Annotated in this window: 51 protein-coding genes and 1 tRNA gene (2 of these 52 only partly in view); 31 read left to right on the top strand and 21 right to left on the bottom strand. The window is 71.1% G+C overall.

Annotated elements, in window-relative coordinates:
- Positions 1-914: the 3' portion of an NAD(P)/FAD-dependent oxidoreductase gene (locus MZC64_RS38950; RefSeq protein ID WP_282106567.1), read on the top strand. It extends 406 nt beyond the left edge of the window; the window shows 914 of its 1,320 coding nt (coding positions 407-1,320); the start codon falls outside the window, past its left edge; it ends in the stop codon at positions 912-914.
- 142 nt (positions 915-1,056) lie between these two features.
- On the opposite strand, the gene MZC64_RS38945 is transcribed toward MZC64_RS38950, so the two are convergent.
- The 4 genes from MZC64_RS38945 to MZC64_RS38930 form a co-directional block, all read right to left on the bottom strand.
- Positions 1,057-1,872, bottom strand: a complete 816-nt coding sequence (locus tag MZC64_RS38945) for an ESX secretion-associated protein EspG (RefSeq protein WP_247764692.1) — start codon at positions 1,870-1,872, stop codon at positions 1,057-1,059.
- Between the two features lie 173 nt (positions 1,873-2,045).
- Positions 2,046-3,479, bottom strand: a complete 1,434-nt coding sequence (locus MZC64_RS38940) for a carbohydrate-binding protein (protein ID WP_247764691.1) — start codon at positions 3,477-3,479, stop codon at positions 2,046-2,048.
- Positions 3,480-3,692: 213 nt separating this feature from the next.
- On the bottom strand, positions 3,693-4,856 hold the full coding sequence (locus tag MZC64_RS38935; protein WP_247764690.1) for a hydrolase: 1,164 nt from the start codon (positions 4,854-4,856) through the stop codon (positions 3,693-3,695).
- A 110-nt stretch (positions 4,857-4,966) separates the two neighbouring features.
- Positions 4,967-6,157: a hypothetical protein gene (locus tag MZC64_RS38930; RefSeq protein ID WP_247764689.1), complete on the bottom strand. Its 1,191-nt coding sequence runs from the start codon at positions 6,155-6,157 to the stop codon at positions 4,967-4,969.
- Between the two features lie 228 nt (positions 6,158-6,385).
- On the opposite strand from MZC64_RS38930, the gene MZC64_RS38925 reads away from it, so the two are divergent.
- The gene (locus MZC64_RS38925) at positions 6,386-7,099 is read left to right on the top strand and encodes a class I SAM-dependent methyltransferase (protein ID WP_247764688.1); all 714 of its coding nucleotides are present in this window, start codon (positions 6,386-6,388) and stop codon (positions 7,097-7,099) included.
- On the opposite strand, the gene MZC64_RS38920 is transcribed toward MZC64_RS38925, so the two are convergent.
- Positions 7,082-8,290 (bottom strand): ROK family transcriptional regulator, encoded by a 1,209-nt coding sequence (locus MZC64_RS38920; RefSeq protein ID WP_247764687.1) that lies wholly within the window; start codon positions 8,288-8,290, stop codon positions 7,082-7,084. The two genes, MZC64_RS38925 and MZC64_RS38920, sit on opposite strands and share 18 nt — an antisense overlap.
- A gap of 211 nt (positions 8,291-8,501) precedes the next feature.
- On the opposite strand from MZC64_RS38920, the gene MZC64_RS38915 reads away from it, so the two are divergent.
- From MZC64_RS38915 to MZC64_RS38900, 4 genes are all read left to right on the top strand, one after another.
- Entirely contained in the window at positions 8,502-9,329 is an 828-nt protein-coding gene (locus tag MZC64_RS38915) for an SAM-dependent methyltransferase (RefSeq protein ID WP_247764686.1), read from the top strand.
- Between the two features lies 1 nt (position 9,330).
- Entirely contained in the window at positions 9,331-10,137 is an 807-nt protein-coding gene (locus MZC64_RS38910; RefSeq protein WP_247764685.1) for an SAM-dependent methyltransferase, read from the top strand.
- A 257-nt stretch (positions 10,138-10,394) separates the two neighbouring features.
- Positions 10,395-12,497: an EAL domain-containing protein gene (locus tag MZC64_RS38905; protein WP_247764684.1), complete on the top strand. Its 2,103-nt coding sequence runs from the start codon at positions 10,395-10,397 to the stop codon at positions 12,495-12,497.
- Positions 12,494-12,895, top strand: coding sequence for an NTP pyrophosphohydrolase (locus MZC64_RS38900; RefSeq protein WP_247764683.1), 402 nt, complete (start codon positions 12,494-12,496; stop codon positions 12,893-12,895). The genes MZC64_RS38905 and MZC64_RS38900 overlap by 4 nt, the downstream gene beginning before the upstream one ends.
- 81 nt (positions 12,896-12,976) lie before the next feature.
- Here MZC64_RS38900 and MZC64_RS38895 read toward each other — a convergent pair whose 3' ends face one another.
- From MZC64_RS38895 to MZC64_RS38880, 4 genes are all read right to left on the bottom strand, one after another.
- Entirely contained in the window at positions 12,977-14,392 is a 1,416-nt protein-coding gene (locus tag MZC64_RS38895; protein ID WP_247764682.1) for a hypothetical protein, read from the bottom strand.
- Positions 14,393-14,508: 116 nt separating this feature from the next.
- The gene (gene trxA, locus MZC64_RS38890) at positions 14,509-14,814 is read right to left on the bottom strand and encodes a thioredoxin (protein ID WP_247764681.1); all 306 of its coding nucleotides are present in this window, start codon (positions 14,812-14,814) and stop codon (positions 14,509-14,511) included.
- Positions 14,811-15,203 (bottom strand): MerR family transcriptional regulator, encoded by a 393-nt coding sequence (locus MZC64_RS38885; RefSeq protein ID WP_247764680.1) that lies wholly within the window; start codon positions 15,201-15,203, stop codon positions 14,811-14,813. Before MZC64_RS38885 ends, trxA begins: the two co-directional genes overlap by 4 nt.
- A 51-nt stretch (positions 15,204-15,254) precedes the next feature.
- Positions 15,255-15,953: a lysophospholipid acyltransferase family protein gene (locus MZC64_RS38880; protein WP_247764679.1), complete on the bottom strand. Its 699-nt coding sequence runs from the start codon at positions 15,951-15,953 to the stop codon at positions 15,255-15,257.
- Between the two features lie 110 nt (positions 15,954-16,063).
- Between MZC64_RS38880 and MZC64_RS38875 the strand changes: the two genes are divergently transcribed.
- The 4 genes from MZC64_RS38875 to MZC64_RS38860 all read left to right on the top strand — a co-directional run bounded on the left by MZC64_RS38875 (position 16,064) and on the right by MZC64_RS38860 (position 22,132).
- On the top strand, positions 16,064-16,267 hold the full coding sequence (locus MZC64_RS38875; protein WP_247764678.1) for a hypothetical protein: 204 nt from the start codon (positions 16,064-16,066) through the stop codon (positions 16,265-16,267).
- Between the two features lie 63 nt (positions 16,268-16,330).
- On the top strand, positions 16,331-17,209 hold the full coding sequence (locus MZC64_RS38870; RefSeq protein ID WP_247764677.1) for an ABC transporter ATP-binding protein: 879 nt from the start codon (positions 16,331-16,333) through the stop codon (positions 17,207-17,209).
- Positions 17,206-18,804 (top strand): ABC transporter permease, encoded by a 1,599-nt coding sequence (locus MZC64_RS38865; protein ID WP_247764676.1) that lies wholly within the window; start codon positions 17,206-17,208, stop codon positions 18,802-18,804. Before MZC64_RS38870 ends, MZC64_RS38865 begins: the two co-directional genes overlap by 4 nt.
- A gap of 121 nt (positions 18,805-18,925) precedes the next feature.
- Positions 18,926-22,132: a S8 family serine peptidase gene (locus tag MZC64_RS38860; protein WP_247764675.1), complete on the top strand. Its 3,207-nt coding sequence runs from the start codon at positions 18,926-18,928 to the stop codon at positions 22,130-22,132.
- Here the strand turns inward: MZC64_RS38860 and MZC64_RS38855 are convergent.
- From MZC64_RS38855 to MZC64_RS38840, 4 genes are all read right to left on the bottom strand, one after another.
- On the bottom strand, positions 22,104-22,634 hold the full coding sequence (locus tag MZC64_RS38855; RefSeq protein WP_247764674.1) for a hypothetical protein: 531 nt from the start codon (positions 22,632-22,634) through the stop codon (positions 22,104-22,106). The genes MZC64_RS38860 and MZC64_RS38855 overlap by 29 nt on opposite strands.
- A 191-nt stretch (positions 22,635-22,825) precedes the next feature.
- Positions 22,826-23,386, bottom strand: coding sequence for a hypothetical protein (locus tag MZC64_RS38850; protein ID WP_247764673.1), 561 nt, complete (start codon positions 23,384-23,386; stop codon positions 22,826-22,828).
- Positions 23,376-23,864: a hypothetical protein gene (locus tag MZC64_RS38845; RefSeq protein ID WP_247764672.1), complete on the bottom strand. Its 489-nt coding sequence runs from the start codon at positions 23,862-23,864 to the stop codon at positions 23,376-23,378. The genes MZC64_RS38850 and MZC64_RS38845 overlap by 11 nt, the downstream gene beginning before the upstream one ends.
- A gap of 27 nt (positions 23,865-23,891) precedes the next feature.
- Entirely contained in the window at positions 23,892-24,605 is a 714-nt protein-coding gene (locus tag MZC64_RS38840) for a hypothetical protein (RefSeq protein WP_247764671.1), read from the bottom strand.
- A gap of 88 nt (positions 24,606-24,693) precedes the next feature.
- Here MZC64_RS38840 and MZC64_RS38835 point away from each other — a divergent pair, with 88 nt between their 5' ends.
- Positions 24,694-25,218, top strand: coding sequence for a MauE/DoxX family redox-associated membrane protein (locus tag MZC64_RS38835; protein ID WP_247764670.1), 525 nt, complete (start codon positions 24,694-24,696; stop codon positions 25,216-25,218).
- Here MZC64_RS38835 and selB read toward each other — a convergent pair.
- The 3 genes from selB to MZC64_RS38820 form a co-directional block, all read right to left on the bottom strand.
- Entirely contained in the window at positions 25,178-26,878 is a 1,701-nt protein-coding gene (gene selB, locus MZC64_RS38830; protein ID WP_247764669.1) for a selenocysteine-specific translation elongation factor, read from the bottom strand. The genes MZC64_RS38835 and selB overlap by 41 nt on opposite strands.
- Positions 26,878-28,164 carry an L-seryl-tRNA(Sec) selenium transferase gene (selA, locus tag MZC64_RS38825; RefSeq protein ID WP_247764668.1) on the bottom strand — a complete coding sequence of 429 codons (1,287 nt, stop codon included), beginning with the start codon at positions 28,162-28,164 and terminating at the stop codon, positions 26,878-26,880. Before selA ends, selB begins: the two co-directional genes overlap by 1 nt.
- Before the next feature lie 15 nt (positions 28,165-28,179).
- A tRNA-Sec gene (locus MZC64_RS38820) sits at positions 28,180-28,274 on the bottom strand.
- Between the two features lie 84 nt (positions 28,275-28,358).
- Between MZC64_RS38820 and MZC64_RS38815 the strand changes: the two genes are divergently transcribed.
- The gene (locus tag MZC64_RS38815; protein WP_247764667.1) at positions 28,359-29,099 is read left to right on the top strand and encodes a Clp protease N-terminal domain-containing protein; all 741 of its coding nucleotides are present in this window, start codon (positions 28,359-28,361) and stop codon (positions 29,097-29,099) included.
- Between the two features lies 1 nt (position 29,100).
- On the opposite strand, the gene MZC64_RS38810 is transcribed toward MZC64_RS38815, so the two are convergent.
- Positions 29,101-29,487, bottom strand: a complete 387-nt coding sequence (locus tag MZC64_RS38810) for a hypothetical protein (protein ID WP_247764666.1) — start codon at positions 29,485-29,487, stop codon at positions 29,101-29,103.
- A gap of 354 nt (positions 29,488-29,841) precedes the next feature.
- Here MZC64_RS38810 and MZC64_RS38805 point away from each other — a divergent pair, with 354 nt between their 5' ends.
- The 10 genes from MZC64_RS38805 (at position 29,842) to MZC64_RS38760 (ending at position 41,311) form a co-directional block, all read left to right on the top strand.
- Positions 29,842-32,199, top strand: coding sequence for a GH92 family glycosyl hydrolase (locus MZC64_RS38805; RefSeq protein WP_282106565.1), 2,358 nt, complete (start codon positions 29,842-29,844; stop codon positions 32,197-32,199).
- 167 nt (positions 32,200-32,366) lie between these two features.
- Complete coding sequence (locus MZC64_RS38800; protein ID WP_308301117.1) at positions 32,367-33,224, top strand: aldo/keto reductase; 858 nt, start codon at positions 32,367-32,369, stop codon at positions 33,222-33,224.
- A gap of 291 nt (positions 33,225-33,515) precedes the next feature.
- On the top strand, positions 33,516-34,094 hold the full coding sequence (locus MZC64_RS38795; RefSeq protein ID WP_247764664.1) for a toll/interleukin-1 receptor domain-containing protein: 579 nt from the start codon (positions 33,516-33,518) through the stop codon (positions 34,092-34,094).
- Between the two features lie 96 nt (positions 34,095-34,190).
- Complete coding sequence (locus tag MZC64_RS38790; protein WP_247764663.1) at positions 34,191-36,344, top strand: hypothetical protein; 2,154 nt, start codon at positions 34,191-34,193, stop codon at positions 36,342-36,344.
- Entirely contained in the window at positions 36,341-37,306 is a 966-nt protein-coding gene (locus MZC64_RS38785) for a hypothetical protein (protein ID WP_247764662.1), read from the top strand. Before MZC64_RS38790 ends, MZC64_RS38785 begins: the two co-directional genes overlap by 4 nt.
- Before the next feature lie 14 nt (positions 37,307-37,320).
- Entirely contained in the window at positions 37,321-38,364 is a 1,044-nt protein-coding gene (locus tag MZC64_RS38780) for a protein phosphatase 2C domain-containing protein (RefSeq protein WP_247764661.1), read from the top strand.
- A complete protein-coding gene (locus tag MZC64_RS38775; protein WP_247764660.1) occupies positions 38,361-39,326 on the top strand; it encodes a protein kinase in 966 nt (321 codons plus the stop codon). The genes MZC64_RS38780 and MZC64_RS38775 overlap by 4 nt, the downstream gene beginning before the upstream one ends.
- 58 nt (positions 39,327-39,384) lie before the next feature.
- Positions 39,385-40,041 carry a vWA domain-containing protein gene (locus MZC64_RS38770; protein WP_247764659.1) on the top strand — a complete coding sequence of 219 codons (657 nt, stop codon included), beginning with the start codon at positions 39,385-39,387 and terminating at the stop codon, positions 40,039-40,041.
- Positions 40,042-40,103: 62 nt separating this feature from the next.
- Positions 40,104-40,523: a hypothetical protein gene (locus MZC64_RS38765; RefSeq protein ID WP_247764658.1), complete on the top strand. Its 420-nt coding sequence runs from the start codon at positions 40,104-40,106 to the stop codon at positions 40,521-40,523.
- On the top strand, positions 40,520-41,311 hold the full coding sequence (locus MZC64_RS38760) for a hypothetical protein (RefSeq protein ID WP_247764657.1): 792 nt from the start codon (positions 40,520-40,522) through the stop codon (positions 41,309-41,311). The genes MZC64_RS38765 and MZC64_RS38760 overlap by 4 nt, the downstream gene beginning before the upstream one ends.
- Here the strand turns inward: MZC64_RS38760 and MZC64_RS38755 are convergent.
- Entirely contained in the window at positions 41,280-42,284 is a 1,005-nt protein-coding gene (locus MZC64_RS38755) for a hypothetical protein (RefSeq protein WP_247764656.1), read from the bottom strand. The two genes, MZC64_RS38760 and MZC64_RS38755, sit on opposite strands and share 32 nt — an antisense overlap.
- Before the next feature lie 130 nt (positions 42,285-42,414).
- Between MZC64_RS38755 and MZC64_RS38750 the strand changes: the two genes are divergently transcribed.
- Complete coding sequence (locus MZC64_RS38750) at positions 42,415-42,591, top strand: hypothetical protein (protein ID WP_247764655.1); 177 nt, start codon at positions 42,415-42,417, stop codon at positions 42,589-42,591.
- Positions 42,592-42,715: 124 nt separating this feature from the next.
- On the opposite strand, the gene MZC64_RS38745 is transcribed toward MZC64_RS38750, so the two are convergent.
- Entirely contained in the window at positions 42,716-43,819 is a 1,104-nt protein-coding gene (locus MZC64_RS38745; protein ID WP_247764654.1) for an XdhC family protein, read from the bottom strand.
- Positions 43,820-43,893: 74 nt separating this feature from the next.
- On the opposite strand from MZC64_RS38745, the gene MZC64_RS38740 reads away from it, so the two are divergent.
- Entirely contained in the window at positions 43,894-44,691 is a 798-nt protein-coding gene (locus MZC64_RS38740) for an SDR family oxidoreductase (protein ID WP_247764653.1), read from the top strand.
- Positions 44,692-44,756: 65 nt separating this feature from the next.
- Here the strand turns inward: MZC64_RS38740 and MZC64_RS38735 are convergent, their stop codons facing one another.
- Entirely contained in the window at positions 44,757-45,425 is a 669-nt protein-coding gene (locus tag MZC64_RS38735; RefSeq protein WP_247764652.1) for a peptidylprolyl isomerase, read from the bottom strand.
- A 263-nt stretch (positions 45,426-45,688) separates the two neighbouring features.
- Here MZC64_RS38735 and def point away from each other — a divergent pair, with 263 nt between their 5' ends.
- The 5 genes from def (at position 45,689) to MZC64_RS38710 (ending at position 52,467) form a co-directional block, all read left to right on the top strand.
- Complete coding sequence (def, locus tag MZC64_RS38730) at positions 45,689-46,207, top strand: peptide deformylase (protein ID WP_247764651.1); 519 nt, start codon at positions 45,689-45,691, stop codon at positions 46,205-46,207.
- Positions 46,204-47,421, top strand: a complete 1,218-nt coding sequence (gene cbiE / locus MZC64_RS38725) for a precorrin-6y C5,15-methyltransferase (decarboxylating) subunit CbiE (protein WP_247764650.1) — start codon at positions 46,204-46,206, stop codon at positions 47,419-47,421. The genes def and cbiE overlap by 4 nt, the downstream gene beginning before the upstream one ends.
- Positions 47,418-48,176, top strand: a complete 759-nt coding sequence (gene cobM, locus MZC64_RS38720) for a precorrin-4 C(11)-methyltransferase (protein WP_247764649.1) — start codon at positions 47,418-47,420, stop codon at positions 48,174-48,176. The genes cbiE and cobM overlap by 4 nt, the downstream gene beginning before the upstream one ends.
- A gap of 417 nt (positions 48,177-48,593) precedes the next feature.
- Positions 48,594-50,750, top strand: a complete 2,157-nt coding sequence (locus MZC64_RS38715; protein WP_247764648.1) for a bifunctional SulP family inorganic anion transporter/carbonic anhydrase — start codon at positions 48,594-48,596, stop codon at positions 50,748-50,750.
- A gap of 91 nt (positions 50,751-50,841) precedes the next feature.
- Complete coding sequence (locus MZC64_RS38710) at positions 50,842-52,467, top strand: AbfB domain-containing protein (RefSeq protein WP_247764647.1); 1,626 nt, start codon at positions 50,842-50,844, stop codon at positions 52,465-52,467.
- A 51-nt stretch (positions 52,468-52,518) separates the two neighbouring features.
- Here the strand turns inward: MZC64_RS38710 and MZC64_RS38705 are convergent, their stop codons facing one another.
- A complete protein-coding gene (locus MZC64_RS38705) occupies positions 52,519-53,430 on the bottom strand; it encodes a DMT family transporter (protein ID WP_247764646.1) in 912 nt (303 codons plus the stop codon).
- 97 nt (positions 53,431-53,527) lie between these two features.
- Between MZC64_RS38705 and MZC64_RS38700 the strand changes: the two genes are divergently transcribed.
- A complete protein-coding gene (locus MZC64_RS38700; protein WP_247764645.1) occupies positions 53,528-55,228 on the top strand; it encodes an AbfB domain-containing protein in 1,701 nt (566 codons plus the stop codon).
- Between the two features lie 347 nt (positions 55,229-55,575).
- Positions 55,576-57,671, top strand: the 5' portion of a protein-coding gene (locus tag MZC64_RS38695) for a glycoside hydrolase N-terminal domain-containing protein (RefSeq protein WP_247764644.1). Its footprint extends 289 nt past the window's final position; the window shows 2,096 of its 2,385 coding nt (coding positions 1-2,096); its start codon is at positions 55,576-55,578; its stop codon lies beyond the right edge, outside the window.

Raw genomic sequence — 57,671 nt, 5'->3', positions numbered from 1 at the left:
GTCTTGCGCTGCAACGCAATGTGACCGCGGGCCAGGGGCCGGTGGTGATCGTGGGCGGCGGGTTCCTGGGCTGTGAACTGGCCGCGAGCCTGCGTGCCATGGACATCCCGGTGCTGCTGGTGGACCGCGGCGGCGACCTGCTCGGGGACGTGCTGGGCGAGCGGATGGGCGCCGCGGTCACCCAGCTGCACCAGGACGCCGGGGTGCGGCTGGCCCTGGGCGTGACGGTGTGGCGGTTCGCCCCGCACCCCGGCGGCATCGCGGTCCAGCTCACCGACGGCCAGCTGGTCTCCGCGCGCTGCGTGGTGCTGGCCGTCGGCGCCATCCCGGCCAGCTACTGGCTGCGCGGCTCCGGCCTGGTCCTGGAGGACGGCGTGCTCTGCGATGCCACCTGCCACGCCGTGGGCGCCCAGGACGTGGTGGTCGCCGGCGACCTGGCCCGCTGGCCCAACCTGCGCTTCGACGAGATCCCGCGCCGGGTCGAGCACTGGATCAACGCGGTGGAGATGGGCCGGGCCGCCGCGGACAGTCTCCTCGCCGGCGCGGGGGCCCGGCCGTTCACCCCGCTGCCCAGGTTCTGGTCGGCCCAGCACGGCGTGCGGATCCAGGCGGCGGGCGCGCCCGCGCTGGCCGGGGACACCATCGCGCTGGCCGGGGCGCGGTCGCTGGGACACCAGGTGTGCGGGTACGTGCGGCGAGGGTGGCTGGTGGGGGTGGCGGCCTGGGACAGCCCGCGCGGGATGCGGCAGTGGACGGCGGAACTGGACCGGCAGTCGGCGGTGGGGGCGCCGCGGCCCTCACCGGGGGAGACGGAGGCGCCGCGGGGGATGCCGTCGGTCAGCGGGCGGGCGGTCAACGGGCGGGCGCGGCGGGGGTGGCGGTGCGGGCGGCGAGGCAACGGCGCGGCGAGCTGATCGCCGGCTGGGGCCAGCCCGGCGTACCGCTTGGGCCAGCCCGGCGTACGACTTGGGCCAACCCGGCGTACCAGTTGGGCCAACTCGGCGTACGACTTGGGCCAACTCGGGGTACGAGAACGGCCAACACTGTGGGTGGGGGTTAGCGGCGGCCGTTGGCGCCGTGGGTGGTGGTGGTTTCGTCGCGGAGGGCGATGAGCTGGGCTACCAGTTGGCGGCTGCCGCCGGGGAGGACGGTCACCCAGACCACGCCGCCGGTTTCCACCCGGCGCAGCACCAGGTAGCGGCCGCGGCCGGGCACGTCGTGGAAGGCGACCACCCTGGTGGCCCGGCGGGTTGAGCCGAAGCGGTCCCGCACCGTGCAGCCGAACTGGCCCCACCAGCCCGCCCCTGCACACCGCCGGGCCAGTTCGCGGGCCACCGGCGGGGTCTCGCCGCGCTGGATCAGCACCTCGGCGAAGGCGACCGGGTCCGCGCCGGCCGCGCGGGCGGCCGCGTCCAGCGATTCGCCGCGCACGCTCAGCGCCTCGCCCGGTCCGCTCGGGGTGCCGCCGCCGAGGGTGGCCAGGTCGGTGGGCAGCAGGTAGTCGGGCAGCCGGGTCAGGTGCACGGTGTCGCCGATGCGCACCGCCAGGGTGCCGCTCTCGCCGCGGGCGGCGCCGAAGGCCCGCAGCAGTTCGCCGGTCCACAGCCGGGCGTCCAGGGACCAGTCGTACCGGGTCAGGCCAAGGCAGGTGTCGCTGAGCCCGGAGGTGGGGCCGATCCGGTCGGCCAGGCCGCGCTGCCGCAGCGAGTCCATGGCCAGCGAGGTCAGCATGCCGCGCTCGGAGTCGGTGGCCCCGAAACTCGGCAGTTCCAGCGCGAGCGGTGGTTCACCGAGGGCGAGTTGCGCCCACACCACCTCGAACTCGGTCGCGGTGAGCACCATCGTGGTCATGGCGTGCGGTTCCCCGCCCATCGCTGCGCCCCCTTGTGCGCCGAGCCCTCTCGGTCAAGGGGGGCAACCTAACCCGGGCCTGTGACTACGTGTGTAAACAATGTCACATTCGGTGCGCTGACATTGCCGGGCGGTGCTGGGAAGCGGCCGGCCGGTGGGTTGCCGCCGTCGCCACCGGCCGGCCGCGAGTCTGGCTAACCGGTCGCGAAGGTGAACCAGTTGAGGTTGACGAAGTCCGCGGGCTGACCGCTGGCGAAGGTCAGGTACACGTCGTGCACGCCGGTGGCCCCGTTGACGTTGGCCGGAATGGTCCGCCAGCTTTGCCAGCCGCCGGTGTTGCCCACCGCGAACGATCCGATCACCGGCCCGCTCCGGCTGTCCAGCCGCACCTCGACCAGCCCGCTCACCCCGCCGCCGGCGCCCGAGGCCACCCTGGCCTGGAACTGCCGCGCGCCGGAGCCGCCGAAGTCCACTCCCCGGTACTGCACCCAGTCGCCGTTGCCGACCCCGCCGATGTGCTGCCCGCCGCCACTGTCCGAAGTGGACTCGGTGCGCACGCCGGACTGGGCGGCGAACCGCTCGGCCTCCCAGCGGGCGTACGCGCTGCCTCCCGCGGGCGGCGGCGCGCTGGTGGTGGTCGTCGGGTTGCCGCCGCCCCCGCCGCGCTGCTGCACCGAGACGTAGTCGACCACCATCGGCCGGCCGGGAACCGTGGCCGCGACCGGGGTCACGCCGCCATGGAGGGCGTTGGGGAAGGCGCCGCCGATGGCCACGTTGAGGATCACGAAGTAGCCGTGATTGGTCATGTTGGTCCAGGTGGCCGCGTCGAAGCGGTCCTGGCTGACGCTGTGGAACTGCTGGCCGTCGACGTACCAGCGCAGCTGGTTCGGGGTGACCGAGCGGTCCCACTCGAAGCGGTAGGTGTGGAAGGCCGATTGGCAGCTCGCCCCGGGACAGGGCCGGTTCGCGCCGATGCCGGTGGTCTCGTTGCACGGGCCGCCCGGGTTGACCCCGCAGTGCAGCACACCCCAGACCGAGTTGATCCCGTTGACGTTCTCCATGATGTCGAACTCGCCGATACCCGGCCAGTTCCAGTAGTTGCCGCGATACGGCGTGCCCAGCGCCCAGAACGCGGGCCAGTACCCGATCGCCGCCTGCCCGGTGACATTGGGCATCTGCAGCCTGCTCTCGATGGCGAGCACGCCACCGGCCGGGGCCTGGAAGTCGCCGCGGTGGGTTTCGATCCGGGCGGAGGTCCAGTTCCCTGCACCGTCCCGGAGCGGGGTGATGCGCAGGTTGCCACCACCGTCGAGGCTGATGTTGGCCGGGTTGTTGGTGTGCGCGGCGATCTCGCCGGTACCCCAGTTCGCCGGACCGCCGGGGTAGCCGTGGCCGAGGTCGAAGATCCAGTTGTTGCCGGAGGGCAGGGAACCTGCCGGTCCGTTGAAGTCGTCCGCCCAGACCTGGGACCAGCCGGGGGCTGGTGGGGGTACGGCCGCGTCGGCGGGGGCGAACAGTGCGAGCGGGACGACCACGGCCGCCGCGGCGGTGGCGGCGGCGAGGGCCCAGCGCGGGGAACGGGTGCGACGGGCTGGGGGACTGGCGGTGGGGATGTGCGCAGCGGACATGTGCGAGCGCCTCCTCGGTCCGTGGCGGCGGATCACAGCGGGGGAAGGGATTATGCGTGCCCGGCCACGGTCGGTGCGTCTCCGGCCGCTGTGCCGTGAGGTGATGAGAGCGCTCTCAAAGGTGGGTTGTCAACGATTGGGCGGGATTTCGGGGGAGAAACAACAAATGGCGGTGGTCCGGGCAGCGGGCTCGCCGCTGCCCGGACTCGCGGCTCAGGAGTGGGACCAGCGCAGGGTTTGCTCCGGGTAGGCCGGGGACGGCGCATCCAGGAGTGGGTTGGGCACGCCGTAGAGGTGCTGCTGGAAGAACGCCTGGGTGTAGACGCGGTTGAGCTGGGTGGTTCTGCTGCCGGGGGTGTCGCCGAACAACGTGGTGTACAGGGCGGGGCGGTCGCGGAGGAGTTCGCGGGCGCCGGAGAGGTCGGCGAACTGGGTCAGGTCGGTGGCGCTGTAGTGCGCCGCGCCGGTGAGGGCGAAGTGGCGGCCCCAGCTCCGGTGGCTGGCCTTCCAGGCGGTGAAGGTGGGGTAGTCGGGGGCGCCGGTGCTCAGCAGCAGGAAGGGGGCCGGGACGCCGTTGTTGGCGGCGCCGTCCCAGAAGCCGCCGTCCAGGTTCACCCCGGCGCGGAACCGGGGGTCGGTGCGGATGGCCTCGGCGGCCGTCGCACCGCCCATGGAGTGGCCGAGGGTGCCGACCCTGGACAGGTCCAGGCGGCCGCGGAACGGGGTCGCCGCGGTGCTGACGTGGTTGAGGGTGCTGCGCAGATCGGCGACCCGGACCCGGAGTTCCTCGGCTCGCTGGGCCTCGGTGGGCACCTGCGGGCGATTGCCGCGGATGACCCGGCCGTCGGGGAAGCGCACCGCGCCCGCGTCGTAGGTGTGGTCCACCGACAGCACCACGTACCCGTGGCTGGCCAGGTCCTCGGCCAGGCTGGTGGACAGCGCGCGCATGCTGCCCCGGCCCTGGCTGTACAGCAGCACCGGCCAGCCCGCGCCGAACACCGGGGCGTTCTGCCGGGCCTGCGGGCGGACCCGGTCCAGGAACGGGCTCACCCCGCCGCCGATGACGTTGTTCAGGAAGGCGGCGACGGTGGCGCTGGTGGCCTCGTCGGCGTAGCGGGCCCGCGGGGTGACCGCGATGGCCGGGTACCAGGCGCGGACCATCAGCTCGCGCGCCGCCGGGGTGGGCGCCCACGGGTCCGGGCGGGACGGGTCGGTCAGGTGCAGGTCGGTGACGCCCACGGCCAGCCTGCCGGTCGGGGCGGGCAGGTCCAGCGTGGTCGCGGCGCTGGTCGGCACCGCCGCGGTCGCGGCCGGGGCGGTGCCGACCAGGCTGGCGGACAGGGTCAGGAGCACGGCGAGCAGCCGTGTTGGGCGCATGGGTGTCCCTCTCGGATGGCGGCGGGTTGCCGTGATTTCACCCTGCCAGCGAGAAAACGGCGATGATCGTGTGCGCGCCGGGTCTGCCCTTTGGGGCTCTCAGCAACCTCTCAGCCGACCGACCACAGCAGCCGGTGTTCCGGCCACCGCGCCGAATCCCGGTCCAGCAACGGGGCCGGGCGGCCGAGCAGATGCCGGTCGAACAGCGCGCCGAGGTAGGCGCGGTAGAGCTGGGTGGTGCGCACGCCGTCGAGGCTGCCGAAGATCTGCTTGTACACCTCCGGATGGTCCTTCAGCAGCTCGCGCAGGCCGGAGACCGCCGGGAACAGCACCAGGTCGGTGGCGGAGCTGTGGATGCCCTCGGGCAGGGTGAAGTGCCGGCCCCAGGCCCGCTGGTTCGCCCGCCAGCGGGTGAAGCTGGGGTGGTCCCCGGGGCCCGCGCTGAACAGGGCGAACGGACCGGGGACGCCCTGGTGCTGGGCCTCGCCCCAGAACGCGCCGTCCAGGTTGGCGCCGACCCGGAAGCGGCGGTCGGCGCGCATGGCCTCGGCTGCGGTGTCACCGCCGAGGGAGTGGCCGAAGACGCCGACCCGGCCCAGGTCCAGGCGGTGCCGGAACGGGGTGTCGCCCGTGCTGAGCTGATCGAGGGTGAACCGCAGGTCGGCGACCCGGACCTGGACCTCGGCGGCGAGTTCCGGCTCGGTCGGGTTCTGGGTGCGGTTGGCCTTGACGGTGCGGCCGTCCGGGAAGCGGGTGACCGCGGCGTCGTAGGTGTGGTCGACCGCGGCCACCACATAGCCCTTGGCGGCCAGGCCCTCGGCGATCGCGGTGGTCGCGGCGCGGACCGTGCCGCGGCCGTGGCTCTGCAGGATCAGCGGCCAGCCGCGCAGCAGCGCCGGCCGGCCGGGCAGCAGCTGGGGCCGTAACAACTCTGCGGCATGGCGGGCGGTGGGGTGCACGCGGTCCAGCCACGGCTCGACCTGGCCCATGCCGATCGCGGTGGCCAGGTCGGCGAAGTGCTGGGACACCGCGGGATCGCCGTACTCGGCCCGCTTGCCCACCGGCACGGCCGGGTACCAGACCTGGGCCATCAGCTCGCGTGGTCCGGGCGTCGGCGCCCACGGGTCGACCCGGGCGCGGTCGGTCAGGTGCAGGGTGGTGGTGCCGACCGGGAACGGGCCGCCGGTGGCGGGCAGGTCCAGGGTCGGTTTCGCGGCGGCGGTCGCGGTGCCGGTGGACAGCAGGGCGGTCAGCAACACGAAGACGGCCGTGAGCAGTGTGGTGACGCGGGTGCGAAGCACCTTTCTTCCCCCAGGGTGGTTGCGGTGAGTGGCAGGGAACCGGTGCCTCCACCCTGCCCGGTGACTCGGTGGCACAGGGCGGGATTCCGCCCGGAGCGAACGGGGATCACTCGATGGGTCCTTGAGGGGGTGGCGTACCGGGTCGTCGGCGTTCCGTGGCCGATCCGTGTTTTCCGCCGCACACAATGGGACCGACCTGATCGACCACGACCCTGCGGAGGTGCGGAGGTGACCCAGACGCCTCGGGACGCGGCCCGCCCGCCGGTGCGCGCGCACCTGAACTACCTCGCCCTTGCCGGGCAGCTCGACGGGCTGAACACCCAGGAGGTGTTCGCGCACATCTTCCGCAGCAACATGTGGGGCTGCGCCGATTCGGTCTCCGGCGACGGTTCCGCGCTCACCGAGACCGCCGTGCTGCGCGCCGAGCTGCCGAAGGTGTTGCGGCGCTTCGGGGTGCGCAGTCTGCTGGACATCCCGTGCGGGGACTTCGGCTGGCTGGCCACCTGCGAGCTGGGCCTGGAGACCTACCTCGGCGCGGACATCGTGGAGGAGCTGATCGCGGCCAACCTGGCCAAGTACTTCCGGCACGGCGGCAACCGCCGCTTCTACACCCTGGACCTCACCAGGGATCCGTTGCCGCGCACCGACGCCGTGCTCTGCCGGGACTGCCTGGTGCACCTGAGTTTCGCCCAGATCTGGGACGCGCTGGACAACCTGCGCCGCAGCGGTTCCCGCTACCTGCTGGCCACCACGTTCCTGGAACTGGAGCACAACACCGACATCGCCACCGGCGACTGGCGCCCGCTCAACCTGCAGCGCCCGCCGTTCAACCTGCCCGATCCGGTCGCGGTGCTGGTGGAGAACTGCGCCGAGGAGGGCGGGGCGTTCGCGGACAAGGCACTCGGCCTGTGGGAGATCGAGGCGCTACCGATGCGCCCGTGATCCCGGCGGCTTCATGAACTCCGCCGCGGGCAGCCCGAAGATCTCCTCCCTGGCGATCGCGTAGGCCGCGTGCAGCGCACCGGCCCGCACCGCGTTGCCGGTCACCGAGGCCGGTTCCACCGGCGTCTTCGGGATGACCAGGGCGTGCAGTTCGCGCTGCACCAGCTCGCACAGCAGCGGCCCGCCCGCCTCGGCGGTCGCCCCGGAGAGCAGCACCAGTTCCGGGTCCAGCACGGAGACCAGGTTGGCCACGCCGGTGGCGATCCGCCTGGCCAGGTCGGTGAGGAAGGCCAGGCCCGGCTCGCCGCCGGTGACCGCGTCCCGCACGGCCGCGATCCCGGTCTCGGCGATCACGCCGTGCGCGGCGGCCAGGCTGACGATGGAGTCCGAGCTGACCAGGTCGCCGAACCGGATCCCGTCCCGGCCGATCGCGCTGCCGGCCTTGGCCAGGTCCGGCACCCGCATCCAGTCGATCTCGCCCGCGCCGCCGGTGGCCCCGCGCAGCAGCACCCGGTTGACCACCACCGCGCTGCCCACCGCGTCGGCGGGCCAGACCAGCACCATGTCCCGCACGTCCACCGCCTTGCCGGAGATCATCTCCTCCAGCGCGACCAGGTTGACGTCGTTCTCCACCGTGACCGTGGCGTTGAGCAGCTCGCTGAGCCGCCCTGGCAGGTCGAAGCCCTCCCAGCCGGGCAGGTGCGGGGCGAAGCCGAGCTTTCCGGTGGCCCGGTCCACCGCGCCGGGGCTGCCCACCACGACGTGCCGCAGCGTGCCCTCGGGCAGTCCGGCCAGGCCGACCGCGGCGGCCAGCGCCGTGCCGAAGGCGGCCAGCACCGCCTCGGTGGGTCCGGCCGGCATCACCGCGCGGTGCTCGGCGAGCACCCGGCCGGAGATGTCCGCGATGGCGATGTCCACCGATTCCGCGGTCAGGTCCACCGCGGCCACGAAGCACAGCGCCCCGTTGACCGCCCAGAGCTGCGCCCTCGGCCCGCGGGCGCCGCCGCGCAGGCCCTCGCGGCGCACCACGTCGTCCTCCTCCAGCCGGGCCAGCAGCTGGGCGGTGGCCGGTTTGGACAGCCCGATCGCGGTCTCCAGCTCGGACCTGGTCATCGGCCCGTTGTCCAGGAGGATCTCGATGGCCGCCCGATCGTTGATCTCCCGCAGCAGACGCGGACTTCCGGCTCGCACCACCACTCCCCCTTCACGCGTGCGGCACTGGACGCGGCAGCGCGTACGGCCATCCAGGTGTCACCCGGGCGCGGGTGCCTGCCGAATCGTAGGACCAATGCCGGGTCCGGTCCGGCATATCGGCGCGTGCCGCCCGGCGATGACCTCTCTCGCCGGGGTTGCGCACCCTCAGTAGTCTGTCCGCTACTTGTCCATCGCCACGAGGTGCGCCGTGACCGGAGACCCCAGCGCGGGTCCGCAGTCGACCGAGCGGGACTGGGCGCAACCCCGGTCGGCGCGGGTCTATGACTACCTGCTCGGCGGCGGGCACAACTTCGCGGTGGACCGGGAGCTGGCCGACCGGGTGGTCGCCGAAGTGCCGGGGCTGGCGCATTCCGCGCTGGTCAACCGGGCCTTCGTGCGCCGGGTGGTGCACTTCATGCTCTCCGCGGGGGTGCGCCAGTTCCTGGACCTGGGCTGCGGCATCCCCGGCGTCGACCCGGTGCACCTGATCGCCCGCAAGGCCGCGCCGGAGTGCCGGGTGGTCTACGTCGACCACGACGAGCTGGCGGTGGCGCACGCCGAGCTGCTGCTGGAGGGCGATGAGCAGGCGACCGTGCTGCGCGCCGACGTGGTGGACGCGCGCCAGGTCCTGGCCGAGCCCCGGGTACGCCGGATGCTCGACTTCGCGGCCCCGATCGGCCTGCTCGCGGTAGCCCTGTTGCACTACGTGCCCAACGAGCGAGATCCCTGGGGGATGCTCGCCGGGTACCGGGACCGGCTGGCGGTGGGCAGCTTTCTCGCGCTCAGCCATGTGACCTGCGATGTGTCACCCGAAGTGGTGACACGGGCGCAGGAGCTGATGTCGGGCAGTGACCCGGTGTGTCCGCGGTCGCGGGCCGGGATCGAACGCTTCTTCGCCGGGTTCGACCTGGTCGAGCCTGGACTGGTACACCCCGGTAGGTGGCGGAATCCGGTGCGCCCGGGACCCACCGCCCTCGGCGACTGGTACTTCGCCGGCGTCGGCCGCAAGTTTTCGTCCACGGAAGGGACTGCGTGACGTGTCGAACGAACTGAGCTGGGTGCCCGACGGGGTCAACATGGAGCTGCCCAGCTCCGCGCGCATCTACGACTACCTGCTGGGCGGCGGCCACAACTTCGAGATGGACCGGACCCTGGCCGACCGGCTGCTCACCGTGGTGCCCGCCAGGGACATGGCCCGGCTCAACCGCGCCTTCCTCGGCCGCAGCACCCAGTTCCTGGTGGACCAGGGCATCCGGCAGTTCCTCGACCTGGGCTCGGGCGTGCCGACCGTGGGCAACGTGCACGAGGTGGCGCAGGCGGCCGCGCCGGACTCGCGGGTGGTCTACGTGGACATCGAGCCGGTCGCGGTGGCGCACAGCGAACTGCTGTTGCAGGACAACCCGAACGCGGCGGCGATCCAGGCCGACCTGCGCGATCCCGAGGCGATCCTGAACCACCCGGAGACCAAGCGGCTGCTGGACTTCAGCCGGCCGGTGGCGCTGCTGCTGGTCGGCGTGCTGCAGTTCATCCCGGACGAGTCCGACCCGTGGTCGGTCATCCAGCGCTACCGGGCCGCCCTGCCCGCGGGCAGCTATCTGGCCTTCTCCGCCTTCACCTGGGACGGCAACCGGGAGGCGATGACCAAGGCGGTGGAGGTCTTCAAGCACACCCAGGAGCCCATCCACCCGCGCACCAGGGCGGACATCCTGCGCTTCGCCGAGGGTTTCGACCTCGTAGAGCCGGGCCTGGTCTACACGCCGCGCTGGCGTCCGGAGACCGAGGCGGTGCACCTGGAAGACGTGCGGCACTCCAACCTGCTCGCCGCGGTGGGCCGCAAGGTCTAGGTATTCGGCCGGGCGGACGCACAGGTCCATCCTGCCGGGTGACCCGTTGGGCCATCCGGGTACCGATCGGGCGACGATGGGGCCGCCCGCGGGCTCGCCACCCCGCGGGTGCGGGGGTCGGCGCAATATGGTGGTGGGATTCGGATCGCGGGTTCGCGCCGGGTCCCGCCACAGCCCCGAGAACTCGACGAGGTGTTCACCGTGCCGCTGCCACCGCCGGTCGCCCTGGCGGGCGCCGCCGTGGCCGGGGAACGGGCGTGAACCGGGCGGAGCTGGCCGTGAGCTGGCAGACCGAGATCACCCGGACCGTCTACGTGCCGCTGACCGAGGCGGAGATCGGCGAGTACCTCCTCGACCTGGTGCACGAGCTGGTCGAGGAGCTGCGTGCCCCGGCGGGCGCGGTCAGCGCGGCGACCGAGGTCGGGCGGCGGCTGGTCAGCGGACAGTTCACGCACAGTGAGAGCCTGATCTGCACCATGCGGGTGCTGGGCGCCGGCCTGCCCGCGCTGGCCGAGCTGGCCGGACGGCCCGACCTGCCGCAGCGGGTGGTCCTGGCGCTGGGCGCGCTCGCGGCCGGGTTCGCCGAGGCGATGCGGCAGCGCGTCTTCGAGCAGCAGGAGGACGTCAAACAGGCGTTGTTGCGGGCCAAGGACAACGCCGAGCGGGCCATGCGCGGCAGCGAGGCGCGGCTGCGCGAGGTGTTCACCAGTTCGGTGGTGGGCATCGCGATCACCGAGCTGGACGGCACGTTCATCAACTTCAACCAGGCGCTGTGCGGGATCCTCGACCAGGAACCGGCGGAACTGCGCGGGCGCACGCTGACCGACTTCGTGCACCCGGACACCGCGGCCGAGGTGGCCCGCGCCTACGCCGGGTTGTTCGCGGGCAGGCAGGAGCGGTTCCGGGTGCTGGCCCGGCTGCACAAGGGCGAGGAGGAGACCGGGTTCGCCTACCTCGCGGTGTCCCTGCTGCGCGATGAGCAGGGCTCGCCGACGAGTTGCGTGACCATGGTCGAGGACGTCACCGAGCTGAAACTGGTGCAGGACCGGTTGCACCACCAGGCATTGCACGACCGGTTGACCGGGCTGGCGAACCGGCAGTTCTTCCTGACCCGGCTGGAAGCCGTGCTCGGCCGGATCGAGCCGAGCACCGGGATGAGCCTGTACCACCTGGACATCGACGGCTTCGGGATGATCAACAGCGGCCTGGGGCACGAGGTCGGCGACCAGGTGCTGCAACTGGTCGCGGCCAAGCTGAAGATGCTGGTGGACAAGGAGAAAGCCCTGGTCGCCCGGTTCGGCGGGGACGAGTTCGCGATCCTGATCGAGCACACCGCGGGCACCCCGGACGTGGCCACCATGGCCGCCCGGATCAACGAGGAACTCGGCGAGCCGGTCTACCTGACCGAACGCGGGGTGGCGGTCTCGGCCAGCATCGGCGTGGTGCAGCAGCAGGCCGGGCGGATCAAACCGGTGGAGCTGCTGCGGTCCGCGGCAGGCACGCTGCGCCGGGTCAAGGCATCCGGCAGACGGCAGTGGGGACTGCACGACCCGGACGCGGACCGGCGGGACCGGGAATGGTTCGCACTGGCCGCGACCATGCCCGGCGCGTGGGAGAACGGCGAGCTTCGCCTGCGGTACCAACCGGTCCGGCAGCTGGCCGACGACCGGCTGGCCGGGGTGGAGGTGCTGCTGCACTGGCTGCACCCGGACCGCGGCGAGATCGGGCACGACGATTGCGTGCGCCTGGCCGAGGAAACCGGCCTGACCATCCTTATCGGACAGTGGATGCTGCGCACCGCGTGTGAGCAGGTCCGGTTGTGGCAGCAGGAGTTCCAGGCCCCGGTGCCGCCGATCGGCCTGCGGATGGGCAAGAGCCAGGCGGCCGATCCGGACCTGGTGGGCGATGTCCGCAAGGTCCTCGACGGCTGCGGCCTGCGGCCCGACCAGCTCTGGCTGGGGGTGCCCGCCCCGGCCCTGCTCGCCGGCTTCGGCGAGGTCGAGGACAACGTGGAAACCTTGGCGGACATGGGCATCCCGGTGCTGCTGGACGAGTTCTGCTGCGGCACCGACGAACTCACCCTGCTCGACGAACTCGCGGTCAGCTCGGTCCGCCTCTCCGCCAGACTGGTGCGCCGCCTGGGCCAGCCCTGCCCGCCCACTCTGCTCACCGAAGCCGTCCGCAACCTGGTTCCCCTGGTGCACCAACTGGAGGCCGCGGTCCTGATGGACGGCATCAGCACCGCCGAACACGCCCACCGCTGCCGCGACCTGGGCGCGGACCTGGCCCAGGGCGCCTACTTCGGGCAGCCGGGCCCACCCGCGGAGATGTCGGCCCTGCTGGCCCGGAGTTTCTCGTGAGCGGGCTGGTGATCGTGGACGCGGCCAACGTGGTCGGCTCGGTCCCCGACGGCTGGTGGCGGGATCGGGCAGGTGCCACCAGCCGGCTGCTGGACCGGCTGAACCCGTTGCCGGAGCAGGGTTTGCCGCCGGGCTCCGGGGTGCCGGAGTGGGCCAGCGGGCCGGTGGAGATGGTCCTGGTGGTGGAGGGCAAGGCTGCCCGGGTACGCGAGACCGGCGCGGTGCGGGTGGTCGCCGCGCCCGGATCGGGCGACGACGCGATCGTGGCACTGGTGCGGGAGACGGACCGGCCGTGCCTGGTGGTCACCGCGGACCGGGGGTTGCGCGAGCGGGTGCTGGCGCTGGGAGCCTTGGTCACCGGGCCAAGCACGGTGCGGCCGGAGGCGGGCGGGCGCTGACCCACAACGCCGAGTTGGCCCAACTGGTACGCCGAGTTGGCCCAAATGCCTGTGCCAGTTGGGCCAACTCGGCGGGATCGGTCAGCGGTGGGCCAGGCGCAGGCCGGATTCGATGCTCGTGCCCAGGTTTTCCGTCTCCGCCAAGGACCTGCGCAGTGCGGCGGCATGCTCCTCAGCCGCCGCCCGCAGGCCCTCGTCGACCAGTTCCGCCGCACCGCGAGCGGTGTCCGTGCTCGCGTTCAGCTCCTGCCAGTACGACACCAGCTGCGCGCCCAGGGTCAGGTCCTCGGGCAGGGTGGTGGGGGCGGGCAGGGGCCAGGCGAGGTCGGCGGCGGTGGCCGGGTTGGTGACTGTGGCCAGCAGGCCCAGTGCGGTGCGGCCGACGTCGGCGGCCGGGTTGCCGAAGGCCATCCGCACCACCGGATGGTTGCTCAGCCACCACAGCATCCGGGCCTGCGCCTGCTGCCGCTTGCGCGCCGGGGCCAGCCAGAGGGTCAGGTTGACGTAGTACTCGGCCATCCGGGCGGCCACCGTGGGTTCGCTGACAAAGCCGAACAGGTTGATGTTGAAGTAGTGGTGCCAGGTGGAGTCGGCCACGATCCGGCCCACGCCGGCCGCGTGCCCGTCGTAGGTGGCGAGCACGCCGTAGACCGAGCCGTTGCGCTTGTCCGTGCCGCGGGCCACGATCTCCGGCTTCGGCTGACCGAACGGGCCGCTGGGCCAGGTCTGCGCGGGGTAGCTGTCCGGGATGCGCAGCTGGCCCTCGTGCATGTGGTCCGGGAACACGGTGATCGGCCCGTTCTTGCCGCTGAACACCGGGTGCGGGCGGTGGAACGGCGGGTACCGCTTGAGGATCAGCTCCTGCGGGAAGCCGTCGGCGTCCATCGGGATCGGGTTGTTGATGTCACTGCCCCGGCCGTCCGGCTGGTGGGTGTTGTGGCTGAACTGGATGCTGGAGTCCGGCAAGCCCTCCCACACCCGCATCTCCCCGGCCCTCGGCACCCGGTGCGCGATGGCCCGGCCCAGGTTCAGCAGCTCGTTCAGGGCCGGGTCGGCGCCGGGCGGCTTCGGGTTGGAGTGGTCGCCGCAGATCAGCACCCCGCCGCCGGCGTCCATCCAGGCGCGCAGCGCGGCGACCTCGGGATCGGTCAGCTCGTTCGTCGGCATGCCCTGCGCGGGCAGGTCGCAGGGCATGATGCCGAAGAACCAGATCTGGTCGTAGCCGGCCAGCAACTCGGGCGTCAGCCTGTCGCTGGCGTAGCCCTTTCCGTGCCGCTGCACCAGATCGAAGCGGATGTCGGTGTGGAAGGGCGCGTTCTTCTCCAGCAGGTCACGCAGGATGCCGACGCCGAACCCGGCCACGTTGTTGAGCTGCACGGTGTCGGCCTGGTCGGTGTAGGCCAGGATCCGCAGCACCGGTTTGGCCGCGTACAGCCCGGCCAGCCGGTCACCGGGTTCAGGCTGGGTCATCGAACCCAGGATGACGTTGTCAGACATGGTGATTCCCCCTGGGCGGCGGAGTCCATCGCCCCCTGCGATGCGCACCGCCCACGTCCAGATATACCGAAACTCCGGAGCCGGCGGGGATCAAGAACCCCTAGGGGAACCCGGAACTATTCGGCCAGCAGCGCCAGCAACTGGGCCTTGGGCTTGGCGCCCACCGCCGAGCGCACCAGCCTGCCACCCCGGTACACCTGCAGCGTCGGCGCCGCCATGACACCCAGATCCCTTGTCAGGCCGGGGTTCTCGTCGGTATTGACCTTCACCACGGTCAGCTCCGGTCGTTCCGCCTCGATCTCGGCCAGCACCGGGGCGACCATCCGGCACGGGCCGCACCAGGGCGCCCAGAACTCGACCAGGACGGTGTGCTCGGCGTTGAGCACGCGCTCGGGAAACTCGGCTTCGGTGATGTCGATCATGCAGGCTCCTCGGGAACTGTGAGCGCGCAACGAGGTTCCGGGGCGGCGACCTTGGCCAGCTGGGTCCGCAGCCGCTCCCGGATCAACGCCAGGCGCGCCATCCGGTCGTCCAGTTCGGCCAGTTTGATCCGGTACACCGCGACCGAGGCCGGGCAGACATCGCCAGCCTCGTGACCCGCGCGCAGGCACTCCACGAACGGCCGGGTCTCCTCCAGGGAGAACCCGATGTCCAGCAGTGACCGGATTTCCTGGACCAGGCGGAGGTCCTGCGCGTCGTAGTCCCGGTGCCCGTTGGCCGCCCGGCGCGCGGGCAGCAACCCCTGTTCCTCGTAGTAGCGCAACGCCCGGGTGCTGGCGCCGGCCTGGCCCGCGAGTTCGCCGATCCGCATCAAGACCTCCTGGGCGCCGAAGCTAGACCTTGACGTCGACGTGAAGTCCAGTCACGCGGCCTGACCGGTCTGCGGCAGTCCGGGCGGGGTCTCCCCGCGCAGCACGGCCAGCAGTTCCTGCAACTTCAGCAGGACCAGGTCGGTGACCTCCTGCAGCAGTTCCTTGTCCACCGGCCGGGCCCGGAAGGCGGACAGGTCAAGGGGTTCGCCGATCAGGTACTCGACGGTCTTGCGCGGCAACGGGCGGAACCGGCCCTTGCTGAGAATGGCCTTGGTGCCCCAGCGCACGATCGGGATGATCGGCACGTCGTTGGACAGCGCGAGCCGCACCGCGCCGGTCCGGCCGAGCACCGGCCAGCCGTCCGGATCGTGGGTGAGCGTGCCCTCCGGGTAGATCACCACCACCCGGTCCTGCTCCAGCGCGGTGTCCGCCGCGCGCAGGCTGTCCCCGGCCGCTGAAGTGCCGCGGTAGACCGGGATCTGGTCGGTGGCCCGGAACGCGCTGCCGACCAGGGGCAGCCGCCACAGGCTGTGCTTGGCCAGGAACCGCGGCACCCGCCCCTTGCGATGCACGAACACCGCGTCGAACACCGGGTCCAGCAGCGAGGGGTGGTTCATGATCAGCAACGCCGGGCCCTCGGCGGGGATCGCGCCGCCGGTGACCTTGCGCCGGGCCAGCGCCCACGTCACCGGATACAAGATCGTCGCGGTCAGTCCGACCCAGAACCCGCCGCGTTCCCTGCGCCTCACGCCTCCAGATTAGGTGCCGCCATTCGTGATCCACCGTTTGCCGTCTGTCTCACGCGGCGACTGTCCGATTAGCGTGATATGTCCGGTTCGTCGGATGATTGGGGCAGGGGATGCGCAAGATCGTGCTAGGGGGAGTGCTGGTGGCCGCGTCGATCGCCGGGTCGGCGGCGCACGCGAGTCCGCTGGTGTCGGTGGGGGATGTCGTTGTCGCGCCGCACATCCAGACCGGGGACATCGACCTGCTGGAGGACGTGCTGGAGTACGTCAACATCGGGATCCTGGGCCGGGCGTCCTCGGTGGTCTCGGAAGGGTGAGCTGCGCGTCTTTACGCGTTTCGTACGTTCACAAGTTTGTGAAGAGTGTGTAGCTTCTGCCTCGTGACTTCAGTGATCGAGGTGTCCGGCCTGGTCAAGAGCTATGGCCGGACGCGTGCGCTAGACGGGCTCGACCTCGCCGTGACTGCGGGGGAGGTGCACGGCTTCCTCGGGCCCAACGGCGCGGGCAAGTCGACCACCATCCGGGTGCTGCTCGGGCTGATCCGCGCGAACGCGGGGCGGGCCCGGCTGCTCGGCGGCGATCCCTGGCGGGAGGCCACCACGCTGCACCGGCGGCTGGCCTACGTGCCCGGCGACGTCACCCTGTGGCCCAACCTCACCGGCGGGGAGGCCATCGACCTGCTCGGCCGGTTGCGCGGCGGGCTGGACCCCGCGCGCCGGGCCGAGCTGCTGGACCGGTTCGAGCTGGATCCGCGGGTGCGCGGGCGGGCCTACTCCAAGGGCAACCGGCAGAAGGTGGCCCTGGTGGCCGCGTTCGCCGCGGACGTCGACTTGCTGATCCTGGACGAGCCGACCTCGGGGCTGGATCCGTTGATGGAGGCGGTGTTCCAGCAGTGCGTGGCCGAGGAACGCGATCGCGGCCGCACCGTCCTGCTGTCCAGCCACATCCTCTCCGAGGTGGAGACGCTGTGCGACCGGGTCAGCATCGTGCGGGCCGGTCGCACCGTGGAGACCGGCACCCTCGCCGAGCTGCGGCACCTCACCCGCACCTCGATCACCGCCGAGCTGACCGGCCCCGCGCCGGAACTGCCCGGCGTGCACGAGCTGAGCATCGAGGGCAACCGGCTGCGCTGCCAGGTCGAACCCGATCAGCTCGGCCCGGTGCTGGGCAGGCTCGCCCAGGCCGGGATCAGCGCGCTGGCCAGCCATCCGCCGACCCTGGAGGAGCTGTTCCTGCGGCACTACGAGGCCGGCCGATGACCGGCGCCGGCCTGCTGTTCCGCCTGTTCCTGCGCCGCGACCGGCTGTTGCTGCCCGGCTGGATCGGCCTGATCACGCTGCTGGTGATCGGCACCGCCGTGCAGTACGCGGGCCTGTTCCCCACCGCCGACCTGCAACGGGCCTTCCTCGCCGAGGTCACCGGCAACGCCGCGCTGAGCGCCTTCACCGGCCAGGCGCACGGCAGCGGACTGGCCGGGCTGACCGGCTGGAAGATCAGCGACATCGCCTACGCGCTGACCTCGCTGATGGCCATCCTGATCACCGTCCGGCACACCCGCGCCGAGGAGGAGTCCGGCCGCGCCGAACTCCTGGGCGCCGGCGTACTGGGCCGCCACGCCGTGCTCGCCGCGGCCCTGCTGCTCACCTGGACCGCCGCGCTCAGCACCGGGCTGCTGATCGCGTTCGGCTTGCTGGCTTTGGGATTCGCCCTGGTCAACGCGGTCGCGTTCGGACTCGCGGTGGCCGCGCCCGGACTGGTCTTCGGCGCACTGGCCGCGCTCACCGCCCAGCTCACCCCGCGCGCCCGCACCGCCACCGCGCTGGCCGCCACCGGCTTCGGCCTGGCCTACCTGCTGCGCTTCCTCGCCGACGGCAGCGGCGTGTTCTGGCTGCGCTGGTTCAGCCCCACCGGCTGGAGCCACCTCCTCGAACCCACCGGCGACCCGCGCTGGGCCGTGCTGTTGCTGCCGCTGACCGCCACCGTGCTGCTCACCGCGGTGGCCGCGAACCTGGTGTCCCGCCGCGACCACGGCGCCGGGGTGCTGCCCACCCGCGCCGGACCCGCGGCCGCCGCGCCCGGCCTCAGCTCGGCGTTCGGGCTGGCCTGGCGGTTGCACCGGGGCCAGCTGCTGGGCTGGACCGCGGGGTTCGCCGTGGCCGGGGCGGCCACCGCCGCGGTGGCCACGGGCATGCCGGAGATCGCCGGGCGCGGTGGACCGGCCATCCAGGAGTTCTTCCGGCGCTACGCCGCCGGCCCCGACGCGGGCATCGCCGACACCTACCTGTGGCTGATCATGCTCAGCCTGGGCGGGGTGGCCGCGCTGTACCCGATGCTGGTCACGCTGCGGCTGCGCGCCGAGGAGGCGGACGGGCGGGCCGAGCTGACCCTGTCCACCACGGTCGGCCGGACCCGCTGGGCACTGAGCCACCTCGCCTTCGCCCTGCTGGGCACCGCGAGCATGCTGCTGGCCGGCGGCCTGACCGCGGCCACCGTGCACACACTGTCCACTTCGGACGGTGCGCAGTTCGGCCGGGTGCTGCTGGGTGCGCTGGTGCAGGTCCCGGCGGCCTGGACGATCGGCGCGGTCGCGGTGCTGGTATTCGGTTTCCTGCCGCGCGCGGCGGCGGCCATCTCCTGGACGGTGTGGCTGCTGACCAACCTGGTCGGCGAGCAGCTCGGTCCGGTGCTGGGCGTGGACTACTGGCTGGCCAACCAGATCGTGCCCTTCCACCACATCCCGAAGGTGCTTTCCGGCGGCGAGTTCGCCACAGTTCCGCTACTGGCCTTGACTGCGGTGACCTTGCTGCTGGCCGGAACCGGGCTGCTCGGACTGCGGCGGCGCGATCTGGGCTGAACCCGCCGACCGGGTGAGGCCGTCACCTGCCTGGCGGCTACACCCCTTGCGCCAACCCGGTGATACTCCGCCAGTGTCCTGGAAAACCGACCGCCGAACAGGTGGTGTCCACTTCGTCCGAATGGCCGCACTGGTACTGGTAGCCGCGTTGCTGCCGGTGGGTGAACCGGCCCTGGCCACTCCGGCCGCGGCGCCGGTGGCCACAAAGGACAGTCGGACCGTGACGCTGATCACCGGCGACCGGGTGCTGCTCAACACCGGCCGGGACGGCCGGGTCACCGTGCTGGTGCAGCCCGCGCCCGGCCGGGAGCGGCTGGGCTTCGTGCGCGAGACCAGCACCGGCAAGGGCGGGGTGCACCACCGGGTGGTGCCCGCGGACGCGGTCCCGCTGCTCAACGAGGGCCGCCTGGACCCACGCCTGTTCGACGTCACCGCGCTGGCCGCGCAATGGAATGCGGACACCCCGCTCATCCTCACCGGCGCCCGCGCGGCCAGTCCCGTTGGCGCGAACGCCGTGCGCACGCTGCCCGCGATCAACGGCGCGGCCGTGCGCGGGCAGGGCGCGGAGTTCTGGAACTGGGTGCGCGGCAGGCCCGCCGGGCTGGCCAAGGTGTGGCTGGACGGGGTCGCCACACCCACCCTGGCCAGCAGCGCGCCGCAGGTCGGCGCACCCGCGGCCTGGCAGCGCGGGCTCACCGGCGCGGGCGTCACCATCGGCCTGCTCGACTCCGGTGTGGACGGCACCCACCCCGACCTGGCCGGGAAACTGCTGGCACAGCAGGACTTCACCGGCACCCTGCCGCAGGGCGGCGACGATCTGGGCCACGGCACGCACGTGGCCGGGATCATCGCCTCGGGCGACAGCCAGTACCGCGGCGTGGCCCCGGACGCGAAACTGGTCAGTGGCAAGGTGTGCGTGTCCTTCGGCTGCCCGGACTCGATGGTCATCGCCGGGATGGAGTGGATCGCACCGCGGGCCAAGGTGGTCAACCTCAGCCTCGGCGGCGACACCACCGACGGCGCCGACCCGGTGTCGGCGGCGCTGAACACGTTGAGCGCCAAGCACGGCACGCTGTTCGTGGTCTCCTCCGGCAACGACCGCTCCCTCGACCCGCCGGACCCCCTGGCCGGGGTCACCGCACCCGCCGCGGCCGATGCCGCGCTCGCGGTCGGCAGCGTGACCGCCGAGGACAAGCCCAGCCCGTTCACCAGCCACGGCCCCCGCTTCGGCGACCACGCGGTCAAACCCGATCTGGCCGCCCCCGGCAGCGGCATCGTCTCCGCCCGGGTGCCCGGCACCCCCACCGGCGACGCCGAACCGGTGGGCGAACGGCACGCCAGGGCCAGCGGCACCTCGATGGCCGCCCCGCACGTCACCGGCGCGGCCGCGTTGCTGCTGCAACAACATCCACAGTGGACGGTCGACCGGCTCAAGCCGCAGCTGATGAGCAGTGCCAAGCCCACCGCCGGGGTGTTCGAGCAGGGCGCCGGGCGGGTGGACGTGGACCGCGCGGTCAGCCAGTCGGTGTGGAGCAGTGGCAGTCTGAGCTTCGGTTTCCTGAACTACCGGCAGTCCGCGGCCAAGACCGTCCGCTACCACAACGACGGCCGCACCCCGGTCACGCTTACCCTTGCCCTGGAACAGAATCCAGCATTCTCGTTGTCCGCCAAGCAGATCACCGTGCCCGCCGGGGGCAGCACCGAGGTGACGGTCACCGCCCGCTCCACCGGGGCTGCCGGTCCGCAGTCCACCCGGCTCACCGCCACCGCGCCCGGGATCGCCGTGCGCACCGCGATCGGCGCGGTCCTCGAACCGGAGAGCTACCACCTCACGCTGAAGATCCGCAGTCGTGGTGGCCAGTTCGCCGCCGCGCTGGCCCAGGCCGTGCACACCGGCACCGGCGCGGTCACCGGCCCGCGCTTCGACGCCACCGGCACCGCCGTGCTGCGCCTGCCCAAGGGCCGCTACGACCTCAACGCCCTCGACCTGGCCGCGAACTGGACCGTGGTGACCCTGTTGTCCCGCACCAACCTCACCCTCGACCGCGACACCGAACTGACCCTGGACGGGACCACCGCCACACCGGTCCGGGCCACCCTCGATCGCCCGGACGCCCGGCACCAGTTCGGCGAGTTCGGCCTGGTGTCGGGGGAGCGGACCGGCGTGCGCACCTCGACCCTGACCTGGAACTCCGGTCCAGGCCAGCAGCTGTTCGCCGCCGCGACCCCCGGCACGGTCACCGACCACGTCTACGCCTACTTCCAGCGCGCCACCTACGGCCCGTCCCATCCGGCCGACGGCCCCACCCCGTACCTCTACCACCTGGCCTTCCTGGAACGCGGCCGTATCCCGGCCACCCTGGACCGCCGCATCCGCGACCACGAACTGGCCAGAGTGGACAGTCGCTACCACGACCAGGGCGCGCCCACCTCCGGGCTGCGCGCCGACTACGCCCGGCTGCCGGTCCCCGGCACCACCGTCGGCGTGTTCGCGCCCTACCTGTACTCCTTGCCCGCCAGGCGGATCGAGTACTTCACCGCGCACCAGGACGTCACTTGGCAGCAGTTGCTCGGCGTGCGCCCGGCAGACGGCTCCGATGTCGAACTGCACTGGGTGGTCCGCACCCTGCGCCCAGGGCACAGCACGGCCGCCTGGAACCGGGCCCCGCTCGGCCCGGCCTTCGGCGACGCCGAACACGGCTGGGGCACCCAGCGCACCGGCGACCAGCTCAAGGTCGGCGTGCCGCTGTTGTCCGGCAACGATCCGGCGCTGGTCACCGAACCACCGCAGGCGGGCATGACCGGCCGCACCACGCTGTCCAGGGACGGCCAGGAGCTGGGCGCCGCCGACACGGCGGGCTCGGGTGTGTTCACCGTGCCGACCACCGCGGGCCGCTACACCGTGCACACCACCGCGACCCGCGCCGTGCCCTGGTCCGTGCTCGGCACCCGCGCCGACGTCCGCTGGACCTTTCAGGACTCCGGGGTGGCCGGGAAACCGTTGCCGCTGCTGGTGATTCGCGCCACCGGGCAGGTCGACGAGCACAACCGGGCCCCGGCCGGACTGCCCTACCTGCTGCACCTCACCACCCACCACCAGCCCGGCGCCCCGGCCGCGCCGCTGACCGCGCTGTCCGCCGAGGTCTCCTACGACGACGGCGCGACCTGGACCAGAACCCCGGTGCTGCGCTTCGGCAACAGCGGCTACACCCTGCTCAACCACCCACCCGGCAACGGGTTCGCCACCCTCCGGCTGGCCGCCACCGACGCCGCGGGCAACTCGGTCACCCAGACCGTGTTCAGGGCATACGCACTGACGGATCGCTGAACAGCAGTACCAGCAACGCCAAACCGAAGGCGCACCACAGCAGCAGGGTCAGGACGCGGCGATGGCCGGTCCACGCCGCGTCCCAGGCCCCGCTCTCGCCGTAGCGCAGATTCGCCGTGGTCATCAACGCCCGCCCCAGCCCGAAACCCAGTCCGGCGCACACCGCGGCCGGGAAGGACGCCGTGAACAGCACCGCCACCGCGGCCACATAAGGCAATCCACTCGGCAGATAGGTGCGCGCGCCGGTGCCCATCTCCAGCCCGAACTGCAACGGCCCGAGGTGCCTGCCCAACCGGAACACCGTCTCCGGCACCAGCCGCCGGTTCTCCGGCAGGGTGATCCGCAGCAGCCCGGACTCCTTGCCCAGCACCACCAGCAGCATCAGCCCGACCAGCAGCCAGGGCACGGGCGCGGGCAGCGGAGCCCGCACCAACGAGCCCACGACTACCAATACGGTCGCGGTGACCACGCCGCCGCCCAGGAGTCCCAGGCAGAAGGCCACCGCCGAAGTGCCTCGCCAGACCGGCGAGCCCAGCACCAGGGCCGAGTTCTTACTTCAGGTGGAGCCGCTGGTGGCGAACCCGGCCGCCGCGCCCATGGCCAGCCAGCCCGCGAGCACCGGCAATCCCATCGCGGCGGCGGCCAGCGTGAGTACGGCGGCGGCTCCCACCAGAGGATGCCAGCGCCGCCGGATCACTGGACCAAGGCCCGGCAGATCGTCAGGTAGGTCTGTCCATTGTGGCCTGGACCCCAGTACGTCGAGTGGCCGTCCGAGCAGCGCCACACCTTGCCGTCCGGGGTGGTCCACTTCCACGAGTTCTTCATGGTGGAGGTGCCGCAGGAGGTGGACATCGGCACATGCTGGCTTTGCACCGCGCCGTTCTGGTAGGTGCCGTACTTGTGCCAGCCGGCCTCGCAGTACACCGATCCGCGCCAATAGCCGGAGAGGCAGGCGGCGTAGGTGTTGACGTAGGCGCCGGTGGTGTCACCCACCTCGGCGTAACCGGTGGGGTAGGCGTCCTTGCAGTCGTTGCGGTCCCAGCCGGACAGGCCGTACGGACCGGTCTCCGCGGCGGCCGGCCGCGCGCCGAACAGGTTGAGCGCGCTCGCGCCCACCGTCACCGCGCCCAGGGCGATCGCCTTGAACAGGGTGCGGCGGCTGCCGGTGAAGTCCAGTCGCCGCAACGCCGTGGTCGGTTTCGCGTCCGCCGGGGCCTGGTCGAGGCCGGGGATGTCGTTGAGGTCAAGCGGCATCGGCGTGCCCCCGCACCACGATCTGCTGCCATTCGGCCAGCACCGTGTCGACCTCGGCCACCCGCACCGGCAGGTGCACGCGTTCGGCCCGGCCGGAGCCGTCCACCAGCATCAGCACCGGCGGCGACAGGTGCGAGACCGCACGCCACACCTCGGGGTCGCTGACGATCTCCAGTTGCCCGGACACCCTGGCCCACAACGCTTCCGGCTCGTGGGTGAGCAGCACCGAGCCGGGCGAGACGGCCAGCAGCCGTTCCAGCACGGCCAGGCAGAGCGGGCAGCCGGAGTCCGCGGCCAGCACGATCCGCCGCCCACGCCCGCTGAACCGCGGGCCGAGCAGCAGCTCCGGCGGCGCGGCCGCGAAGGCGTCCGGACTGCGCCGGACCTCGTTGCGCAGCAACCGGATCTCCCGCAGCACCGCGGCGAGTCCGAGGAACAGCACCAGGATCGCGACCCAGGTGATGATGTTGAAAGCCATGGCCGGTGACATCGGCGGGTACCCGTCTCAGTTCGCGTCGTGCCAGACGACGTTGATCTCGTTCAACCAGTCGAGCCGTTGCCGTTCGGAGGTAACGGTGGTGTCGCTGAGGTGCACCTCGGCCGTGCCCGCCGGGCAGCCCAGCACAAACGCGTGATCACTGGCCCGCGCCGAGCCCTCCGCGCCCGGGTACGGCGTTTTCCACACCTCGCCGTGCCTGGTGCGGGCCCCGGCGAAGCGCGGGGTGACCGCGGCGGCCTGGCCGGGCCCGGGAATGGACAGCGAACCGTGATCGCGCACGGCGAGCATGAGCTGCTCGTGCATCAGGTCCAGCATGGTGGCCGCGCGGGGCCGCACGATCATCCCGTCCACGGTGTCCTGCACCCGCAACGAGTTGAACAGCGTGAACACCGCGTCCCGGTGCGGCGCGGGTCCAGAGTAGACGGTCATCAGCTCGTGGTAGACACCGAACAGGGTGGCCAGCGAGGACTGTCCGTCGACCGCCTCGGCGACCACGACCTCCCTGCCGTGCACCAGGAATCGCTCTCGTTGCCGCATCGGCGCGACCTGGGTGACCGCGAACTCGTGGTAGCCGCGCGGGCCGATCTGGAAGCCGGTGCCGTACACGCCACCGGCGAACCGGACACCGGCGGCGACACTGGACACCGGGGTGTGCGCGGGCAGCGTGACGCTCACCCGGCGCCCGCTGGGCGCGGTCAGCGTCAACTGCTGGGTGGCCATACCTTTCCTCTCACCAGGGCTGGTCCATGAAACACGGCGGGGGAGACGATCAACAGCCGTCATTCGGGTGTCCGGCTACCCTCTTCGAGTGCTCTCCGCCGTGCTCAACGCCGCTGCGCTCGGCGCCGCACTGCTCCTGTTGGTAGCCGGACTCGGCCACCTGCGCGAACGCCGCCTGTTCCTGGCCACGCTCCGTGCCCAGCGCCTGCTGCCGGCGCGGCTGCACGTCCCGGTGTCCTTGCTCACGCCCGCGTCCGAACTCCTGGCCGGAGCGCTCACGGTCAGCACCGTGCTGCTGCCCGCGCTGCCGCGGCCGCTGGTGCTCCCGCAGGCCGCCCTCTACCTGGTCTTCACCGGTTATCTGGCCATCTTGGTGCGCACCAGGCCCGGTACACCCTGCGGTTGTTTCAACGCGCGTTCTCCGGCCACCTGGGCCACGGTGCTGCGGGCCGTGCTGGCCGCACTCGCGACGCTGGTGACCACGTTTGTCCCACCGGCGCCCGGCCCCTGGCTGCTGCCGGTGCTGGCCGCCGGGGTGTTGCTGGCGTTGACGGCCTGGCTGGCGCCGGTGTTCAGCGCAGGCGGCGGGTCGAATCCGCCAGCCGCTCGGTGATCCCGCGCCGGTCCAGCAACTCCAGCAACGGCACCGCGACCCGGCGGCTGGTGTCCAGGGCCTGCCGCGCCTGACTCAACGTGAACGGCGGCGTCAGCCCGGCGAGCACCTGACCGGCCCGCGCCATCGCGTCCGGCAACAGCACCACGCCCTCGGCGATCCGCACCAGCCGTCCGGCCCGCACCGCCGCCGCCAACTCCTTGCCACCCAAGCCCAACTCGGCCAGCCGCCCGGCCTCCGGAGCGGCGAACGGGTTCGCGGTCAGCTCGGTCGTGAGCTTGGCCAGGGCCTGCTCTATCCGAGCAGGCAACGCCACCGCGCCGACTCGCCCGGCCGCGGGCGTCAGTCCCGCAGCCTGGAGCAACGGCGCGGTCAGCGCGGGATCGGGTAGTTCCAGTCGCTGCCGCAGTACTTCGGTGGGCATGCCGGGTTCCAGGGGATGCGCTCGCTGCCAGGACTCGACTTCTCCTGGCACAGCCTGGACCAGCGTGGCCCAGTGCCCGGGATCGGCGTGCCAGTCACCGATCACCGGCTCTGGCTCCCGCAGTCCGGCCGCCCGCAGCTCCGCGGATCGGGCGAAACCCTTGGTGCGCAAGTGGATGACCAGGGGGTCACCGGTCAGTTCGGTCGCTCTGGCGGTGGCCGCACCCCGGCGGCGCAACGGCCGCGGGTCGAGGTCGGCGACCGTCGCCCCGCCCAGCACCTCGCCGCGCCCGGGATCCCTGAGCAGCACCCGATCCCCGATCCGCAGTGGCAGCGGCCGGGCCAGTGACAGCCGGGCACCGACTGTCCCGAGTGGACGGACGTGTACCGGGACCGCCGCCGATCCCACGTGCACCACCAGTTCCCTGGGCAGCTCGGCGGTCACCAGGACGTCGACCACCGTCGAGGTGAGCCAGCGGCCGGGGGTGAGCAACGCGTCCCCGCGGATCAGTTCGGTGCGGTCGATCCCACGCAGGTTGACCGCGATCCGGGCCACCGCGGACACGGACTCCGCCTGCCGTCCCAGGGAGTGCAGCCCACGCACGCGCAGGATCTCGCCGGTGGAGGCGAGCTGGAGTTCCGCGCCGTTGCCGATCGTGCCCGCCGCCAGTGTTCCGGTGACGACCGTGCCCGCACCACCCACGGTGAACGAGCGATCCAGCCACAGCCGCACATCCGCCGCCGGTTCGGGATCCGGCAGCCGGTCGACCAGCGCGAGGATCGCGGCCCGCAACTCGTCCACACCCTGCCCGGTCTTCCCGCTGACCACGACGTGCGGCACGTCGCCGAGATGCTGTTTCGCCTGGGACAGAGCGGGTTCCGGTTCGGCGAGGTCGGCGCGGGTGATCACCAGCAGCAGGTGCCGGACGTCCAGTGCGCGCAGGGCGGCGAGGTGTTCGGCGGACTGCGGCTTCCAGCCCTCGTCCGCCGCGACCACGAACAGCACCGCGGGCACCGGCCCGATCCCGGCCAGCATGTTCGGCACGAACCGCTGATGCCCCGGCACGTCCACGAACGCGATCTCCTTGCCGGACAACGTGGTCCAGGCAAAGCCCAGGTCGATGGTCAGGCCGCGGCGACGTTCCTCGGCCCAGCGGTCCGGTTCCATCCCGGTGAGCAGCCGGACCAGGGTGGACTTGCCGTGGTCCACGTGCCCGGCGGTGGCCACCACCCGCATCAGCGCGGCACCGCCAGCACCGCCGCGCGCAACGCTGGATCCTGTTGCGGGGCAACGGTCCGCAGGTCGAGCAGGCAACGCCCGCGTTCCACCCGTCCCACCACCGCCCGCACCCGCAGGGCCGCCGCGTACCGCTCGGGCAGGCTGACCGCGGCACTCGGCAGCTCCACCCCCGGCGCGCCCCCGCCGCCGACCGCGGCGGTGCTCTCCGTTGCCACCGCGTCGATCCCGGCTTCGGCCAGCTCGGCCGCGAGTTGCTTCGCACGGGCCAGTAGTTCGGCTTGATCAGCGGCAAGTGCCTGTGCCACCGGGGTTTCCGGGCCACGCAGGGTGGCTTCCAGGGCAGCCAAGGTGAGTTTGTCCACCCGCAGCGCGCGGGCCGCCGGATGCCTGCGCAGCCGCTCGACCAGATCCGCCTCGCCGAGCAGCAGCCCCGCCTGCGGCCCGCCCAGCAACTTGTCCCCGCTCGCGGTCACCAGGGTCGCCCCGGCCCGCAACACGGTGGCGGCGTCGGGTTCCGCGCGCAGCAGCGGGTGTGGGCGGAGCAGCCCGGAACCGATGTCCACCACCACCGGCACGCCGAGGTCCACCAGCTCCGCGGTGTCCACAGTGGACGTGAACCCGGTGACCTGGAAGTTGGACGGGTGCACCTTGAGGATGAACCCGGTGTCCGGTCCGACGGCCTCGGCGTAGTCGCGCAGGTGCACCCGGTTGGTGGTGCCGATCTCGTGCAGCCGGGCGCCGGTGCTGCGCAACAGATCCGGGATGCGGAAGCCGTCGCCGATCTCCACCAGCTCGCCGCGGCTGATCACGATCTCCCGCCCGGCGGCCATGGCCAGCGCGCACAGCAGCAGGGCGGCGGCGTTGTTGTTGACCACATGCACGCCCCCCGCCTCGGGCACCGCGGCGGCCAGTGCCGCCAGCGCGTCCCGGCCTCGGCGCGCGCGGGCGCCGGTGACCAGGTCGAACTCCACATCGGTCGGGCCGGCGGCCGCGGTGATCGCGGTGATGGCGGCGGCGGAGAGCGGGGCGCGGCCGAGGTTGGTGTGCACCAGCACGCCGGTCGCGTTGAGCACCGGGCGCAGGCTGCTCGCGGTCCTCGGCAACGCGGCCAGCGCGTGCGCGGCCACCTCGCCGGGGCTGATCTGCCCGGATCGGGCCAGGTCCTGGGCCTGCGTGATCGCGGCCTTCACCGTGTCCCGGCCGAGGGTGTGCGCCGCGGCGGCCAGCTCCGGCTCGGCCAGCAGGGCATCGGTGCGCGGGATGTGCCGGCGCGGATCGGTCATCGGGGGAGCCCTCGGTGGCGGAGGCGGACGGGAATCGAACCCGCCAGCGACAGGTGCTGCCGCTCAGCGGTGTTGAAGACCGCGCCGGTCACCAGGCCGGATACGCCTCCCTGAGCCACCCGTCCATCTTGACAGAGGCACTGATCGTCAACCCAGGGTTGACGGCGGGCGATCGTCAACCTAAAGTTGACGGCATGGAGAACGTACCTCGACTCGACGAATTCATCAGCATCGTGCGCGGCATGTCCGTCGTGCGAAACCAGGACCCCAACCTGGACGCCCTGCACCAGCTGGAGGACGCGGTGGTGCTCGGCGAGCGCCTCGGCGAACTCGCGGACCACCTCATCGGCCACTTCGTGGACCAGGCCCGCCGTTCCGGCGCGTCCTGGACCGAGATCGGCCGCAGCATGGGCGTGACCAAACAGGCCGCGCAGAAGCGCTTCGTCCCGAAGGAAGGCGGCGAGACCTTGGATCTGAGCATGTTCAGCCGATTCACCGACCGGGCGCGCAAGGTGGTGGTCGCCTCGCAGGAGGAAGCCCGCACCGCGCGGAGTGGCAAGGGCACTCCCGAGCACCTGGTGCTCGGCCTGCTCAGCGAACCGGATGGCCTGGCGGCCAAGGCATTGCTGGCCCAGGGCGTCACCGCGGACCAGGTGCGCGCGGCGGTCACCGCGGTGCTGCCGGACCCGGTGGATGAGGTGACCGAACAGGTCCCGTTCACCCCCGCCGCGATCAAGGTGCTCGAACTGACCGGCCGGGTCGCGCTGCGCCTGGGCCACAACTACATCGGCACCGAACACATCCTGCTGGGCATCCTCGACGAACAGGACTCGCCAGGAGCCCAGGCGCTGTTTGGACTGGGCATCACCGCCGAGGCCACCGAGACCTGGACTGTGGCCGAACTGGAAAAGATCATCAAGCGGGCCCGCGGCTGAGTCAGAACACCGCCCGCACCAGGCCGAGTCCGAACACGATGTCCGCCAGGAACAACACCAGCGGCAACCCCGCCGCGACCAGCCAGTACGGCCGCTGCGGCACCGCGGTCCAGCGCACAATCGGCTTGTTGGCCAAGAACCACACCGGCAGGAACACCACCCAGCACAACCCGGCCATCAGCACCACCAGGTCAATCCCGTCCCGAGCCTCGAACCCGGAGTAATCCCCCAGCCGGAAGCCAATCGCGGACACCAGCAACCGGGTGAACACCAGCGGAAAAAACGCGAACACCCCCAGCCCGAGATTCACCACCACCCCAACAGCCCACCCGAGGCCGGCCGCCCGCCGCCCAGCCGGACCGCCCTGCCCCGCCACAACCTCAGCCACCACAGCTCCCAGCAAGATCAAGCGCGGCCCTCGGCCCCCCGATTTCCAGCCTACCGCCGCCCACCGACACCCCCCGATCCCCGCGAGTGCTGGCCGATCTCGTACGCCGAGTTGGCCGTTGTGGACGCCGCGTTGGCGGTTGTGGCGTTCGAGTTGGGCCAACTGGTACGCCGGTTTGGCTCAAGTGGGCGTACCGGTTGGCTCAAGTGGTACAGGGGGGCGGATCACGCCGCCGATTCGCCAGCAGAGTTGTACGACAACGGCCAACGAGGCGTACCGGAACGGCCAACACTGCGTACGAGAACGGCCAACACTCGGGTGGGGGTGGGGTGGGTGGCCGATGGTGGACAGCGGATGGGGGTGGGGTTGGGGGTGTGGGAGGGTCGCGGGGTGGTGTGGTGGCGCGGGGTTGTGGTTGGGCTGGTTGGGGTTGTGGTTGCTGGTGGGGTGGGGGAGGCTCGGGAGCGGGGGTGGGTTGGGGAGCCCGCGGGGGTTGTTGATCCGTTGATCGGGTCGGCTCGGGATGGGAACACTTTTCCCGGGGCGCAGCGGCCGTTTGGGATGATCGCGTGGAGTCCGACCAGCACTCGTGGTGATCAGACCGGGACTGGGGCGGCCAATGGGTATTCCTACGATGTGACCCGGGTGCGGGGGTTCTCGTTGACGCATGTCAACGGGGCCGGGTGCAATCCGGGGGCGGCGGGGGATGTGCCGATCTTTCCGCACGCGGGGGCGATGGCCGGGTCGCCGAGTGCTGATGTCACCGATTCCGTGTACGCCAGTGATTTCTCGCATGCGGATGAGGTGGCGCGGCCGGGGCGGTACTCGGTCGGGCTGGCTTCCGGGGCGCGGGCTGATCTCGCCGTCACCGATCGGGCCGGGATCGCCGATTTTGCCTTTCCCGCGGACAAGCCGGCGAACCTGCTCTTCCGCACCTCCAACTCGCTCAACGGCAGCGAGGACGCCGACATCCGGCTGGATCCGGCCGGGCGGCGGGTCACCGGGTCCGTGCTCACCGGCGCGTTCTGTGGGCGGCGGGCCAACGGCGGGGTCAACAACCGCAAGAGTTACTACCGGCTGCACTTCACCGCCGAGTTCGATCAGCCGGTGCTCGGTACCGGGGTGTGGCGGGACGGCACGATCACGCCGGGCGGGACCGAGATCAGTGGTGGCGAGGGTTACGCGACCGGGGCGGACCGGGCGGGGCGAGGGTCTGGCGGGTATCTGAGCTTCGCACCGGGGAGTTCGGTGCGGATGCGGATCGGCATCTCGTACGTGGATCTTCCTGGTGCGGAAGGGAATCTGCGGCGCGAGATCCGCGGATCGGACACTGTGGACAGTGTGGCGCGGGACGGGTACCGGGCCTGGGACCGGGAACTGCGGCGGATCCGGATCGCGGGTGGCAGCGCGGATCAGCGGACCGTGTTCTACACCGCGCTCTACCACGCTTTCCAGCAACCCAATCTAGTGTCCGATGTGGACGGTCGCTACCTCGGCATGGACCGGCGGGTGCACCGGCTCGCCGCGGGACAGGACGCGCAGTACGGGAACTTCTCCGGGTGGGACCAGTACCGGGCGCAGATCCAGCTACTGGCGTTGCTGCAACCCCGGGTAGCCGGGAACTTCGCGCAGTCGCTGTACAACTACGCGCGCCAGAACGACGGCGTCTGGGACCGGTGGGTGCACGTCAACGGCGCCACCCACGTGATGACCGGCGACCCCTCCGCCGCCACCCTGGCCACCTTCCACGCCATGGGCGTGCGCGGCTTCGACGCCGCCGGCGCGTTCGACTCGCTCTACCGGCAGGCCACCGTGCCCCGGCCGGAGGGCCTCCTGGACGCGGGCTGTCCCGGCCAGTGCGTTGGGCAACGGCCGAATCTGGCGCAATATGTCCAATCCCGGTACAGCGCGCACGACGTCTGCCACTGCTGGGGCGGGGCGGCGGAAACCCTGGAAGCCTCGGTCGCCGACGACGCGCTCAGCCGGTGGGCGGCACAACTGGGGCGGGACAAGGAATCCGCCGAACTGCGACAGCGCGGAACCTACTGGCGTAACGTGTTCAACCCCGCCACCGGGTACATCCAGGCCCGCAGGCTCGACGGGTCCTGGCTCGGCCCGTTCGACCCGGCCAGTCAACAGGGATTCGCCCAGGGCAGTGCGGCCACCTATGTGTGGATGGTGCCCCACGATGTCAGTGGACTCGCCGAAGCCATGGGTGGCAAGGACATCGCGCTGCGGCGACTGGACGAATTCTTCCAGTCCGGCGGCGGACCGCTGCGCTACGACCCCACCAACGAACCCGGCATCCACGCGCCCTGGCTGTACAACGAACTCGGCCGACCGTGGAAAACCCAGGAAACCGTGCGGCGACTGGTGGACACCGCCTACCGCACCGGACCCGGTGGCCTGCCCGGCAACGACGACCTCGGCACCATGTCCGCCTGGTACGTCTTCGGCGCGCTCGGCCTGTTCCCGCGCACCCCGGGCAGCGCCGAACTCCTGCTCGCCACCCCGCTGTTCCCGCGCACCCTGATCACCCCGGACGGCCGCCCGCCCACGCTGATCGACACCAGCGGCAGCGGCCAGTACCTCCAGTCGGTCACCGTCGACGGACGGGTGCACCGGGACTGGAAACTCGACGCCCTGCCTGCGCGGCTGAAAGTCCAGTTGAGCGGCGTCCCGAACCGGGCTGCGGTACCCACCGCACCGTGACCGAGCAGCACACCGGACCGGAGGCGCCCCTGTCAGGCTGCGACTGGGTGCGGACCGCGTAGCCCGGGTGGCGGGAAAACCGGCGAACGTGGAACAGGAACCGACCCGCTGGCGTTGGTGGGCAATGACCACCGAATATGACTCCAACTGAAGCAGGGATCTCAGCAGTGACAGCGAACTTCCTCGGCGGCCGGTTCGAGCTGGGTGGCGACCTCCCGGTCGGCAGGCTCGGCTACGGCGCCATGCAGATCACCGGCCCCGGCGTCTGGGACTGGCCGGCCGACCGCGACGGCGCGCTGGCCGTGCTCCGCCGCGCCGTCGAGCTGGGCGTCACCTTCATCGACACCGCCGACTCCTACGGCCCCCTGGTCAGCGAACTGCTGATCGCCGAAGCCCTGCACCCGTACCGCGACGACCTGGTCATCGCCACGAAGGCAGGCTTCACCCGCCAGGGCCCCGGCCAGTGGACGATCACCGGCCGCCCGGAGTACCTGACCCAGCAGGTCGAACTGAGCCTGCGTCACCTGCGCCTGGACCACATCGACCTGATCCAGCTGCACCGCATCGACCCGGCCGTGCCACTGGCAGACCAGCTTGGCGCCTTCGTGGAGCTGCGCGAGGCGGGCAAGGTCAAGCACATCGGCCTGTCCGAGGTCAGCGTGGCCGAGCTGGCGGAGGCGCGGAAGATCACCCCGATCGTCAGCGTGCAGAACCGCTACAACCTCACCGACCGCGCCAGCGAAGCCCTGCTGGAGCACGCCACCCAGGAGAACATCGCCTTCATCCCCTGGTTCCCCATCGCCACCGGCGACCTGACCAAACCGGACAGCCCGGTCGCCGCGGTGGCCAAGGAACTCAGCGCCACCCCCGCCCAGGTCGCGCTGGCCTGGCTGCTCCGCCGCTCCCCGGTGGTACTGCCCATCCCGGGCACCAAGTCAGTGGCGCACCTGGAGGACAACCTCGGCGGGGCCGGGGTCACGCTGTCCGACGAGCAGTTCGCGGCACTGTCCAAGCTGGCGGACTGAGTCCAGCGGTATCACTGAAGCGGCGGTCCCGGCAGGGGCCGCCGCTGTGCTGTGTCCGGGTCGGCAGTGCGTGTCCCTGTCGTGTCCAGTATTTGTCCACTAATTGGCAATAGTCTCGCTCTGATGTCCAGAAAATCTTTTCCGGCCAATTTTGAGAAAGACATCGGCTACCTATGGGTAGGCCTTTACAGGGCGAACCCAGACTGCCAAGGTCCTCTCCTGTGGCTACGCCGTTCGGGTGCCGCGTGAATCAGCCGCCAGGAAGTCCGGCTCGGTAAGGGATGCGCATCAGTGGAGAAGTTCTTCATCAACTATCGGACCGCGGACGCCTTCAGTCAGGCCGTGCTGCTTGACCAGGCGCTGTCCGATCACTTCGGCAGCGAGCAGGTCTTCCGGGCCGGCAAGTCCATCACGCCCGGTGACCGGTTCGGGGACGAGATGCTTGAGGCGGTGCGGAACTGCTCCGTGCTGCTCGCTGTCATCGGGCAGAAATGGCTCTCTCACCAGGAGGAAGACGGCACCCGCAGCATCGATGACCCAGCCGACTGGGTGCGCAGGGAGATCCTGGAGGCGTTCGCGCACGGGATCAGGGTCATCCCGGTGCTCTTCGACACCGGGCGCCTGCAGGCCGGCGACCTGCCCCCGGAACTGGTGCCGCTCGCCGAGCGCCATGACGTTCGGATGCACCTGCGGGACAACCACATCAATATGCCCTATTTCCTCCGTCAGCTGGAGGAAGTGGTACCAGGTGTCACCGCGGTCGCGAAGGCCAAGACTGATGCAAAAAGCAACATCTCGGTCAACGCGAAGGAGATGAAGGGCGTATTCAACGAGCGCGTTGACATCGCCGGCGACTTCAACCTCAGCTAGTCCTCAGCCGTCAGGTCGTTCATTTCCCTGTGAGAGGTTATGTCAACAGCGGAGCCCCAGTATGCCGGCGGCCCTCCGGCGGAAGCAGCCCTGCTCATGCCGACCCCGGAGTCTGTCGAGCCGGCCCCGGACCAGCCCCCGGAACCAGCCTCCCAGGAGGAGGCACTCGACCAGTTGCACACCGGTGGCGCGGACCACCAGGACCTGGCCAGGTCGATGGCGATCCTCACCGATGCGGTGCGGCGACTACCGACCGGGACCATCAAGGTCGACCGGCTGACACTGTTCAACGACCAGGTGAGCCTGGGCGGCGACCTGGTGACGGGAGGTGGCGGGCGGCGGGGCGGGCGGCCCGGTCGGGTCAGCGGTCCGGCCGCACTCAGCCCCGAGCACGTCTTCCAACACACCAGGGGGTTCGTCGCACCGCAGGGCTACGCCGACGCGCTCGGTGTGCTGGAGGAGCGGAACCTGCTCGTGCTGACCGGTCCGTCCGGCACCGGTCGTCAGACGGCCGCCATGCGGATGCTGCTCGACACCGCGCAGGGTCAGGATTTTGTCCTGCTGCCGCCGAGCACCCTCGGCAACAGCTCCTGGCGAGTGCCTCGGCCCGGCGGCGCGTACCTGGTGGTGGACGACGGGAAGCGCAGGTTCGCCAAGGCGCGGGCCGGTCGGCCGCCGACCACCACGGAGGCAGTCGACGACGCCTGGCTCACCCGCACCAGCGAGTTGCTGAAGGACACCAAGAGCTTCCTGGTGGTGGTCACCGGGGAGGTGCGCGGCAAGCTCGCCACCGCCACCCGCCGGGAGGAGTTTGTCGGCTACCTCGATCAGCCGGACTCCCTGGAGATCGTCGCGGAGCGGGTGCGGCAGTCCGAGGCCGCCATCGGGCAGGAGGAGCTGGAACGGCGGCTCAACGCCGCCGGAGTGCCGGAGCTGCTCGCCGAACGCCCGCAACCGTCCTTCGCGGTGCGCGTCGCCAAGGCGGTCATCGAGGGGTTGACCGCCGGAGCTGATCTAGCGGAGGCGTTGCGGGGCCTACGTGATCCGTATGAACAGGCCGAGGCCTGGCTTGGTGACGACCCCGCCTCGGACGAGATCGCGATCGCGCTGGCGACCGCGGTGCTCGACGAGTCGGGCTACCTCACCGTCGCCGACGCCGCGGTCGACCTCAACCGGTCGCTGGCCGGTCAGGGCGGGCCCACCATGCGCTACCGCCGCGCCCTGCTCGCCGAGCACACCTGGATCGAGGTCGCCGAGTCTACGCGGGAGGGCGGTGCCGAGACCCCGATGGGTGGGGTACTGCGCTTTCGCAATCCGCAGATGCGATCGGCCGTGCTCACCCACGCCTGGCACGAGCTGGACGGCGCGCGACCGCGCATCCTGAGCTGGCTACACGGTCTGGTCCGCCAGCCCGATGTGGAGGTGCGGGCCAGGGCGGCCACCGCGGCCGGAATCCTGGCCAACACCGATTTCGGCTACGCACAGCACAGGTTTCTGCAGCCGTGGGCGGCCAGCGGGAACCCGGTGGAACGGCAGAGTGCGGCCTTGGCGCTCAGCGTGGTCGGCGCGCTGGGTACCCACCACGAACAGGTCTGGGCATTGCTGAACCAGTGGGCGAACGACGGGTCACCGGGCGCCCGGCGGTACCCGCCGCTGACCGCGGCACTGGCGCTGGGCGGCCCGCTGGGCGGCAGAGAACCGGTGCGGGCACTGCGACTGCTGGGCACGCTGCTCCAGACCGGTGGCTGGAACCTGTTGGCGCCCATTGGGTTGAGCGTGCGTGCACTCGCCGAGCAGGGGCATGTCGCCGAGACGATGAACGCCCTGCTGGACTGGTCAGAAGAGGAGACCGACGAGGCCACGGTGAAGGCGCTGACCGCCTTCGTGGTGCTGGTACAGGGAATTCCCGGGGCCGGCGGAGCGGAGCGGATCGCGGTCCCCACGATGCTGGCCGAGGCCGGCCGTTTCCGGGCGGAGCTGCCCGAGTTGTGGGGCCGGGCGCTGGACAACCTGGCGGTGCGCCCACTGGCGCTGTCCGCGCTCCGCGACTGGCTCCGGCTGGTCGACGCGGACTGGACGCTCTATCCCGACGTGCTGGACCTCTTCGGCGGGATCGCCGACCGGGGAGATGAGGCCGTCGACCTTCTTGAATACCACCTGGAGAACTGGGCCAGGGACGAGCACGACCCGTCGACCTCGGCCGCGCACATCTTCGACGCACTGGCAGAAGCTGGAGAACCGCCGTCATGAGCAGGACCTACAACCCGGTCAGGGAGATCGTCCGGTTGACCGGACCGCGCTGGACCAACCCGATCAAGCCACCGCCGTTCGGGCACGCACTGGTCCTGGAACCGGCCGCAGGGCCGCCCATCCTGGTCCGGCCGGGCGAGCCGGTGCCGCGGCCGAGGATCGGCAACTACTCGCGGTACTACGTGGTGGACATGTGCGCGTACCGCCTGGGTTTCGAGGTCCGGTTGCCCAGCTCGGACCCGTCGTTCTCCTTTGACACCTCGGTGAACTTCACCTGTGCGGTGCTCGACCCGGTGCAGGTGGCCACCCGCGGGGTGCACGATCTGGCCGAGCAGGTGCGGCTGAGCACCATCCGCGACCTGCGCCAGACTGCGGGCCGGTTTGACATCCTGCACCTGCACGCGGCCGAGGCCGAGCTGAACGACCTGCTCGACGGCTACCACGCCGGACCGATGATCGAGGTCGGTAGCTTCACGGTCCAGTTGGGCACCGGCGAGGAAATCCACGAACAGGTGCGCAAGCATCGGCTGTCCCGTTTGGCACACGAACACATGGTGGGGATCGTGGACGGCGGTCCGCGGAGTATCGCGGCCGCTGAACTGCACACCGCCGGTGGCGACCCGACCAGCTACCTCGACCGGCTGGAGCGTGCGGATCAGCGCGAGAAACAGCATGCCCTCGATGTGCTGGGCGCGCTCGGTGGCGGGAGCGAACCGACCTTCACCAAGTCGGAGCGGATGCGGCTGCTGGAACGCTCGTTCGGGCTGCCCAGCAGCGGCGAGGAACCGCGACGTCTGGCCCGCCGCCCGCGGCTCACCTCCGCCATCGCCACCTCGGCCGACGGCGACACACCAGCTGCTGAACACGGTCAGAACGGAACGCAGCGGCCGAGCCGGGTGCGTTTCTCCGGCGAGGACGGCTCCGGCGCGAGGAACGAAGCAGGGCCGGACAGCCGACGCTGACCGGCACGGAACCGATGATCGCGGAGAATCCGGTGCACATCCACGCCACCACCGGGCACACCAGCGCCTGGTGGCACCACGAGCAGAACGGCCGGATCGCCCTCAGCCTGTGGACCGAGAGAATCCCGGGCCAGGGCGAGGACGCCCCACCGTTGTCGCTGCACAACCTCTCCGGCGGACGTGGCCTACTCGCCGTCTGCGACGGCGCGGGCGGCGCGGGCGCGTTCCCGCTCGGGCGCGCACCCGGCGGGGTGCCTCGCAGCCATGCCTGGGTCGCCGCCCGCGCCACCCGCGGCCTGATCGAGGAATGGTTCGCGGACAACCACAAACGCCACTTCCTGGGCAGTGCGGACCGGCTCCGGGACCACCTGGCGCATCGCCTGTCCCGGCTGACTGGTTCGGCGGTACGCACCGTCCGCGGCACCCTGTGCCGGGACCTGCCCACCACGCTCGCCGCGATCGAGTACCAGACCAGGGCCGGCGACCTGTTGTCCTGGCGGGCGTTCTGGGCCGGCGACTCCCGGTGCTTCCTGTTGACCCCGGCTCACGGGCTCCAGCAGCTCACCACCGACGACACCGCGCGGGCCGACGCATTCCAGGCACTCAGCGAGGATCCGCCGATGACCAACATGGTGTGCGTGGACCGGCCCTTCCGGGTCAGCGCCGCCGACTGCCGGGCGGCACTGCCCTGCGTGCTTTTGTGCGCCACCGACGGTTGCTTCGGCCAGGTCGGCACGCCCGCGGAATTCGAGCACATCCTGCTCGCCTCGCTGGCCGAGGCCGACAGCACCGAGGAATGGGCGCGGTTACTCGTCAGCCGGCTCACCGAGCACGCCGTCGACGACACCAGCCTGGTGTTGTCCGCCTTCGGCTTCGCCGGATACCAGCACCTGCGGCAGGCGCTCACGCCGCGTCACCAGCGGCTGATCGCCGAACACGTGAACCCGCTGCGCACGGCACCGGGGCCCACCGTCCGCGCGGCCCAGGCGGAATCCTGGCGACGCTACCGCGAGGCCTACGAGCACCTGCTGCCGCACCGCCGCCCGGAGCCGTTGTGAAACGCGGCGAGAGCCTCAACGGCTACCGGCTGACCACCAAACCCACCAACGCCGACGCCGGGAAATGCCTGTGGGCCTTCGCGGAGAAGGACGGGGCGGAGTACTTCGTCAAGGAGTTCCTCGACCCCAAACGGCCACGCACCGAGTTCATGGGTTCGCCAGCGGCACGCACCGCGCTGCTTCGGCAGTGCACGGATTTTGAGGAGCGGCACTGGGCCGTGATGAACCGGCTCAACGGGAACGATCTCGGTGCGGGCAACCTGGTGCTGGCGGTCGACTTCTTCAGCGCGGACGGGCGCTACTACAAGGTGACCCGGCGCCTGCGGACGGTTGACCCCGGGCCGGTGCACCTGCTCGGCGCCGCGCGGAAACGGGTGCTGCTGGGCACGTTGGCGGAGAGCTTGGGCCTGTTGCACCGGCTGAACATCGTGCACGGGGACCTCACGCCGCGCAACGTACTCGTGCACCGGCCGGTGGGCAGCCGACTGCACACCGCGAAGCTGATCGACTTCGACGACGCCTATTGTTCGGGCACGCCACCGGCCGCCGAGATGATCGGCGGCGACCCCGTGTACGGGGCGCCGGAGTGGTTGCGCTATCTGCACCACGATCCGGCGACCGGTGCCGGCGCGCTGACCACGGCTGTAGATGTGTTCGCCTTCGCGCTGGTGATCCATCACCAGCTCACCGGCGCGCTGCCAGCGGTCAGCGGTCACGACTCGGTCGCCGAAGCGGTCAACGACAGTGTCCGGCCACGGCTCGACCCCCGGATCACCCCGGCTCTGGCCACGATGCTGCACGCCATGCTCGACCCTGATCCGGCCGCCAGACCGTCCATTGTGGATATATCGCCGGTCTTGCTGGAGCACGGAAACCTGGAACTCACCGGCGCCTATCGCGTCGGACGGCTGCGCGTCAACCTCGGAGGCCCGGTCGCCCGCCGGGCACACAGTGGAAGGTAGGACAAGGACAATGCAAGGTGGAGCGCGTTCCGGCGGTCTCGCGTACGCCGTCGACATCGTGCTGTGTATCGACGTCACCGGCAGCATGGGTGCGTTGCTGCACCAGGTGAAGGACAGCGCGTTGTCCTTCCACAAACAGCTCGCCATGGCCATGGATGCCAAGGGCCGGCGGATTAACCAGCTCCGGATCCGGATCGTCGCGTTCCGCGACTTCGGCGAGCTGAGCGAGAAACCGGTGGAACAGACCGGATTTCTTGCCCAGCCGGAGCAGGCGGCCGAACTGGAGCACTTCGTGCGCGGACTCACGCCGACCGGTGGCGGGGACGCGCCGGAGTCCGGACTGGAAGCACTGACCCTGGCCATGGATTCCCCCTGGGAGTCAGGGTTCGACCGGCGGCGGCACGTCATCGTGCTCTTCACCGACGCCCCCGCCCATCCGCTCGGCAGGCCCGAACACGTGCGCGCCCCTGGCTACCCGCGCATCGTGCCCAGGACGATGCGCGAGCTGTTCGACCGCTGGGGCTATGGCGGCAGCCAAGGTGCCGCAATGGACAACAACGCCAAACGCCTGCTGCTCTTCGCTCCCGAGGTGACACCGTGGACGGATATCGCGGATGGCTGGAACAACACGATCTACTTCCCGTCCACGGCAGGGGAGGGCTTGGAGGAGTGGGAGATGGACGAGATCGTCAACACCATCGCGAACTCCATCTGAGCGGTCGCCACCGGGCGAGCCCACTCGCCGGGCCGGATCTCACCGTGATCCGTGGGCACGCGGTGAAACTGATCCATGATGGCAGCCGGCTGGTCATCCGCGAGTACATCAACGGCGGCCGCCAGGGTGCGTGCCTGCGGGTGCCGCTCACCGCCTGCCTGAGCCCCGGGCTCACCCAGGAACTCCGCGATGGTGTTGCGGTGTTGCGACTACGCCTCCTGGTCCGGCTGGGACTCGAACCACTGCCGTTGAGCTGTGACTTTCCGCCCGCGTGCCAGGCGGAGTTGCAGCGACTGGTCACGGATCTGGGCGGTACCACCCAGATTCAGCCGGTCACCACAGCCGGCCGGCGCCGACGTGCGCTGCCAGACCTGGTGCGACTGCCCGTGCGCACGGTGCCGGACAACGCAGACTGGATCAGCTTCCAGCCGTTGCCGGCATGCGCCGAGGTGCTGGAATCGACAAGGGACGAGCTAGGATGACCAACGACGTGCGCAGGTGCTTGCACTGCCACACGCACAACCCCGCTGACCGCGAGGCCTGCCGGATCTGTGACAACACCTTGGCCGGAGCGCCGGAAGTGGTGCCGGAGACCCCGCGACGGACGGAGCCGATCGACGATCCGCCGGTCCGGCAGGAGATTCGGCACCCGGCGGGACAGCAGGGCGCGTACAGCGCCCGCGGTCCGGCCAACCCGCAGGTCCCCACCCCGGCGCCACCGCGGGCCCGCAGCACGCCGAGGCCAGGGACGCTACTGATCGCCCCGCCGCCACCACCTCCGGTCGCGCCCCACCCGGTCCGGCCTGCCGCGGGCGGTGCGGGCCGATTCATCGCGGCCGCGATCGGCTTCCTGCTACTGATCGGGTTCTGCCTGTGGTACTTCCGGCAGTCCCCGGACAGCGGTGCGGAGGCCGGGCCGGACACCGCGGAATCGTCCACAGCGCAGGCACAGGCCGAGATGCCCTGCCCGCCCGCGGCCGCGCGCTGGCTGCCCGGCGGCGGTCGTGGTGCGGTGCTCGCCGCCGCGTTCGAATCCGAACGGCACGTGATCACGTTGTGCCGCATGCCAGACGGTGGACTGTTCTACGACGGGCAACTCAAGGGAGAACTGGTCACCGCGGACACGCACTTGTCGGTTCCTGCGCGGAAGACCGGTTCCGGCTACCTCGCCCAGAACGGCAGCTATCGGTACGAGGTGCGGGACGGACTCGTCGTGGTGACCCGCAACGGCGTCGAACTCACTCGCCTTCAGGTGATTCAGCGACCGTAGCCGCAAGATCGGTCCACCGGACCCCGTAGGCCATCCCGGGCACCAGACTGCTGAATTCGGCCCGGATCTCACCGGCCGCGTCCGGCGTCAGCGGTTCGCCGATCGGCGCCGGATCGCTGATATCCCGTTGGTACACCTCGGTCAGCCGCCGCACCGCCACCGGCAGCCGACGGAGGTCGAAGCGGACGCGCAAGTCGAAGTGGTCGCACCGTTGCCTGGGCAGGCACACGTAGTGCGGCCGCATCGGCTTGCCAGGCTGGAGCCGGTACCGCAGTGCGAACTCGTGCTCCTCCTGGTCCGCCAAGGGGTTCGGCAGATCCAGGGCGAGGCTGAGCCGGTCGCTGGACTCCATGCCGGTCGCGGTCACCGTTCCGCCGAAGAGCACCCGCACCTCCAGGTCATCGCTCACCGCCCGCCCGTTCTCCGGCGGCAGGTCGGTCAGAGTGAAGGCGAGGTTGAGCCGCCGCAGCCCGGGAACCGCGGACCGGATCCGGCGGAACTCCAGCGCTTCCGGGGCCGGTTCGTCCAGGGTGAGATAGGACCGGACCCACTCGTTGTGCCATGGCGAGGCCCGCTCGGCCGAACAGGGGCGCGTGTCCGCCGTCAGGTCGCGCACCGCGTTCTCGGCGATGCGCTGGACCGCGTCATCGAACCAGCGCGACAGGGTGCGCACGCTCGTCTTGGTCTGTTTCGCGAGCAGGGCGGTTCGTTCCTTGGCGAACGACTGGGTGCCAGTGCCCAGTGCGAAACGGGTCGAAGCAACGCGGCTCAGATTCAGCGGTAGCGGCACAATCGCATTGCTGAGCCAGCCGGAGAGCTTCCGGCGAATCTCGGTGCCGTTGTCCTCGGCGGTGATTCCGCACAGTTCGCGCAGTGCCGGGCCGATCGCCTCCGGCAGCCTGGCGTTATGGATGCCGGTTCCCTTTCCCAGTGCCCGCAGTTCCTGCTGGATGAGGTCTGGAGTTGGTGCCATCCGTGGTCCTCCCCTGTTCAACGGTCTCCCTGTTTCCCGTTTCCGCTTCCGTCGGCAACGGGAAACCGGTTGTCCATCCATTTTTGCGCGGCCATCATTCTGTTGGGTATCGGCGAAAAGGGTGGTGGCAATGAACCCGCTGTTCTCGTTTTCTGGAATTGTTCGGGTTGTGTGGTGGGTTGCCGTGATCGGGATTCTTCTCGGTCTTGTCCTCGGCTATCGGATCGGCCTGGCGGCAGAACGGACGGCGGCGCTCACGACCCCGGTGGCCTCCCTCGTGTTCACGCCGGATCAGGAGAGGGGGTGAGGCGGACATGCAGACCCACGTGATTGTCGAGTCCCTGCTGGCTGCGGTCTACCTGTTCCTGGGTTGATCCACGCCTGCCTGTGTGCTGTCGACCGGCCAGCCGGCGGTCGGCCGACGGTGCGGTTCAGGCGTGCGGGCGATGGATCGGGTTGTCCGTCTCGGCCAACCTGCGGCCCGATCCGCCCCAGATCAACGAGATGATCTCGGCCGCGATGGACACCGCGGTCTCCTCCGGCGTGCGGGCCCCCAGGTCCAGGCCGATCGGGGAGGACAGGCGGGACAGTTCCGATTCGGTCAAACCCAGTTCCCGCAACCGGGTCAGCCGGTCCTCGTGGGTGCGGCGGCTGCCCATCGCGCCGATGTAGGCGGCGTTGGTGCGCAGGGCCAGTTCCAGTAGCGGGACGTCGAATTTCGGGTCGTGGGTGAGCACGCAGATGGCGGTGCGCTCGTCGACCGTGGTCTCCGCGAGGTACTTGTGCGGCCACATCACCACGAGTTCGTCCGCCTCGGGAAAGCGTTTGGCGGTGGCGAAAACCGGGCGGGCGTCGCAGACGGTGACGTGGTAGCCGAGGAACTTGCCGATGCGGGCCACCGCGCCGGCGAAGTCGATGGCGCCGAAGACCAGCATCCGGGGTGGCGGGGCGAAGGACTCCACGAAGATGGACAGGTCGTCGCCGCGTTGTTCGCCGTCGGCGCCGATGTGCAGGAAACCGGTGCTGCCCAAGGCGAGCATGCCGCGGGCGTGGTCGCGGACGGCCTCGTTCAGCCGGGGTGAGCCGAGGGCCCCGGCGGTGTCCTCGGGGGTGATCCGCAGATGCCTGCCGGGGGTGGGGGCGCCGTCGAGCAGGGTGGCGATGGCCACCGGGGTGCTCGACTGGATGGACTCGGCCAGAGCCGGGAACTCGGGGTAACGCTCCGGCGTTACCGGCTGGACGAAGACCTGGAGGGTGCCGCCGCAGGTCAGGCCGACCGCGAAGGCGTCGTCGTCGCTGACGCCGAAACTGGCCAGTTCCGGCACGCCGGTGCGCAGGACCTCCTGGGCCAGCTCGTACACCGCGCCCTCCACGCAGCCGCCGGACACGCTGCCCAGCGCCTCGCCCGCCGCGCTCACCGCCATCACCGCCCCGGGCTGCCGGGGCGCGGACCGCCAGGTGCGCACCACCGTGGCCAGGGCGAACGGCTGCCCCTCGCGGTACCAGGCGAGCAGTGGGGCGATCAGTTCGCGCATCGGCCCATTGTGCGCCGAGACAGGTCAAGAAGTTGTATTTGACTAGACGGTCCAGAATGGGCATTGTGGACTGCATGGTCCATAACGTTGCGAGTCAGGACGGCCTGTCGGGCAAGCGGGTCGTCGTCACCGGGGGCACCAAGGGGATTGGCGCGGGCATCGCCGCGCGGCTGGCCGGGGCGGGCGCCTCGGTGCTGGTCGCGGCTCGGTCCGCGCCGGAACGGGAGCTGCCCGCGAACGTGCGGTTCGTCAAGGCCGATCTGTCCACCGAGTCCGGGGTGGCCGGGCTGGCCGCGGAGGCGCTGGAGATCCTCGGCGGGGTCGACGTGATCGTGGACAACGCCGGGGGCGCGGTGCCGTCCACGCTCGGCGTCACAGACTTGACCGAGGCGCACTGGAACGACGCCTACCAGCTCAACGTGCTGGCCGCGGTGCGGCTGGACCGGGCGCTGCTGCCCGGCATGCTGGAGCGGGGCAGTGGCGTGATCATCCACATCAGCTCGATCGCCGCCCTGCTCGCGGAGTCCTCGCTGGCCCACTACGGCGCGGCCAAGGCAGCCCTGAACGCCTACAGCAAATCGCTGGCCACCGAGGTCGCCCCGCGCGGGGTGCGGGTCAACCGGATCGCCCCCGGGCTGATCCAGACCGAGGCGGTGGACAACTTCGTCCAGCACATCCAGGACAACCAGGGCCTGGACAAGGAGGCCGCGCTGGCCAGCATCCACGACCTGGTCGGCGGCATCCCGGCCGGGCGCGCCGGTCAGCCGGCCGACATCGCCAACGTGGTCGCGTTCCTGGCCTCCGATCAGGCCGAGTGGATCGTCGGCGCGGAGTTCCGGATCGACGGGGGCAGCGTCCGGCAGGTCAACTGAGGCCAGGGGGAGCTGACCGCGGAACCCGCTGCGGGGCAACGGGTTCCGCGGTCAGGCCCGGGTGTTCAGTGCCCGTAGCGCACGCGCTGGATGTGCACCGGGAGTTTGGGCAGACCGTCCAGGGGGTTGGTCGGGCCGGGGATGATGCCGCCCGCGACGATCTTGTCCAGCACCGCCATGCCCCTGGTCACCTTGCCGAGCACGGTGTAGGCGGGCTTGATGTTGGCGAAGCTGTGCACGATGAAGAACTGGCTGCCGTTGGTGTTCGGGCCGAAGTTGCCCATCGCCACCGTGCCGCGCGGGTAGGTCTCCTTGCCGGTGACCTCGTCGTCGAACTTGTAGCCGGGACCGCCCTTCTCCGCCTCCCAGATGTCACCGCACTGCAGCACCCCGAGCCGGGTGGAGTTCGTCAGCCGCCAGCACTGGGTCTTGTTGAAGAAGCGCTGCCGGGTCAGGGACAGGAAGTTGTGCACCGCACACGGCGCGTTCGCCCGGTCCAGCTCCAGCACCACCTTGCCGTGGTTGGTGGAGATGGTCACCGTGACCGTGCCCCGGGCTTTCGCCTTGGCCCGTGGCGGGTGCACCGGCTTGGCGGCCGGATCCTCCGGGGTCGGGGTGAACGTGCAGCGGACCGAGCGCCCCAGGTCGGTCTCCGGCGCGGCCTGGGCCACGCCAACAGGGAGTGCGGCCAGCAACGCGGCCACCACGACACCAACTGACCAGCGTTTTCTCATGCCGGTCAACCTAGGGCGTCTCCGCCGGGTCGCGCCAGCAATAGCCGCGCCGGATCGGCCGCTGACGGCACGGCCGGAACGCCCGAATACGCCCGGTATGAGGGCGCCCCGGCCGCGCCACCAGCGACCAATCCGATCACGACTCTCGCAGACGCGACCCGGCGGAAACGCCCTGGCCCGCCCCCGGGGTCCCGGAAACCCGACGAACAGCCCAGCCTACGATCGTCGGCGTCCAGATGACCTCGGGGAGGATGACGGCGGCGATGAGCAGCACCGGAACAGCACGGCCCATTGTCTATTACGGCGATCCGGTCCTGCACCGCTCGTGTACCCCGGTGACCAGCTTCGACGACGAGCTGAAGACCCTGGTCGAGGACATGTTCGCCGCCATGTACGCCGCCGAGGGCGTGGGGCTGGCGGCCAACCAGATCGGGGTGGACGCCCGGGTCTTCGTGATGGACTGCCCGGACGCCGACGGCAACCCGGTGATCGCCACCCTGATCAACCCGGTGCTCACCCTGCCACCCGCCCCGCGCGAGCTGACCCTGTTCAACGAGGGCTGCCTGTCCGTGCCCGGCCAGTTCGCCGAACTGTCCCGGTCCGAACACGCCGAGGCCACCGGCTTCGACGTCGAGGGCAACCCGGTCACCGTGCGCACCAACGGGATCGCCGCGCGCTGCCTGCAGCACGAGGTGGACCACCTGGACGGACTGGCCTATGTGGACCGGCTGCCGGTCAAGCAGCGCAAGGAAATCCTCGCCGCGGCCGGCCTGAGCGGATGACCGAGTCCGTTGCCGTGGTGGGCATTGGCGCGGAGGGCTGGCCCGGCCTCGCCCCACCCGCCCAGCTGGAGGTGCGCGCCGCCCAGGTGCTGCTCGGCAGCTCCCGCCAGCTCGACCTGGTGCCGGACAAGGTCACCGCCGAACGGGTGGCCTGGCCCGCACCCATGCTGCCCGCCCTGCCCGGCCTGCTGGAACGCCACCGCGGCAGGCGGATCTGCGTGCTGGCCAGCGGGGACCCGATGTTCTTCGGCATCGGCTCCACGCTGGCCCGGCTGCTCGGCCCGCAACGCCTGCACGTGCTGCCGCACGCCTCCTCGCTGTCCCTGGCTTGCGCCCGGCTGGGCTGGCCCCTGGAGGCGGTGGACGTGGTCAGCGCGGTCGGGCGGCCGGTGGAACTGCTGCACCCGTTCGTCCAGCCCGGCCGCCGGGTGCTGGTGCTCAGCGCGGGCGGCGGCACCCCGGCCGAGGTGGCCGCGCTGCTCACCGTGCGCGGCTACGGGCCGAGCAGGCTGACTGTACTGGAACGCCTGGGCGGCAAGGACGAACGGATGGTCACCGGCACCGCGGGGGAGTGGTCGCTGCCGCGCACCGCCGCGCTCAACGTGATCGCGGTGGACTGCGTGGCCGACCCCGGCACCCCGCTGCTGCCCACCGTGCCCGGCCTGCCCGACTCCGCCTTCGACCACGACGGCCAGCTCACCAAACGCGAGGTCCGCGCGCTCACCCTGGCCCGGCTGGCCCCGGTGCCCGGCCAGCTGCTGTGGGACGTCGGCGCGGGCGCGGGCAGTGTGGCCATCGAATGGTCCAGGGCGCACCCGAGTTGCCGGGCGATCGCGGTGGAACGCGAGAGCGAACGGGCCGACCGGATCACCCGCAACGCCTACGCCCTCGGCGTGCCGGGGATCGAGGTCGTGCTCGGCGAGGCGCCGTCCGCGTTGGCCGGTCTGGACGCGCCCGCGGCGGTCTTCGTCGGTGGCGGCGCGACCGTGCCCGGGGTGATCGAGACCTGCTGGCAGAGCCTGCTGCCCGGCGGGCGACTGGTGGTCAACGCGGTCACCGTGGAGTCCGAAGCCCTGGTGGCGCAATGGTATTCGCGCCTGGGCGGGGACCTGACGCGGGTGGCGATCAGCCGGGCCGCGCCGGTCGGCGGGTTCACCACCTTGCGCCCGATGCTGCCGGTGACCACCTGGGTCGTGACCAAGGAGACGCAGTGACCGTGCACTTCATCGGGGCCGGACCCGGCGCCGCCGACCTGATCACCCTGCGCGGCCAGCGGATCATCGCCGAGTCGCCGGTCTGCCTCTACGCCGGATCCCTTGTCCCGCAGGAGATCCTGGGCTGGTGCCCGGACGGCGCGCGGCTGGTGGACACCGCCGACCTCAACCTGGACCAGATCACCGAGGAGCTGGTGTCCGCGCACGCCAAGGGATTGGACGTGGCGCGGCTGCACTCCGGGGACCCGTCGGTGTACAGCGCGATGGCCGAGCAGATGCGCCGCCTGGACGCCGCCGGGGTGCCCTACGACGTCACCCCCGGCGTGCCCGCCTTCGCCGCCGCCGCGGCCGCGCTCAACCGGGAACTGACCGTGCCCGGCGTCGGCCAGACCGTGGTGCTCACCCGCACCTCGGCGCGGGCCACCCCGATGCCGCCCGGCGAGGACCTCGCCACCCTGGGCCGCAGCCGCGCCACCATGGTGCTGCACCTGGCCGTGCAGCGGATCGACGCCGTGGTCGCCGAACTGATCCCGAACTACGGCGCGGACTGCCCGGCCGCCGTGGTGGCCATGGCCAGCCGCGCCGAGGAGACCGTGCTGCGCGGCACCCTGGCCGACATCGCCGCCGCCGTGCACACGGCCGGGATCAAGCGCACCGCGGTGATCGTGGTCGGCGAAGTGCTCACCGCCAGCACCTTCCCGGACAGCCACCTCTACTCCACCGCCCGCTGCCGCACCCCCACGGACCCCCGCTAGCGCCCACCCCGCACCGTGTTGGCCGTTGTGGACGGCGAGTTGGCCCAACTGGTACGCCGAGTTGGCTGAAGTGGGCGTACCAGTTGGCCCAAGTGGTGCCAGTTCGGCCAAGACTGGGTACGACAGCGGCCAACACGCCGGTGGGTTGGGGGCGGGGCTGCTGGTTTGGTGGCCTGGACCCTCGGCAGCGGGTCACTAAAGCGGGTGAACTGTGTGCGGTCCGCCGCGGTCCGCGATCCGGCACGCCTGGCGTGCGCACGCCCATGAGCTGGGTGATCTTGAACGGAGTTCCCGGCGGCCGACATTCGATCGGGTGAAGTGTGTCCGATTCCTGTTGCTCCACGTAGTTCCTCGCTTACTCGCTGTTCCGACCAATCGGACAATTGGTCCATAGTGTTGGTAGGAAAGGGGGAACCGATGAACTGGCTGCGACGCGACCTGCGGTACGACCTGCCTGCCTCGCTGGTGGTCTTCCTGGTCGCCGTGCCGCTGTCCCTGGGCATCGCGGTGGCCTCCGGCGCGCCGATCGTGGCCGGCCTGGTCGCCGCGGTGGTCGGCGGCATCGTGGCGGCGGCCGTGGGCGGATCCCCGTTGCTGGTCAGCGGGCCCGCGGCTGGGCTGACCGTGGTGGTGGCCGGGTTCATCGACCAGTTCGGCTGGGCGGTCACCTGCGGGATCACCGTGGCCGCCGGGGTGCTGCAACTCGTCCTCGGCCTGTGCCGGGTGGCCCGCGCCGCGCTGGCCATCTCCCCCGCGGTGGTGCACGGCATGCTGGCCGGGATCGGCCTGGTCATCGTGCTCGGCCAGCTGCACGTGCTGCTGGGCGGCCAGCCCGGCACCAGCGCGCTGACCAACCTCCTTGAACTGCCCGGCCAGCTGCTCGACTTACACGGGCCCGCCGCGCTGATCGGGTTGCTGGTGCTGGGTGTGCTGCTGCTGTGGGGTTTCCTGCCCGCGCCGGTGCGCCGGGTGCCCGGACCGCTGGTCGCGGTGCTGCTGGCCACCGTGCTGGCCGAGGTCGCCGGACTCGACCTGGTCCGGGTGGACCTGCCCGGCTCGCTGCTGGAATCCCTGCGCCTGCCCCAGCTTCCCGGCGGCGACTGGGGCGCGGTGCTGCTCGCGGTGCTCACCCTGACCGTCATCGCGAGCGTGGAAAGCCTGCTCTCCGCGGTGGCCGTGGACAAACTGGCCGGCACCCGCAGCGACCTGGACCGCGAACTTTTCGGCCAGGGCGCGGCCAACACGGCCTCCGGCCTGCTCGGCGGACTGCCGGTGACCGGGGTGATCGTGCGCGGCTCGACCAACGTGGCCGCCGGTGCCCGCACCAGGGCTTCGGCGATCCTGCACGGGGTGTGGGTGCTGCTGTTCGTGCTGCTGCTGGCCGGGGTGATCGAACGGGTGCCGATGGCCGCGCTGGCCGGGCTGCTGGTGTTCATCGGCCTGCAGCTGGTCCGGATCGAGGACGTGCGCTCGGCCTGGCGGCACCGGGAAGCCCTGGCCTACCTGGCCACCGCGTCCGGGGTGGTGTTCCTGGATCTGTTGCAGGGCGTGCTGATCGGCCTGGCCGTCTCGGTGGTGCTGGTGCTGCGCCGGGTGGTCTGGGCCAGGGTCCGGGTCACCGAGTCCGCGCCCGGCCGGTGGCGGGTGCAGGTCGAGGGCACCCTGAGTTTCCTTTCCCTGCCAAGGCTTTCCCGGATGCTCGGGCAGATCCCGGACAGGTCCACTGTGGACATCGAGCTGGTCGCGGACTTCCTGGACCACGCCGCCTACGAACACCTCTCCGGCTGGCGGCGCCAGCACGAGGAACGCGGTGGCACCGTGGTGGTGGCCGAACTCGGCGCGGACCGCAAACCCGTGCTGCCACGCTGGTTCGCACCCTGGTCCAGCTGGCAGGGCGAGCTGCCCCGGCCGCGTTCGGGTTCCCCGCTGGAGACCGGCGTGCGCGAGTACCACCGGCACTCCGCGCCGCTGCTGCGCCCGCTCTTCGAGCAACTCGCGGTGCTGCAACGCCCGCACGGGTTGTTCCTGACCTGCGCCGACTCCCGGATCGTGCCCAACATGATCACCACCAGCGGGCCGGGCGACCTGTTCACCGTGCGCAACGTCGGCAACCTGGTGCCACCCGGCGACGACGGCATCGAAGCCTCCGTGCACGTCGCGGTCGAGGTGCTGCGGGTGCCCACCCTGATGGTCTGCGGCCATTCCGCCTGCGCGGGCATGACCAGCCTGCTCTCCGGCCGCGCCGACCAGGACGACTCGCTGGGCCGCTGGCTGCGCGCCGGGCTGCCCAGCCTGCGCGCCTTCCACGCCGGTCACCCGGCCGGCGCCGGCGAACAGGAGGAGGCCGACCGGCTGGCCAAGGTCAACGTCGCGGTGCAGGCCGAGGCGCTGGCCCGGCTGCCCATGGTGCGTGCCGCGGTCGCCGAGGGCAGGCTCCAGGTGATCGGGCTGTTCTTCGACATCGGCCAGGCCCGACTGTCCATTTTGGACCCAGAAACCCAGCGGTTCAGACCACTTGACCCGGATGGAGCAGTGCCCACGGTGGGCACCGGCACGCGGCGAACAGCGGATTGACGACCCCGGAAAGCTCTGCATAGTCTCCCTGCGGGGGAGCGGCGTCCCCTTGGCACGTAAGGATTTCGTCGACTCAAGGGGGATCTGCGCTGTGGCGCGTGCAAAGTTGAGCAAGACCGCGGTGGCCGGTGCGCTGGCCGCGTCGGTAGTCACCGGCCTGCTGGGCGCGTTGCCCGCCCACGCGATCAGCGGCGGCACACCGGTGGCTACCGGTGGGTACAGCTACAGCGCGTACCTGCGGGTCGGTGCGGAGAAGTCCTGCTCGGGTGTGCTGGTCGACGAGCAGTGGGTGCTGACCGCGGCGAGCTGCTTCGGCACGCCGGGCCAGGTCAGGCCCGGTGCGCCCGCCCAGCGGACGGTGGTCACCGTCGGCCGGACCAAGCTGTCCCACGGCGAGGGCGCGGTGTCCGAGGCGAGCCAGCTCGTCCCGCACGCCGATCGCAACCTGGTGCTGGTCAAGCTGGTCGACCCGGTGCCCGACACCTGGCCGGCCCGGATGCCCACGGCCTCCGGGTTCGCCACCGGTGAGCAGCTCACCGTCACTGGCTACGGCGCGCTCGCCGCGGCCAGCGAGGAAGCGGACCGGCTGCACTCGGCGGCCTTCCCGCTGGGCAGCCAGGCAGGTTCGACGCTGACCCTGGGCTCGGGCGGGGCGGAGATCTGCGCGGGCGACCTCGGCGGCCCGGTGATCCGCCAGCGCGACGGCAACCCGGAACTGGGCGCCATCCTGGTCAGCGCGCCGCGGCGGAACTGCCTCGGCGAGACCGAGACCAGCGACGCGACCACCGCGGTCCGGGTGGACGACCTCACCGACTGGATCAAGCAGCAGGTGCTGGCCGGCCGGGCCAACCCGGTGATCACCGACGGCGGCGTTGTCACGCTGAAGAACCAGATCAGCGGCTGGTGCCTGCGCGGCGAGCTGACCGCGGAGTGTGGCAGCAGCCGGTCCGAGGAGGAGTTCGAGATCGTCGGCTCCGGCGAGTACCGGAAGCTGCGCAACCTCTACACCCAGAAGTGCCTGACCACGGTGAGCAGCAGTGTCACGTTCATGACCTGCGGCAACGTCAGCGCGCAGGACTGGGCGATCACGCCAGGCAAGAACGGCACCGTGCAGCTGCGCAACCAGGGCAGCCTCGGCGGCCTGGCCGTGCCCAGCCTCGACCCTGGCGCCCGGCCGGTGCTGCGCGACGGCAGCCGCCCCTACGACTACCAGCTCTGGCAGCTCACCGCCAAGGGCAAGGTCCGGCACGACCTGCCGCAGCGCGCCTCGCTGCGGGCCACCAACGCCGGGCTGGCCGACCACTACCTGCGGCACGCCCGCGGCGAGGGCTGGCTGAGCCTGATCACCGCGAGCAGCCCCGAGCTGGACAAGGCCGACGCCACCTTCGACCTGGTGCCCGGCCTGGCCGACAGCCGCTGCTACTCGTTGCAGGCCCGCGACATCCGCGGCGCGTACCTGCGGCACGCCAACGGCAGGCTGCGCCTGGACGACAACAACGGAACCCCGCTGTTCGCCAACGACGCCACCTGGTGTGCCAGGGACAGCGCGGCGGGCAACGGAGTCTCCTTCGCCTCGTTCAACTTCCCGGACAACTACCTCCGGCACATCAACGGCGAGGTGTGGAACGCCTACAAGGGCGGCGCGCAGTGGTACGAGACGCCGAACTCCTTCGAGGCCGACACCAGCTGGGCCGTGGCCCCGCCGCTGAAGCCCTGACACCGCAACTGAACTGACGGCCGGGGTGGCCTTGCCGCCCCGGCCGTTCGGCTATCCGGCCACCGGCGCCGCCGCGGGCCGCCGGGCCCCTGCCAGCACCACCACCGCGACCCCGGCCAGCAGCAACGCCAGCCCCGGCAACGCCGCGGGCCGAGGCGTCTGCCCCAGCCAGGCCCAGGCCAGCAGCGCCGCTCCCGGCACCTCCAGCAGCGTGACCAGGCTGATCGTGGTGGCCGAGACCGCGTGCAGCGCGTAGTTGAACATCGAGTGCCCGAGCAGTTGCGCGCCCAGCGCGATGGCCAGGATGGCCAGCCAGGTGCTGTCCGGGTAGCCGGTCAGCGGGATGCCCGCGCTCAGACACACCACCAGCAGCACCAGCGCGCAGGTGGCGTAGCAGATCGTGGTGTAGGTGGTGGTGCTCAGCGCGGTGCGGGCGTGCTCGCCCAGGGCCACATAGCCCGCCGCGGCCATCCCGCCCAGCACCGCCAGCAGATCACCCCACAGCGCGGCGCCGGAGACCTGGAAGTCCGCGCCCGTGGTCCACACCGCGCCGGCCACCGCGAGGCCGATGCCCAGCCAGGTGCTCACCGGCAAGCGCTTGCCCTGGCCGACCGCGATCAGCCCGGCCCACACCGGTTGCGTGCAGCCCAGCGCGATCGAGGTGGCCACCGTGGTGAGCTGGGCACTGGACATCCAGGTGCCGAAGTGCAGCGCCAGCATCGCCCCGGCCAGCACGCTGTAACCGCCGGGACCGCGCTTGTCCCCGGCCACCGCGGCACGCAGCTCCGGGCCGCGGCGGAGTGCGGTGAACGGGGTGAGCAGGCCGACCGCGATCGTGTTGCGCCAGAACGCGATCGCCAGCGCGGGCGCGGCGGCGAAGGCGATCAGCGGGCCGGAGGTGGACACCGCGAGCACGGCCACGATCAGGGCGAGCAACGGGATCAGCGGGACACGATGGGGCACGAGCGCCCATCCTCACACCCGGCGCTAAGCGAAATGTCAGCGCCCTGCCCTAGGCTCCGTCTCGTCACTCATCGAGGACTCATAGGGGGGTTCCGCAGTGTCAACAACCCGTTCGCGGGTGGTCCGTGCTGCCATCGTCACGGCCGCGCTCACCCTGCTGGGCACGGCACAGGCGCACGCGATCAGCAACGGCAACCAGGTGGAGATCGGCACGTACTCCTTCACCGCCGCCTTCGACCAAGGTGACAAGCGCTGCTCCGGCGCGCTGATCGACCCGCAGTGGGTCATCACCTCGGCCGCCTGCTTCGACCCGAACCCGGCCCAGGCAGGCAATCAGCTGGAGTCCGGTCGCCCGGCCCAGCGCACCACGGTCCGCTTCGGCGGCCTGGGCCTGGCCAAGGCGCGCACGGCCGTGCGCGAGGTGGCCGAGTTCCGGCTGGACGCGGCCAGGGACGTGCTGATGGCCCGGCTCACCGACCCGGTCTACGACATCACCCCGCTGGCCTACCGGGCCGCCCCGGCGACCGAGGGCGAAGTGGTCCGGGCCGTGGGCTACGGCCGCACCGCCGGCCAGGCCCGGCCGGAGCGCGCGCACACCGCGCTGTTCACCGCCTCCGGCCTGGGCGCCGACAACTTCACCCTCACCGCGCAGAACCCGGCGGGCGCCGCGATCTGCGACGGCGACTTCGGCGGCCCGACCTTCCGGGAACGGGCCGGCACGCCCGAACTGCTCGGCGTGCACACCACGTCCGGCCAGCAGGGCTGCCAGGGCGTCACCGGCGGCACACCCGGCGCGGCCGATGCCCGCACCGACGACCTCGGCCCGTGGATCGAGGAGCTGATCAAGGAAAGCCGCAAGATCCCCGGCCTGGAGCCCGGCAACATCGTCGAGCTGCGCGGGGTGCACTCGCAGAAGTGCCTGGACGTGTACTTCGCCCGCTGGGAAGAGCGCACGCACACGGTCGTCGCGGGCTGCCACGCCGGTCCGAACCAGCGCTGGGAGGTCCTCGACGGCGGTGACGGCACGGTGGCCTTCCGCAGCATGAACAACAAGCTCATGTGCCTGGAGCCGAGCGCCCCGGCCTACACCGCGGTGGTGCAGAGCCGCTGCCACGCCGATGGCTCCGGGTACCGGCAGCGATGGACGGCACTGCCTGCCAGGGCCGGCTCGATCATGTTGCGCAACACCGACTCCGGCCTCGTGCTCCAGGCGGCCGACTTCGCCACCGGCGAAGGCAGTCCGGTCACCACAGGCGGCAACCGGAACGAGGCGGACCAGCACTGGTTCCTGACCGTGGTCGGCCAGGCCCGGCACAACCTGACCCAGCCGGGCCAGGACCGCAAGTCCGTGCGTGCCACCAACCCCGGCCTCAACGACCGCTACATCCGGCACGCCGACGGCCTGGGTCACCTGTCCCCGGTCAACCCGGGCAGCTCCGAGCTGGACCGGGCGGACGCCACCTTCCGGCTGGTGCCGGGCAGGCAGGACACCCGCTGCTACTCGCTGGAGTCGGTCAACTTCCCCGGCAACTTCCTGCGGCACGCCGGCGGCAGGCTGCGCCTGGACGCACCCTCGGGCAACCTCGGCCTGTACAACGCCGACGCCACCTGGTGCGCCCAGAACGGCCTCAGCGGCACCGGGGTGTCGCTGGAGTCGTGGAACTTCCCCGGCAAGTTCTTGCGGCACATCAACGGCCAGGTGTGGCTGGCGAAGTTCGACGGGCCGGAGTGGTACGAGACCAGGGCGAACTTCCACCACGACACCAGCTGGGACGTGGCGGAACCGCTGAAGCGCTGATCAACAAGAGGTGAACCGCGGCGGCTCTGGCCGTCGCTTCGCCCCGGTGTGCCCGCGCGGCAAGAGTCGCGCGAGTGCACCGGGGTTTCTTGCCTGGATCTGAATACGACCGGTCATCTTGAGCCATCGGATGTGTTCCGGTTTCCGGGTGATCTATTCCGAATTGTTCCGGCTCGTCTTGGTGGCCCAGAAGTGCTGGCTGGCGGGCCTTTGTGGGCGTTGCTCTGTTTGGTTGACGTCCACGGGCCGTTGACGGTTCTGTTAAGAGATCGTATCTTTCCTGCGCCGCACCACCACATCGAGCCTCGGGTGGACCTTCCGCCACAGCCCATCGAAGGGACTCGACCATGTCCGACTCGCCGTCGCGCCGGGACTTCCTGCGCATCACGGGCGCCGTTGGCGCCGGGATGATGCTGAGCGGGGTCCGGCCGTTCATCGCACAGGCAGAGGAGGTGGCCCGGCCCCAGGGGGTCTCGCTGGTGCCGGAGTCCGAGGCGACCAGTCTGTGGTACCCGGCGCCCGCCGAGGAGAGCCGGATCATCCAGCAGGGGTTGCCGATCGGCAATGGCCGGCTGGGGGCGCTGGTCGGGTCCGATCCGGCCGACGACGTGCTGTACCTGACCGATGCCACCCTGTGGACCGGGCATCGCAACGACGTGCTGCAGGACGACGGGCAGTTCCCCTACGGGCCCAACGACTTCGGGTCCTTCGGGTTGCTCGCCAAGGTGCGGGTGCAGGTCAGTGGGCACACCAAGGCCGCGGTGAGCGACTACCGGAGGCGGCTGGACCTGAGCAACGGCCTGGTCACCGCCTCCTACCGGGTCAAGGGCGCGCAGTACCGGCGGGAGACCTACTCCAGCCACCCGGACGACGTGATCGTGGCGCGGTTGACCCAGCGCGGCGGCGGTGTCCACAGTGGACGGATCCGGCTGGAGCCCACCCGCACGGAGACGGTGACCGGCGAGGCGGGGACGCGCACGATCTCCTTGCAGGCCCGGTTCGACAACGGGTTGCGTTATGCCGCGGTGGTCACCGCGTTCAGCGACACCGGCACGGTCGCGGTCACCGGCAACGAGCTGACCTTCACCGACTGCCGGGAACTGCTGATCGTGGTCTCCGGCGGCACCGACTACCTGCCGGACGCGGCCAAGGGCTTCCGGAACACCGCGGTGGAACCGCTGACGGTGGCGCGGGACCGGGCGCTGGCCAAGGCGAAGGTCGCCGGGACCGCGTTGCTCAACACGCACGTCGCCGACTACCAGTCGCTGTACCGGAAGATGACCGTCGACCTCGGGGAATCCAGCCGCTCGCAACGGAATCTGGACTCCTGGTCGCGGCTCGCGGTGCGGCACACCAATCCCGGGCAGCCGGACCCGGAGCTGGAGGCCAGCTACCTCCAGTTCGGCCGGTACCTGATGATCACCGGGTCCCGGGACAGTCTGCCGATCAACCTGCAGGGGTTGTGGCTGCACAACAACTCGCCGGACTGGTACGCCGACTACCACACCGACATCAACATCCAGATGAACTACTGGCTGACCGACCGCGCCGGTCTCGGCCGCTGTTTCCCCGCGCTGGCCGAGTACTGCCTCGCCCAGCTGCCCGAGTGGTCCAGGCAGACCCAGCGGCTGTTCAACGATCCGCGCAACCGGTTCCGCAACTCGACCGGGAAGATCGCCGGGTGGACGGTGGCCTTCTCCACCAACACCAACGGCGGCCTCGGCTGGTGGTGGCACCCGGCGGGCAACGCCTGGCTGTGCCAGTCGCTGTGGGAGCACTACGAGTTCACCCTGGACGTCAAGTACCTGGAGCGGATCTACCCGCTGCTCAAGGGCGCGGCCGAGTTCTGGGCCGCGCGACTGATCACCATCACGCACACCTACCCGGACGGCAGCACCCGGCAGGTGCTGGTCGACGACAAGGACTGGTCGCCGGAGCACGGGCCGCAGGACGCGCTGGGCATCAGCTACGCCCAGGAAATCGTCTGGGAGCTGTTCCGCGAACTCCAGCTGGCGGCGGCGACACTGGGGCGGGACAAGGAGTTCGCCGCGCAGGTCAAGGATCTTCAGGCGCGGCTGTACCTGCCGGAGGTCAGTCCGAAGACCGGGATGCTGCAGGAGTGGATGCACCCGGACGACATCGGCGAGCGCACCCATCGCCACCTCTCGCCGCTGATCGGGTTCTTCCCAGGCGACCACATGAACCACGACGCCTCGCCGAAGGCCACCATCGAGGGCATCCGGAAGTTGCTGGAGGTCCGGGGGATGGAGAGCTTCGGGTGGGCGTGTGCCTGGCGATCTGCTTGCTGGGCACGGCTTCGGGACGCTGACCGGGCGTATCAGCTGTTGCTGACAGTGATGCGGCCGAGCATCGCCAACGAGAACGGCACCTCGGCGAACTTCTTCGACATGTACCGCAACGGGGATCGGGCCATTTTCCAGAT

This window comes from Crossiella sp. S99.2, assembly GCF_023094165.1.
Classification (GTDB): domain Bacteria; phylum Actinomycetota; class Actinomycetes; order Mycobacteriales; family Pseudonocardiaceae; genus Crossiella.
Note: the sequence above shows the minus strand (reverse complement) of the source record. Positions and strands in the feature narration are given on the sequence as shown.

Coding starts and splice junctions, on each gene's coding strand:
- MZC64_RS38815 (WP_247764667.1), top strand. CDS start 28,359: ATGGAGAACGTACCTCGACTCGACGAATTCATCAGCATCGTGCGCGGC.
- MZC64_RS38885 (WP_247764680.1), bottom strand. CDS start 15,203: ATGCGGATCGGCGAACTCGCGGGCCAGGCCGGCGCCAGCACCCGGGCG.
- MZC64_RS38790 (WP_247764663.1), top strand. CDS start 34,191: ATGCCGACCCCGGAGTCTGTCGAGCCGGCCCCGGACCAGCCCCCGGAA.
- selA (WP_247764668.1), bottom strand. CDS start 28,164: ATGACCGATCCGCGCCGGCACATCCCGCGCACCGATGCCCTGCTGGCC.
- MZC64_RS38895 (WP_247764682.1), bottom strand. CDS start 14,392: ATGTCTGACAACGTCATCCTGGGTTCGATGACCCAGCCTGAACCCGGT.
- MZC64_RS38935 (WP_247764690.1), bottom strand. CDS start 4,856: ATGCGCCCAACACGGCTGCTCGCCGTGCTCCTGACCCTGTCCGCCAGC.
- MZC64_RS38740 (WP_247764653.1), top strand. CDS start 43,894: ATGGTCCATAACGTTGCGAGTCAGGACGGCCTGTCGGGCAAGCGGGTC.
- MZC64_RS38845 (WP_247764672.1), bottom strand. CDS start 23,864: ATGGCTTTCAACATCATCACCTGGGTCGCGATCCTGGTGCTGTTCCTC.
- MZC64_RS38755 (WP_247764656.1), bottom strand. CDS start 42,284: ATGGCACCAACTCCAGACCTCATCCAGCAGGAACTGCGGGCACTGGGA.
- MZC64_RS38745 (WP_247764654.1), bottom strand. CDS start 43,819: ATGCGCGAACTGATCGCCCCACTGCTCGCCTGGTACCGCGAGGGGCAG.
- MZC64_RS38945 (WP_247764692.1), bottom strand. CDS start 1,872: ATGGGCGGGGAACCGCACGCCATGACCACGATGGTGCTCACCGCGACC.
- MZC64_RS38785 (WP_247764662.1), top strand. CDS start 36,341: ATGAGCAGGACCTACAACCCGGTCAGGGAGATCGTCCGGTTGACCGGA.
- MZC64_RS38780 (WP_247764661.1), top strand. CDS start 37,321: ATGATCGCGGAGAATCCGGTGCACATCCACGCCACCACCGGGCACACC.
- MZC64_RS38840 (WP_247764671.1), bottom strand. CDS start 24,605: ATGGCCACCCAGCAGTTGACGCTGACCGCGCCCAGCGGGCGCCGGGTG.
- cbiE (WP_247764650.1), top strand. CDS start 46,204: ATGACCGAGTCCGTTGCCGTGGTGGGCATTGGCGCGGAGGGCTGGCCC.
- MZC64_RS38875 (WP_247764678.1), top strand. CDS start 16,064: ATGCGCAAGATCGTGCTAGGGGGAGTGCTGGTGGCCGCGTCGATCGCC.
- MZC64_RS38860 (WP_247764675.1), top strand. CDS start 18,926: ATGGCCGCACTGGTACTGGTAGCCGCGTTGCTGCCGGTGGGTGAACCG.
- MZC64_RS38805 (WP_282106565.1), top strand. CDS start 29,842: ATGGGGGTGGGGTTGGGGGTGTGGGAGGGTCGCGGGGTGGTGTGGTGG.
- MZC64_RS38715 (WP_247764648.1), top strand. CDS start 48,594: ATGAACTGGCTGCGACGCGACCTGCGGTACGACCTGCCTGCCTCGCTG.
- MZC64_RS38940 (WP_247764691.1), bottom strand. CDS start 3,479: ATGTCCGCTGCGCACATCCCCACCGCCAGTCCCCCAGCCCGTCGCACC.
- def (WP_247764651.1), top strand. CDS start 45,689: ATGAGCAGCACCGGAACAGCACGGCCCATTGTCTATTACGGCGATCCG.
- MZC64_RS38865 (WP_247764676.1), top strand. CDS start 17,206: ATGACCGGCGCCGGCCTGCTGTTCCGCCTGTTCCTGCGCCGCGACCGG.
- MZC64_RS38735 (WP_247764652.1), bottom strand. CDS start 45,425: ATGAGAAAACGCTGGTCAGTTGGTGTCGTGGTGGCCGCGTTGCTGGCC.
- MZC64_RS38750 (WP_247764655.1), top strand. CDS start 42,415: ATGAACCCGCTGTTCTCGTTTTCTGGAATTGTTCGGGTTGTGTGGTGG.
- selB (WP_247764669.1), bottom strand. CDS start 26,878: ATGCGGGTGGTGGCCACCGCCGGGCACGTGGACCACGGCAAGTCCACC.
- MZC64_RS38760 (WP_247764657.1), top strand. CDS start 40,520: ATGACCAACGACGTGCGCAGGTGCTTGCACTGCCACACGCACAACCCC.
- MZC64_RS38850 (WP_247764673.1), bottom strand. CDS start 23,386: ATGCCGCTTGACCTCAACGACATCCCCGGCCTCGACCAGGCCCCGGCG.
- trxA (WP_247764681.1), bottom strand. CDS start 14,814: ATGATCGACATCACCGAAGCCGAGTTTCCCGAGCGCGTGCTCAACGCC.